The following is a 51,428-nucleotide window of genomic DNA, read 5'->3' as shown; positions in this document are numbered from 1 at the left end:
CCGCCAAAATCGCGGGAGGCATCACGGCGGGTAAGGTCATCCAGCGTAACCAGCCGGGTGCCCGAGTTTGGGGCCGAGCCCGGCTCATTGAACCCGATGTGGCCGGTACGGCCTATACCCAGCAGCTGCAGGTCCAGTCCGCCAAGCTCTTCGATCAGCCTTTCGTATTCCAGGCAAAAAGCGGCCACCTTATCGGCGGGGAGGGTACCATCGGGGATGTGCACGTTAGCCCGTTCAATATCCACATGGTCAAACAAATTCTCGTTCATGAAGGTAACGTAGCTTTGCACGGCATCGGGCTTCATGGGGTAGTATTCATCCAGGTTAAAGGTGATAACATTCCTAAACGAAAGCCCTTCCTGCCGATGCAGCCTCACCAGCTCGGCATACACTTTTATAGGGGTAACCCCCGTTGCCAGGCCAAGCACGGCCTGCTGCCCTGCAGCCTCTTTTTTACGGATAAGACCGGCAATGCGTTTTGCAACAGCTACCGATGCCGCGTTCTGGTCAGCGTACACCGTTACCGGAAGTTTCTCGTAACGGGTCTCTTCTAATAAATTTAATCTTGCCATAATGGGGTTTATATATTGCTATTCGGTTTATCTGAATTAAAATCGGCACAAAAAAAATCCCCACCGAAGCGAGGATTTCAACCAATTAACTATAAAATAATCCCTCAAGCAGGGACATCAAGTATGCATATTTTAATGATCTGTTATTCATCATTAATGCAAACTTAATAAACATAAATGTAACAATCAAGATACTTTTTAAAAAAATTTAAAAAGATTAAATCTGTAGGGCTTGCCTAATATCGTTTATAATATAATCAGGCTCCTCTAAACCAATATACATGCGTATCAGTTGATGACGTGGATTTATTTCGTGATAATCAGCTATTTGAATGCCTGCTAACGAAGGGATTACCAGGCTTTCGTGTCCGCCCCATGAAACCGCCATTAGGATGTGCTTCAAATTATTGCAAAAAGCCTCAATTTTCTCGAGCGATGAATTTTTTAGTGTAAAAGTAAACAGCCCCCCGCATCCCTGCATTTGCCGGCGGGCAAGGTCCGCCTGTGCAAATTCATCATCAAACGGCCACAATACTTTATCAATTTGCGGCTGCTGCCTTAGCCAAGCAATAACTTTTTTTGTCGTCTCGAAACTGCGTTGCAGGCGCAGGGGCAAAGTACGCATACCGCGTATGAGCAGCCATGCCGAATGCGGCGATAACGACGGCCCGATATTCATAAACTCATGCGAAAAAATCTGCCGTATAAGCGTTTTGCTGCCGGTAAGTACACCTGCAACCACATCAGAGTGCCCGCCGAGATATTTAGTTGCCGATTGCGCCACGAGGTCGATCCCCAATTTAACAGGCTGTTGGTAAATGGGGGTGCAATAGCTGTTATCGGTCATGGTAATGATGCCGCGCTGCCTGGCCATCGCGGCAACCGCTTCCAGGTCCTGTAGTTCGTAGCTAAAGGTACTTGGGCTTTCCAGGTAGATAAGCCGGGTATTTGCGCGGATGGCATTCTCTATATTTTCTACCCTGGTGCCGTCAACAAAGGTGCAGGTTATGCCAAACTTCGACAGGAAGTCGTTAAATAATCTGATGGTCCAACTGTAAGGGTTGTCTACGGTAACTACATGGTCGCCCTGTTTAAGCAGGGCCAGTATAGGGACGGTGATGGCAGCAATACCGCTGCTGAAAACCAGCGCATCTTCGGCGCCATCCAACGCGGCCAGTTTTTGACGCAGGATATTCAGCGTAGGGTTGTTTCCGCGCGAATAAAGCAGGGCATCAAACTCGTTGCTCAGCGCGTTGCGAAAATCACCGACGGTTTTAAAGGTGAAGTTGCTGGTTTGCACAATTGGCGGCGATACAGCGTTGAAATAACCATCGCGCTCTTCGCCAAGTTCGTTTAATATATACGATATATCCATGGGTCAGTTATCAGGCAGTAAGGGTTTTTGTTTATGGGTACTTAAGTAATAAACGGCCAACCCCAGCGCATATGCCGCCAGGCACCAAAATGCCGCAAACGGATTTTCTTTAAAGGTGATGAAAATGTTGATGGTAACAAACCAGTAAGCCAAAATGAACACGGCCGGTATAAGCGGGAACCATTTGATAACGTAAATATCTTTTGTATTGAGGTGTTTTGTTTTTTTACGCAGGATAAAAATAGTTAACGCGCAAAGCGAAAGGCCGATGGTATCAAAAAACATCACGTATTTAAGCATTTCGCTGAAGGAGCCTACAAAGAAAAGAATAACCAGGGCTGCCGCCACAAAAAAAGACATTCCGAACTCCTGTACCTGGGTTTTTGAGTTTACCTTTTTAAAAATAGCAGGGAGCATGCCATCTTCGGCCATAGCATAATATACCCTGGGATTGGCAAGTATGTTCACATTTACATACGCCAATACCGATACAAACATTAGTATTGAGGTGATCTTGTAACCGGTGGTGCCAAATATTACCCCGGCCAGCTTTGCTGCCAGTGTATGGGTTTGCTGCAAACCGCCAATGCCCAGCACCGCATAATAAACATAATTGATGGCCAGGTATAAAGCTATTACTGTACCTATCCCAAAGAAGATGGCTTTTGGTATATTGCTTTTAGCGTTGATAATATCACCCCCAAAATTAATGGTTTGCTGGTAGCCCCCGTAGGTAAAAAAAACCGCCACCAGGCTTAACCCGAATGCGCTTATAACATTACCGGTATGCGGCGCTATAGCAACCATGGTATAAGGTTGGGCATCGGTTTTAAAAACGGCCAGGCAAAGCACCAATATAGCCGCTACTTTAAAAATGGTTAAAACGTTTTGGGCGCGGGCGCTTAGTTTAATGCCTAAAAAGTTAATAACATATAGCAGCAGTACCGTGAAAATGGTAGTAAGCTTTGTACCGGTGGGGTTTTGCAGGCTATGAGGCAATAAAATGGGGTTGATGTATTCGGCCCCAAGCAACGCTACCGCTGCTACCGACGAGGCATTGCTGATAACCAGCACCCAGTTGATCATAAAAGCAAAGGCCGGGTGATAACAATACGAAAAAACTTTATAAAAGCCGCCTGTTGTGGGGTATCGCGCGCCTATTTCGGCAAAGGTTAACGCCCCGCAAAGTGTAACTATACCGCCAAATACCCATGCACTAAAAAACACCGGCACGCTGCCGGCTTTAACGGCAACATCACTCGGGCTGCCAAAAATACCCATCCCTATCACCAGGCTGATAACGATCATGCTGAGGTCGAAGCGATTGAGGCGGGGTTGAATGCTCATTATTATCCAAACGTTTATTTTTTGAATTTATATTTTAATTTAATTTTGTTTAATCCCGAAATCATTTAAATTCGTTTGTTGGTGTTTTACCTAATTAACTGGTCCTATTTTGAAGCAATTTAAACAAATATTACTTACGGGGATATTGTTGTTTTGTTTTGCGCCTGCATTGGTTGTTAAGGCGCAGCAGCGGCCTGTTAAATCAAACAAGGCAGTTAACAGGCCCGCGCCTAAACCGGTTATGAGCCCCCAACTGAAAAACTTTCAGAAACTTGCGTCGCAGGCCAATGTCAGCTTTTCGTTTCCAAACGGTTTCAGGGAAACAACCGCGCCAAACAACGAGGATTTTTCTTTCGACTATGCCATGGAGTTGCCAGGCAAGGATTTCGAGATCTGGTTTCAGGTAAAATCACAGAAAGAGAATTACGCGAGCTACCTGCGGTCGATAAATGATAAAAGTACCAGGCAGGCCAACCCGGATTCGTTGTACCTGGGCATGGGTACCGCGCATGCGTTGGCTTTTACAGGCGAACATCATTTTTTTACCCGTACCATACCACCCGCTTACCTTGCCAGGTATAATGCCGACGCGGGCAAAACATACCTGCTTAACCTGCTTGACCTGCCGGTAACCAAACACTATAAATACGCCCTGCTGATAACATTGCAAAAAGACCATATCGGCACTATCCTGGCGGTTTGTTTTGCAAACGAAAAAGGCCCGGATTTTTTTAAAAGCATCGACAAAGCCCGAAACTGCATTAGGTTTAACCCATAAATGGTTGGTAAATGTTAATAAGTTAGCGCATTTAAACGTTAATTTAAGTGCCATAAATTTATTTTTGCATCCGGGGCATATCAGCACCAAAAACACTTGATCTAAAACATGGCAGAAACAGTAAATTATGATGATGACAGTATCCGGTCGTTAGACTGGAAGGAACACATCCGCTTAAGGCCGGGAATGTACATTGGTAAACTGGGCGATGGTTCGGCTTATGACGATGGTGTGTACGTATTGCTTAAAGAGATCATTGATAACTCCATTGATGAATTTGTGATGGGCGCCGGCCGTACCATCGAAGTAAATATGAGCGATCATAAGGTATCCGTACGCGATTATGGCCGCGGCATCCCCCTGGGGAAGGTTATTGATTGCGTATCAAAAATAAATACCGGAGGTAAGTACGATAGCAAGGCCTTCCAGAAATCGGTGGGGTTAAATGGTGTGGGTACCAAGGCGGTTAACGCTTTATCAAATTCGTTCACGGTGCAAAGCTACCGCGACGGCCGCACCAAGATAGCTGAATTTGAAAAAGGTGAGCTGATACGCGACGAACCCGAAAAAGAGACTTCGCAGCGCAACGGTACGGCCATAAGCTTTATCCCCGACGATACCATTTTCAGGCATTACCGCTTTATACCCGAGTTTGTTGAGAACATGATATGGAACTACGTGTTCCTGAACGCGGGCTTAACGCTGAATTTTAACGGGCAAAAGTACCTCTCAGAACGGGGCCTTTACGACTTGCTGGTACGCAATGCCGATGCCGAGAACCTGCGGTATCCTATCATTCATCTTAAAGGGGATGATATTGAAATTGCTATGACGCACGGGCAGTCGTACGGCGAGGAATATTATTCGTTCGTAAACGGCCAGCACACCACGCAGGGTGGTACCCACCAGGCTGCTTTTCGCGAAGCGGTAGTGAAAACCATTCGCGAGTTTTATAAAAAGGAGTTTGACGCCGCCGATGTAAGGGCATCTATTGTTGCGGCAATAGCGGTAAAAGTACAGGAGCCGGTGTTCGAATCGCAAACCAAAACCAAGCTGGGCTCGCAAAATATTGGGCCGGATGGTCCGTCGGTACGTGGTTTTGTAAACGATTTTCTGAAAAAAGAACTGGATAACTACCTGCATAAAAACCCTGCGACGGCCGATGCCCTGCTGAAGCGGATATTACAATCTGAACGTGAGCGTAAGGATATCGCCGGCATAAAAAAGCTTGCCAACGACCGCGCCAAAAAAGCATCGCTGCATAACCGTAAGCTGCGCGACTGCAAGCTGCATTTTGATGATAACCACGAACGCAGGCAGGAAACCACCCTGTTCATCACCGAGGGCGACTCGGCAAGCGGTAGTATAACCAAATCGCGCGATGTGCAAACGCAGGCGGTGTTCAGTTTAAAGGGTAAGCCGCTAAATTGTTTCGGCCTTACCAAAAAGGTAGTTTACGAGAACGAAGAATTTAACCTGCTGCAGCACGCGCTGAATATTGAGGACGGTATAGACGGGCTGCGTTACAACAATATTGTAATAGCTACCGATGCAGATGTGGATGGTATGCACATCCGTTTGCTGCTGATGACCTTCTTTTTACAGTTCTTTCCCGACCTGGTAAAGGCAGGGCATGTATCTATCTTGCAAACACCCCTGTTTAGGGTGCGCAATAAAAAGCAAACCATATACTGCTACAGCGATGAGGAACGCCGCAACGCCATTGCCAGCCTTGGCAACAAGCCCGAGATAACCCGCTTTAAAGGGTTAGGCGAGATATCACCTGATGAGTTTGGTTTATTCATTGGCAAAGATATCAGGCTGGACCCGGTGTTTTTGAAAGGAGATAACATTAAAGCCCTGCTTGAATATTTTATGGGTAAAAACACGCCGACACGCCAGCAGCATATTGTGAACAATCTGCGGGTAGAGAAAGACGACGAAACAGTTAACCCTTTGATAGCCGAAAATTTGGACGAAGTTGAATTGCCGGTTGCGGTGTAGATGATATGATTAGAAAACGGTCATCTTGTTAATTTAGTAAACCTTAAGATGTACTGAAGCACCTTAAAGGCAGGGTTGTGCGGTTCCCTACCGACGGTAGGGAATTATACAAATACCTGTTTAGCGTCAACACACTTTATACAACATCATCACCATGAAATTAAAACTGTATTTATTTTTTATTTTACTTACAGCCGGCATAACGGCCAATGCGCAAACCGGCTTTCCGTTTGATAACGAGATACGCGATTTTAAACACCAGGACAGCATCAGCATGCCTGCAAAAAATGGCATCCTGTTTATTGGCAGCTCGTCTATCCGCAAATGGACGGATCTTGAGCAGCGCTTTAGCGATAAGCCCATTATCAGGCGGGGCGTTGGCGGCTGCACCATTGAGCAGGTGGTAGATTATTACGCCCCATACATTATATACCCGTACCAGCCGCGTAAAATATTTATCTACGCCGGCGAGAACGATATCGCCGCAGGCAAAACCGGCAAGTTTACCGCCCGCGAGTTTTATAAGCTGTGGGCCATGATCAAACAAAACCTGCCGCACGCCGAGATTTATTTTATGGCTATAAAGCCCAGCCCGAGCCGTGCAAAGTATTTCCCCGAAGTTAAAATAGCTAACGCCCTGGTAAGATCTTTTTTGAAGAATAAAAAGAAAGGGCATTACGTAGATATAGCATCGGTAATACTCAACCCCGCAACGCACCAGCCCGATACAAGCTTATTTGAAAGCGATATGCTTCACCTGAACAGTAAAGGCTATGATAAATGGCAGGCAGTGCTGCAGCCTTTAGTAAAATAATATCAAACACCGAATGTATAACACCCAATAACGAAGTGACAATTTCGGTGTTTGACATTCAGAATTCATTATTCAATAAACTTCTTAAGGCTGCTCTCCCCCCGGGAGAAGGGTATGGGGTGAGGCTAAAATAGAAAGGCCCCCCATTATATCGGGGAGCCAATCACACTCAAACACTAATTTTAACTATTTAAATACACTATAAACGTTCGTGATCTTCCAGCCGCTGCCGGTATTAGCAACGGTTACATAATTGCTGCGGGTAAAGTTGTCAAATTTCATATCAACCCTTACAACAGCCATATCGGGGTTGTTCTCTACAATTTCGGTACTGGTTGTGCACACCTGTTCAATGTTTTTTTCATGTTTCAGGTAATCGGTCATTTCTTTTTTGGTAAAGCTTAAAATGCTTTTTCCGCGCAGCATGCTAAACTTGGCCGATTGATCAACAACCTGGTTCAGGCCATCTATCCTGCCACGCGTCATGGCATCTACATAGATATTGATGGCGTGGGTTTTTGTTAAGTTAATTTCGGGGACATCGGTAGCTTTAGCCTGTATAAAGCTGCTGGTAACAATTAAGGCAATGCCAAGGGTAACTGATTTTAAGGTTTTCATAATTTTGAAATTAAGGTTGTAATTAATTTGTGTTTTTTATGACCGCTCAGTTAATAGTTACAGTTATAAGATGTACCCAGCCACCAAATAGTTACACCTTAAACTGTTAAAGTTGGCTATTTAACAAACATTTAACATTTGGCCCTGATATTATATATTTGGTGATGGTTGATTTTACTACCATTATTCATCGGCATAACGAGCACGGCGACAAAACCGGGTGGACTTATATTATCATCCCGTTTGACATCGCGCAGCAAATACTGCCCGGGAATAAAAAGGCGGTAAGGGTAAAAGGCTGGCTGGATGACTTTGCTGTTGCGGGTATGTCTATGATGCCGGTTGGCGAGGGGAATTTTTTGCTGGCCCTGCGTGCCGATATCAGGAAAGCTATCCATAAAAGCCATGGCGCCATGTTAAGGGTTAGGCTGGAATATGATAAAGACTTTAAAATAGAAATGCCTGCCGACCTGCAGGAGTGTTTTGACTTTGAACAACCCGAAGCGTTTGAATATTTCAGCAGCCTGGCAAAATCTCACCAGGGTTATTTTATCAAATGGATAACCGATGCCAAAACAGTTGAGACACGCGCCAGCCGTATAGCCAAAACCATTAGCGCGGCAATACGCCGCATGGACTACGGCGCAATGCTGCGCGAGCAGAAAAGGTTAAGGGAATAAGCAGGAAAATATTAGTCGCCCGGTTTATAGCTGTTGTTCTTTACAATAACTAACGCTTTAACGAACCGTCCTTGTTGCAGGTTATGCAATAGTTGCCCCAGGTGTGCCCGGGCATACTGCTGCCGGGCGTCGGCATTTGCCAGCTTAACGCTGCCCGCCCACATCCGGTCATGAAACTCCCTGAAACTGGGATAAGGACCTGTAAGATCAACAGGCTGGTTGGCGTTGAAGCAAATAAGCCCGAAAAAGGTGAAATAAAAAAAATGCAGGAGCTGCCGCATCAGGTAAAAGCGGGCAAGCTGGTAATCAGCGGCATCGCTGCCAAAGTAAGCTTTCAGGTATGCCTTTTCTTCAAGGTCATTGTTCACCGCAAAGTTGGCGATAACGGCAAGGTCAGTATAACGGTCGTTCAAAAAGGCGGCTTCCCAATCAACCAGCCAGGGCTCAGTTCCGTCAAAAAGGATGTTTTCGGGTTTAAGGTCGTTATGGCAGGCTACCAGGTCGCCATAGTTAGTAGGGTATGCCCGTTTGATCTGGTCGTAATGTTCAAAAAGCCTTGCTGCCATTTTGCCGGGCAGGGTACAGGCAGCTCTGAACTTTTGCACAAACCCATCCATTCGCTCCAGGTAATTCATCCGGTTGGGGAACGCGGGCAACGTATGCAAGCGACTGAGCAGCGTTGGCATTTTCTCCCTCGCCAGGTTCAGTTCAAAAGGTTTCGCCTCCACAAAATCAGTGATGCATAACCCGTCGGCAGCGTTGGTGTACCAAACACGCGGTGCTATTCCGGCTTCGGCTGCGGCTGTCATGCAGTTGTACCAGTGCGCGGGGTCGTTCACATTATTCATTTGGGTAATGATGCGCAGCAGGTACGGCTTGTTTTTTATCACGATCTTAAAAATAAGGGCGGATGAAAGGCCGGCTGTAAGTTGGCAAACTTCATCAAACCAGGTTACATCAAATGCTGTTTGCAGGGCACGTTCAACCAAAGGCCTTTTTTCTTCAGGGACCATAAACTATGTTGTAAAATGTTGGTTAATAGCCAAATTTATCCGCGCAAATACATTCAAAAAAATGTTTTGCAGTATAATTTTTTTGGCGAAATAAAGTGAAGATGAACACGTTAACCTAATGCAAGTTTGCTAAAAGCGACAAGCTGAGCTGCCAAAGCCTGCACGGGCTATCATTGTAAAACACGGTTGAAAAACCGCTGTTTGTGCATAAAATCTATACATCTGCATATCTGCACATCTGCACATTTCCCTATCTTTACCCATCCTTAATTTTTTTAGTTACAGCATGAGCGACGATCTGAACAATCCTGATACTCCTAAAAATAATAACGAAGAAAATATACTGCATAAAGTTACCTCGCTCGACGGGCTGTACGAAAACTGGTTCCTGGATTACGCCTCTTATGTAATACTTGACCGTGCCGTTCCGCACATAAACGATGGTTTAAAACCTGTGCAGCGCCGCATACTGCATTCGCTTAAGGAGATGGACGACGGGCGCTTTAACAAGGCGGCCAACGTAATAGGTAACACCATGAAATATCACCCGCACGGGGATGCTTCTATTGGTGATGCTATGGTGCAGATAGGGCAGAAGAACCTGCTTATAGATTGCCAGGGTAACTGGGGCGACCCTATAACCGGCGACTCTGCAGCGGCCCCGCGTTACATCGAGGCGCGCCTTTCAAAATTTGCGCTGGATGTTGTTTTTAACCCCGATACTACCATTTGGCAGGCCAGTTATGATGGCCGTAACCGCGAGCCGATAACCTTGCCGGTAAAATTCCCGCTGCTGCTGGCGCAGGGTGCCGAGGGTATTGCGGTAGGCCTGGCCACCAAGATATTGCCCCATAATTTTATTGAGCTGATAGACGCCTCGATAGCGGTACTTAAAGGCGACCGGCCAAACCTGCTGCCCGATTTCCCGACGGGGGGTATGGCGGATGCTTCGGCTTATAACGAGGGACAGCGTGGCGGCCGGATACGGGTGCGCGCCAAGATAGTTGAGCGCGATAAAAAAACGCTTACCATTACCGAAATACCTTTTACTACCACCACCGGCAGCCTGATAGACAGCGTTATATCTGCCAATGACAAGGGTAAGATCAAAATAAAAAAGATAGAGGATAACACCGCCCAGGATGTGGAGATAGTGATTCACCTGGCGCCCGGTATCTCGCCCGATGTTACTATTGATGCGCTTTACGCCTTTACCGATTGCGAGGTTTCCATATCGCCAAATACCTGTGTGATACAGGACGATAAGCCGCGCTTTATGAGCGTGAACGACATGCTGAGCGAAAGCACCTTCTTCACCAAAGACCTGCTGAAACAGGAATTGGAGATAAAGTTGAAGGAACTGATGGAAAAGATCTTTTTCAGTTCGCTGCTCAAGATCTTTATCCAGGAAGGGATGTACAAGCACCCCGACTACGAGAACTCGGCGGATTTTGAAGGCGTGCTGGTGGTATTGAACAGGTTGTTTGAGCCTTTCTTCCCGCAGTTTTATCGCACTATACTCCCTGAAGACTACAAGAAGCTGATAGATAAGCCGATGAGCAGCATTACCCGTTTTGATGTAAAGAAAACGGATGAACAGATAAAAGCGCTGGAAGCGGAAATAAAAACAGTAAAAAATCACCTGAAACACCTTACCGATTATACCATCGCCTGGTTCGAAAAACTAAAGGACAAGTACGGTAAAGACCGCGGCCGTAAAACCGAACTGCGCACCTTTGATAAGGTAGAAGCAGCACAGGTGGCCCTGGCAAACGTTAAGCTATACGTAAACCGCGAAGACGGCTTTATTGGCAGTGGGTTAAAGAAAGACGAGTTTGTGTGCGACTGCTCGGATATCGACGAGATCATCGTGTTTCGCGGCGACGGCAGGTTTATAGTAACCAAGGTGCAGGATAAAGTGTTTGTGGGCAAGGATATTGTGCATGTGGCCGTATTTAAAAAGAACGACGACCGCACCGTTTACAATATGATCTATAAAGACGGGCAAAGCGGCGTAAGCTATATTAAACGCTTCTCGGTAACGGGGGTAACCCGCGATAAGGAATATGATTTAACCAAAGGCAGTAAGGGTTCAAAAGTGCTGTATTTTACCGCCAACCCCAACGGCGAAGCCGAGGTGGTTAACGTACAGTTAAAGCCCCATCAAAAGCTTAAAAAGCTGCAATTTGACGAGGATTTTGCGCAGCTGGCTATTAAGGGGCGTAACTCTATAGGTAACATGGTTACCAAATACCCGGTTAAAAAGGTGATATTGAAGAGTAAAGGCATATCTACCCTGGCCGGCCGAAAGATATGGTACGATGATATACTGAAGCGCCTTAACGCGGATGGCCGCGGCAAATACCTCGGCGAGTTTGACGGCGACGACCGCATACTAACGGTAATGAGCAACGGTATTTACGAACTGACCAGCTTTGACCTGAACAACCATTTTGATGATAAGATGATTGTTATCGAGAAATACGACCCGTCAAAAGTGTTCGCGGTGGTGCATTACGATGGCAAATCAAAAAATTACATGGTGAAGCGCTTTGTGTTCGAAAATACCGTTATCGGTAAGCAAACCAGTATCATCAGCGACGAAAGCGGGTCAAAGCTCATCATCATATCCGGGGCGGCACAGCCTGTGGTAAAGGTTGACCAACTTAAAGGCAAAACGCTGATACCAGAAGAAGTGGAACTGAACCTTACCGACTTGATAGATGTAAAAGGCATGAAGGCGATGGGTAACCGCCTGTCGGTACACCAGGTAAAAAGCGTTGAACTGCTTACCGAGCACGACGATGCCGAGGATGTACCCGACCCGGCACCCGACTCGATAGAGGATACCGAAATTATCATTACCGGCGAGGACAAACATATACCCGATACACCTCCGGGTGCTGCAGAGGCAAACCCGCAGGCCGCGCCTATACAATCTGAGCCGGCAAAACCCGCTATAGAAAAACCGGCGGAACCGGAACCAACTAAACCGGTGGATGAAAAAGTTGGGGCGGCAGAGGCATCTGGAAAAACATTCGTGAATCCGGAAGAAAAGCCTTGGAAAACAGCGGAAAAAACTCAGGAAATACCGGAAAAAACTCAGGAAATTTCAAAAAAGAAGGTTGATTTTGAGATCACCAATCCGGACGATATCGAGATTGATGATAAGGGACAATTAGGTTTGTTTTAATACATAGCCGCGTTATGCTGAAGAGGATATTAGCTTGTTTCGTTTTAGTTTTTGGTATATTTAATATTGGCAGAGCCCAAACTGATAGCCATACCATCGCCCTGGGCGACAGCACCTTTTTGCTGGATGGTAAGCCGCTGCAAATGATCTCGGGCGAGATGCACTACACCCGTATACCACGCGAATACTGGCGCGAACGGATGAAGATGGCTAAAGCAATGGGCCTTAATACTATAGCCACCTATGTTTTCTGGAACGCGCACGAGCCGGTGCAGGGCAAATATGATTTTACCGGCAACAACGATATAGCCGAATTTGTGCGTATAGCCAAAGAAGAAGGCCTTTGGGTAGTAATGCGCCCAAGCCCTTACGTATGCGCCGAGTGGGAATTTGGCGGTTACCCCTGGTGGCTGTTAAAGAACAAAAACCTTAAGGTACGCAGTAAGGATCCGGCATTTTTCAACGCATACCGTAACTACATGATGGAAGTGGGTAAGCAGCTTGCCCCCTTACAGGTGAACCACGGAGGCAACATCCTGATGGTGCAGATAGAGAACGAATACGGGTCGTATAGCAACGACAAGGACTATCTGGCCCAAAACGAAAAGATCTTCCGTGAGGCTGGTTTTGATGGTTTGCTATTCACCTGCGATGGGCCGGGGCAGATACCTGCTGGTTACCTGCCGGGCTTTTTGCCTGCTGTAAACGGCGAGGACGAACCCGCTAAAGTAAAGGCGCTAATTAACAAATACCACAATGGCAAAGGCCCCTATTACATTGCCGAATGGTACCCGGGCTGGTTTGATAGCTGGGGTAAACCCCATAGCGGCAGCAACGCCGGTGAAGATGCCAAAAAGCTTGATGAGGTTTTATCGGCAGGGATCTCCATCAATATGTATATGTTTCATGGCGGTACCACGCGCGATTTTATGAATGGCGCCAACATGAGCCGCACCGAGGCTTATGCCCCTCAAACATCAAGCTATGATTATGATGCCCCGCTTGACGAGGCCGGCAACCCCACGCCAAAATATTTTAAATTAAGAGCAATTATCGCTAAACACTTACCTGCGGGAGAAACCCTGCCGGATGTACCCGAAAAAAAGCGCCGCACCTTTGCTTTGGAAGTGATCAAGTTAACTGGTGTTGCAAACCTGTTTAGCAATTTAGGTGCATCTGTAGAAAGCGACAGGCCACTTAGCTTTGAGGATATCGACCAGGGCTACGGCTTTGTGTTGTACCGCACCACCCTGGCAAACGCTGCAAGCGGGTTGCTGAAAATTAAAGAACTGCGCGACTATGCTACCGTTTATCTTAATGGTAAGCGCATAAGCGTGCTTGACAGGCGCTTAAAACAAGATTCGTTGCAGTTAGATAACCCAATACCAAACAGTGTGCTTGATATACTGGTAGAAAACAACGGCCGCATTAATTATGGTCCTTACCTAACCGATAACCGGCAAGGCATTACCGATAAAGTTACCCTGAACGGGCAGGAATTATTGGGTTGGAAAATGTACAAGTTTCCATTTGGAACAACCGATGGCTTTAAATACCTGCCGGCACAAAATCAGAACGAACTGCAGCCCGCCCTTTATCGCGGTACTTTCGCGCTGCGGGGGGTGGTTGATACTTACCTTGACATGAGTGGCTTTGGCAAAGGTTTTGTGTTCGTTAACGGCCATAACCTGGGCAAATACTGGGAGATCGGCCCGCAGCAAACGCTGTATGTGCCCGCAGCATGGCTAAAAAAAGGCATTAACGAGGTAATTGTATTTGATGAACTGAAAAGCGGTCACACCGAATTATCAACCTTCGACCATCCTGTTTTAAACCAGGTAAACTCACCTGCCTCCCAAAAGTAGCTTAGCGAGGGTTTAAACGATTACCTCCCAATGGTGTCGCCCCAAAAAGAAATTATATACAAACACAAAAGGCACCATTTTGGCGCCTTCTGTGTTTGTAAGTGTTTTATTGCTGATTACAGGATCAGGATCAATACCAGGATAATGATGATGATAGCACCAACTGAAAGGTAAACACCACCGCTACCCATTGCCTGGGCTTCGTGCTTAAGGTTTTTAAGCTCGGTTTTTAACTCTTTCTTTTCGGTTTTGTTCAGCTGAGATTTGTCCATTGCCTTGATCTCGTCAACACGCAACTTTATTTCCTCGATACGGGCGGCCTTCTGGTCTGCGGTCATGTGCGAAGCAGCTTCTTTGTAGGCATCCTTATTATCAGTAAAAGTGGCGGCATTACTGTTAAAGGCAGTTACGGTTAGTAACATGGTTACGGCAATTAGATAAATTTTCTTTTTCATAGTTGTAAATGTTGGAGTTATGTATTTTTAGGATAAGCGTAAAAGCAATTCAAATGTTTTAAAAACAATAAAATAAATTGTTTTTATATGCTGATATAGTACGACGCTTCAAAAACATGCCCAACAACTACTTTCTGAATGTTCTCTTTTTGCCGGATATCTTTTGGCTCCCCTGCCGAGTCGGCACAGCCGAGCCAGGGCTCGATGCATACAAAATCAGCGCCGGGTTTTGCCCATATCCCCAGGTAATTAAAATGCGGAAATTCAACCGATAAGGTTTGATCGTGCTTGTCGCTCCCGATGGTTACCATGCGCGATTGCAAATTTTTAAACACCAGGGCGTCCTGCGCAAACAGGTCGCGGGTTAAGTAAAGTTTTTTGTTTTGGGTAGATACAGGTTGCGTTTCGCCGCTAAACAAACCATCCTTGTTCAAAAGGTGCGATGCCAATTTTTCCTGTACCTCAAATTCCAGATAATAATCTTCAAATGTTTCGCCTGCGTTAAACGGTACGTTAAATGCGGGGTGCCCCCCAACCGAAAAATAAACAGGCTTATCATCCCGGTTAATAAGCTTATAGGTTACCCTAAGGGCATTGTCGATGAGCGTGTACAACACCTGGAAATCGAATTTAAAAGGATATACTGCAAGTGTTTTCTCGCAGTAGGGTAGCGAAAAGCCCGCATGAACGTCATCGCTGTCCAGCAAGATAAAATCCGACTGGCGCGCAAAACCGTGCCTGTTCATTGAATAGGCTCGCCCGTCAACGTGCAGTTCATTATCAAGCAAACCGCCAACAATAGGGAACAGGTTTGGCGCATGGTATGCCCAAACGTTTGGGTCGGCCTGCCATAGTTGCTCAACACCGGTTTCTTTATTAAATAACGAGGTAAGCTGAGCGCCTTTGCTATCGATGGCAACTTTCAGAAATTCATTTTCGAGCGAGATCATGCGTTGTGAGGTTTCAACGAATATCAACAAACAAATTGGTATCTGGTTTCGGTTGTATAAAAATAGGAAGGATAACCGGCTTTAATTCACCACATCGGGAGATACAGTAAATTAAGTAGCTTATATTATTCCTTTTCCACCTTAAGCTTCGCCCCGATAATAGAATCCTTTTGACCGGATGACTTGCTGTAATTATAATTGAACAAAGCCCCTTCAAAATCACCATAAGATACATTGGGTATCACAATATATTTATTGCCGAATTCTTTTTTGAGTTGGTCGGTAGCCGCCTGCCTGTTTTGTTCGGCGGGTTTGTTATCATACAGCATATCAAAATCGGCCAGGTTATCCCCGCATAACAAAACAATATTGTAATTATTTAATACCTGTTTGCGGCGGTCTTCCTTGCTTGATGTTTTTTGCCTTAATAGTACATGATCGTTGTCTGTATCAGGCATGTTATACAATAGCAGGTTTTTAATAGTGCCAGGGCGCTCATCCTCGTCGCGGTTGGTTATGTAAAAAACCGACACACCCTTTGATGCCGCGTACTTAAAAAACTCCGGGGCGCCAGGTACCGTATCGGCCTGTCCTTTGGCTGTCCATGTCTTCCAGGTGGCCAGTGTGTATTCTTTATTGGCGATAGCACGCGCCGCATCATAGGGGCTGTTATCTAATATAGTTTCGTCAATGTCGGTGACTACAGCCAGCGGTTTACCGCCGGGGTTTTTCAGGGCTTCATCCAGCCTTAGCTTGGCTGCATTATAAGCCTGGAAACACAATGCCCTATACTCGGCCGCCCGCTGCTGCCATACCGATGCCCATACTTTGCCGTTGTTGGCGATGGACGCGCTTTCGGTTCTCTTTTGGGTAGTGCAGGCTGTAAATAGCGAGGTTGCTGCAAGCAGGGCGATAATTGATCTTTTCATGTAAAATAAGCCTGGCCGGTTACAGTAGTTCCGGCTTTATTTTATCCGTAAATTCTTTGGCAAACTTATTTAATTTGGGCTGTATCACAAAGGCGCAATAAGGCTTCATGGGGTTATCGTTGTAATAATTTTGATGATAATCTTCGGCCTTGTAAAACTCGCTAACGGGGGTAACCTCGGTTACAATGGGTTTATCAAAAACCTTTTCGTCGGTTAACTTTTTGATCATGGCTCCGGCCTGCTGCTTTTGCTCGTCGGTGTGGTAAAAAATGGCCGAACGGTATTGTGTACCTACATCATTGCCCTGGCGGTTAAGCGTAGTGGGGTTGTGCGTTTTAAAGAAAACCAGCAGCAGTTCATCAAACGATAATATATCCGCGTCGTACTCAACTTCCAACACCTCTGCATGGCCGGTATCGCCGTTGCAGATATCCATATAAGTGGGGTTTTTGGTGTGCCCGCCGGTGTAGCCCGACGTTACCGATGTTACGCCCTTAAGCGCCTGGAAGATAGCCTCGGTGCACCAAAAGCAACCGTTGCCCAATGTTATTTTCTGTATGTTCATTTGATTAATAAACGAATGTAGGGTTACTTTGGTTTACGATGGAAAGCCCCGTTGAATGATTATTGCAGTGCAATTACTTTGCAATTAGACGATTACATAATTTATTCCGTTAGCACCGTAAACTTAAAATCAAGGGGTTCAAAATTGCGGATCAGTTCATCGATGAAAAGCTGGCCCCATTTCACATAGCTTAATCCAAAATTTTCGGTACGTTCCTGCAGGCTGTTGTTTGGGAATATATCGGCCTTGATGTGTTCTATCTGTTCCAGGCGCGTGTGGTAATTGCGCTTCTCGGCCTTTACCAGCTTTTTTTGCAGATTCTCTATGGCGTGTTTAAGGCGAGCCTGTACAGCCGCTGCCGATGGCTCAAGCGTACGGTCAATTTTATGCGAGCGCAATTTTATCTTTTCAAAAACACGCTCCAGTTCGCGCCATTCGTCGGCAAGCGTAAGGTCGTGGTTGCTGTGTTTTTTTACCCAGCCATTTTTGATCTCATCTGCACTTTTAAAGATCTCGGCAGGAGCAAGCTCCATGCTTTTTATTTTAGCAGCCGTTTCTTTACGGATAACCAGGCCCGAATTGCGCAACACCAATATAGGGAAATCAACCTTGTAAAAATCGAAGTTTGATTTCAATTCCAGCCAGTAAACCAGTTCGGCGCCTCCTCCAACATACGCGATGTTTGGCAAAATGCACTCCTGGTACAGTGGCCGCATTACCACATTAGGGCTAAACCTTTCGGGCGCGGTTTTTATTTCCTGTTTCAATTCAGCCTCGGTAAAGCTAATGTCTGTATTCATTACGCTGTAGCGGTCGTTCTCAAAAACAATGCGTTCGCGCAGGTTGTCCTTCAGGTAAAAAAAGTTTATCTCGCGTGGGTTTACCTGTATATGCACACCAAGCTTTTGTAATTGGTGGTTGGCAGCGGTTATATTTTTAAAGCTGTTTTGTTGGATGATATCTTGCTCCATAATAGGGGCGAAGGACTCCTTCAGGCGATGATCGTCGGCATCAATAATAACCAGACCATAACGCCCAAACAGTGCATTTACCAGGTAGCGGGTAGCATCAGCAAGCCTGTCGAATTTGGTGTAAGCGGTTTCAACCATTTCACCCAGTTCGGCCGAGTGCCCGTCAATACCCAAAACGCCCTTGTATTGGTTAATGGCCTGCCGCATAGTGTCGGGGTTTATGCGCCCTGTTGCGCCTGAGGCCTCGTACCACCAGTGCACCTTTTTACCACCTATATTGGTATAATTTATCTCGGCGAAGTCATGGTCCTCGGATGCCATCCAATATACCGGCACAAAATTTTTATCGGGGTGGGCTTGTTTTAGTTGCCTGCACAGCTTTATAGCGGTTACTATCTTGTATATAAAATATAGCGGACCTGTAAATATATTCAGCTGGTGCCCGGTGGTAACGGTATAGGTATCATTATTTTTTAACTGCCCGATACAATCGCGGATCATACCGGCCGATTGCAATTGGGGGGCGTTGTTTTGCGAATTGCCAAAATATTGCTCCAATAAAACCTGCGCTAACAAGTCGCGGTTGGCAATAACTTTTTTATGATCGAAAAATTTAGCGAAGCCTTTAAGGGTAGGGCGATGACTGTAAAATGATCTTAACTCCGGCACATTCTCCAGGTAGTCGATAACCGTTTGGGAAAAATATCCCGTGTCTTTATAGTCAATACAGGCTGCGTCCATTGTTTATTTCGAATATCGAACGTCGAATTTCGAATGTTGAATTTCGAAAACACATTCAAGTAAAGAGTCGAAATTAAATTTAAAAAGCTTAATAGCAATATACAGCCTTTAAAATCGGCTTTATTTTACAATTTGTCCATAAAGGTCAAAATCTTCCGCGGCGTTAATTTTTACATTAGCAAAGCTGCCTACGGCCGCATAATCTACATTGGCGTCAATCAATACCTCGTTATCCACCTCCGGCGAATCAAATTCCGTACGGCCAACAAAATAGCCGCCATCTTTCTTGTCTATCAGTACTTTATAGACATTGCCTATCTTTTCCTGGTTCTTATCAAACGATATACCCTGCTGAATTTCCATAATGGCATCAGCGCGGCCTTGCTTTACTTCTTCGGGCACGTTATCAACCAAAGTGTGCGCATGCGTTTTTTCTTCGTGCGAGTAAGTGAAGCAACCCAGGCGGTCGAATTTGGTATCCTCTACCCATTGCGCCATTTCTTCAAAGTCCTGGTGTGTTTCGCCGGGGTAGCCGGTTATCAGCGTGGTACGCATGGCAATATTTGGCACACGGTCGCGTATCTCATTAACTACGTCGATGGTTTTTTGCTTGGTAAGCCCGCGTCGCATTGATTTAAGCATGTTATCGGTAATATGCTGTAAAGGCATATCCAGGTACTTGCATATGTTATCCCGCTCGTTCATTACGTCCAATATCTCCATCGGGAAGCCGGATGGGTAGGCGTACTGCAGCCTGATCCACTCCACGCCGTTAACATCGCTCAGGCGGCGCAAAAGTTCGTCAAGGTTACGTTTGCCATACAGGTCCAGCCCGTAGTAGGTAAGGTCCTGCGCTATCAGTATCAGTTCTTTTGTACCGTTCTTTACCAGGTTTTCGGCATTTTTAACCAGTTGGTCTATAGGGGTGCTAACGTGTTTGCCACGCATCAGCGGGATGGCGCAGAACGAGCACGGGCGGTTACAGCCTTCAGCAATTTTAAAATAGGCGAAGTGTGACGGAGTGGTAAGCAAACGCTCACCGATCAATTCGTGGCGGTAATCGGCGCCAATGTTTTGCAAGATATTTTGCAGGTCGTTTGTGCCGAAATAAGCGTCAACGTTGGTAATTTCAGATTCAAGCTCAGGTTTGTAGCGCTCGCTCAGGCAGCCTGTAACTATCACTTTCCCAACCTTACCTTGTTCTTTAAGCTCGCTGTATTGTAATATAGTATCAATAGATTCCTGCTTGGCGTTATCAATAAAGCCGCAGGTGTTTATTACAATAATATCATCAGTGCGTACCTGCTGCGATTCATGCACCACATTAAAGGCGTTACCCTTAAGCTGGCCCATCAGCACCTCGCTGTCGTAAACATTTTTTGAACAGCCCAACGTAACCACGTTTACACGAGGCTTCGCGGCAATCTTCTGTACTCTGCTAATTTCCTTTGTCTTCATACTATCAACCCGTCATTGCGAGGAACGAAGCAATCTCTGAACTATGCATTGCTGGAATATCATATACGGAGATTGCTTCGTTCTCGCAATGACGCTTTATTTATTTGCGGCTGCGCCGCCATATCTTACTTGAATAGGCTGTTCACGAATTCCGTCCTGTCAAACAATTGCAGGTGGTCCATGCCTTCGCCAACGCCGATGTATTTTACAGGTATCTTAAACTGATCGGATATCCCTATGACCACACCACCTTTTGCAGTACCGTCCAGTTTCGTTAAAGCCAGGGCATTAACGGCAGTGGCTTCGGTAAACTGTTTGCATTGTTCAATAGCGTTTTGCCCGGTCGAGGCATCCAGCACCAGTAAAATTTCGTGCGGGGCGCTTGGTACTACCTTCTGCATCACGTTCTTTATTTTAGTAAGCTCGTTCATTAAGCCTACTTTATTATGTAAACGGCCTGCAGTGTCAATAATTGCCACATCGTCGCCGTTGGCCACTGCCGAACGCAGGGTATCGTAAGCTACAGATGCGGGGTCGCTGCCCATGGCCTGCGCCACAACCTTAACGCCTACGCGTTCGCCCCAAAGCTTTATCTGGTCAACCGCAGCCGCGCGGAAAGTATCGGCCGCGCCTAAAACTACCTGGCTGCCCGCTTGCTTTAGCTTGTGGGCCAGTTTGCCAATAGTGGTGGTTTTACCTACACCGTTAACACCAACCACCATTATAACATAGGGTTTTTGCGAGCCGTACTCAAACGTACGGAAATCGTTGCTGTTGTTTTCGGCAAGCAGCTGCTGTATCTCGTCTTTTAAAAGGTTATTAAGTTCGGATGTGTTAACATACTTGTCTTTTGCTACACGGGCCTGTATACGTTCTATGATCTTAAGCGTAGTGCTTACACCCACATCCGATGTTACCAGTACTTCTTCCAGGTCGTCCAGCACATCATCGTCAACGGTGCTTTTACCGGCAATTACCTTGGTTATTTTTGAAAAGAAGCTATCCTTGGTTTTTTCCAGGCCGGTATCAAGCGCCTGCTGTTCCTGCTGCGTAGTTTCCTTTTTCTTGAAAAAATCAAATAATCCCATAATGCCTCACCTAAACCCTCTCCAAAGGAGAGGACTTTATTTTATAAAGTTAATAAATAACGCTTCACTAACCCCACTTATGTACCTCTCCTTTGGAGAGGGTTAGGGTGAGGCACCTAACAAAAAAAGCCCTCTCGTTATCACAAGACGGCTTTTATATTTTTATCAAAGGTTATTACTGTTTACCAGCAATGGCGTCCTTAATGAAATCGTTCGCAACGATCTGCTCTTTGAACGAGTAAGCGCCGGTACGTGGCGACTTAGTCATGGTTATTACCTTCGAAAATTCTTTTCCTTTGCCTGTTTTCAGGGTTGCAACTACTTTCTTTGCCATGTTTTTATGTTTTTATAAGTTGTGCTTACAATACCGGTTAATTAGTAACCGTATCACAGCTATCAAGCTTAAATTATTTAATCTCTTTGTGTAAAGTTACTTTTCTTAAAACCGGGTTAAATTTCTTCATCTCCAGTCTTTCGGTAGTGTTCTTTTTGTTTTTGGTGGTAATGTAACGAGACATACCCGGCATGCCGCTGGTTTTATGCTCTGTGCATTCTAAAATTACCTGAACCCTGTTGCCTTTCTTAGCCATTTTCTGTTATGTTTTGAGTTGCCTGCCAATTGTTAAGATATCACATCTTTAACCATAGCCCCAACAATCTATTAATATTAAATAGAGCCTTTTTTTACAAACTTGTTGATACAAGCTGTTATACCGTTTTTGCTGATAGTTTTAAGCGCCGAAGTAGATACTTTTAACGTGATCCATTTATCTTCTTCAGGGATATAAAACCTTTTAAGCTTTAAGTTAGGATAAAACTTGCGCTTGGTTTTAACGTTTGAGTTAGAAACGTTAAAGCCGTTCATGTAGCCTTTTCCTGTTAAATCACAAATTCTTGACATGACAAATATTTTTTAATTCTCGTTCTTCTCCTAAAAAGAGTTTGCAAATATCAGGTTTTTAAGTGAGATAGGCAACAGTGTTTTTAAAATATTTTTTAATAATCTTTTTTACCGGCAGCAATGATATATTTCGCACCATTATCCATAGTAAGCCGGTTAAACATACTTTTTAAAAAAATTTAAAAAGCTGTATTTTTAATAGGTAGATAAAGTAGAAATTACTAATTTACACCACCATTTATATACTACCATGCAAGTTAAATCATTTGAAGAATACCAGCAGGTGTACCGCAAAAGCGTTGAACAACCTGAACAATTTTGGGAGGAAATAGCCAATAATTTCCAATGGAAAAAAAAGTGGGACAAAGTACTGGAATGGAACTTTACAGAGCCAAAAGTAGAATGGTTTAAAGGCGCCAAACTTAACATTACTGAAAACTGCCTGGACCGCCACCTGGAAAACAACGGCGACACCCCCGCTATTATCTGGGAACCCAATGACCCTACTGAAGACCACCGTATATTAAACTATAAACAACTGCATGGCAAGGTTTGCCAGTTTGCCAACGTGTTAAAAAACAACGGCGCCAAAAAAGGCGATCGTATATGTATATATATGCCTATGGTGCCCGAACTGGCCATTGCCGTTTTGGCCTGCGCCCGTATAGGCGCTATCCACTCGGTTGTGTTTGGCGGGTTTTCGGCACAATCAATTGCCGACAGGATAAAAGATGCCGAATGCCATATTGTAATTACTGCCGATGGCGGGTACAGGGGCAATAAAGAGATCCCGCTGAAATCAATTATCGACGACTCGCTGGTACAATGCTCATCGGTACAAAAGGTTATTGTGTTAACCAGAAGCCGTACGCCCGTGTCAATGATCAAAGGGCGCGACGTGTGGTGGGAAGATGAAGTGAAAAAAGTAGAGACCCAGGGTAACCCCGATTGCCCGGCCGAAGAAATGGATGCCGAAGATATGCTGTTTATCTTGTATACATCGGGCTCAACCGGTAAGCCGAAAGGCGTAGTGCATACCTGCGGGGGATATATGGTTTATACAGGCTATACGTTTAGCAACGCTTTTCAGTACCAACCCGGCGAAGTTTATTTCTGTACGGCAGATATCGGCTGGATAACCGGGCACTCTTACATTGCCTACGGGCCGCTTACCCAGGGGGCAACATCGGTAATGTTCGAGGGGATTCCATCGTGGCCAAACCAGGGCCGCCTGTGGGAAATTGTGGCGAAATATAAGGTGAACATATTATATACCGCGCCAACAGCAATACGCTCGCTGATGAGTTTTGGGGACGAGGCATTAGAAGGTAAGGATTTTAGCTCGCTTACCAAGCTTGGCTCGGTTGGCGAACCTATTAACGAGGAAGCTTGGCACTGGTTTAACGATAAGATAGGGCAGGGTAAATGCCCTATTGTTGATACCTGGTGGCAAACCGAAACAGGCGGCTTTATGATATCGCCCATTGCCGGCATAACGCCAACCAAACCTGGTTACGCCACCTTACCGCTGCCCGGGGTACAACCCGTATTGGTAGACGAGAATGGTAAAGAAATTGAGGGTAACGGTGTAAGCGGCAACCTTTGTATGAAATTTCCATGGCCGGGTATGCTGCGCACTACCTACGGCGACCACGAGCGCTGCCGCCAAACTTACTTTGCCACTTATCCTGACTTGTATTTTACCGGCGACGGCTGCCTGCGCGATGAAGACGGTTATTATCGTATAACCGGTCGTGTAGATGATGTGCTGAACGTATCGGGCCACCGTATTGGCACCGCCGAAGTAGAGAACGCCATTAACATGCACAGCAGCGTTGTAGAAAGCGCCGTTGTTGGTTACCCGCACGATATTAAAGGGCAGGGCGTTTATGCCTTTGTGGTATGCCCCAACCTGCACGACGACCCCGAACTTACCAGGAAGGATATCATTATGACCGTTGCGCGCATTATTGGCGCCATTGCCAAGCCGGATAAGATCCAGTTTGTAAGCGGCCTGCCGAAAACACGTTCGGGCAAAATTATGCGCAGGATTTTGAGAAAAATTGCCGAGGGTGATACCTCTAATTTAGGCGATACCAGCACATTGCTTGACCCGGCGGTGGTTGACGAGATAAAGGCTGGAGCGTTGTAAATTGAGGAATGAAAGACAAAAGATGAAAGATTTTTCTTTTATCCCTTGTTTTTTTTGAAACCAAACCAATGGCCATCCGTTAATCCTATACATCTAAATATATAGGAGAACATACAATGGATAAGTTAGAATTAAAAGGCGGTTGGAACGAGTTGAAAGGGAAGATAAAACAAGCTTATGGCGACCTGACCGATGACGATCTGGCACACGAAGAAGGGAAAGACGATGAAACACTCGGCCGCATCCAGCAAAAAACCGGCAAAACCCGTGAAGAATTGGTTGACTGGATAAACAGTCTTTAGAGATCGGATATTGGTGATCAGCGATTAGTTGATCATTTTATGATTAAGACGAAAGGACAAAGGCAAAGCTTTTGTCCTTTTTCTTTTCGCCCGGCGTCAACTATTATAAATGTTTTTTCTCGCCGGTATACTGTTTTTCGCCTGCTTTAACCTTTAGGTCAAGGTAGTTCTCGCGCGGGGGCATGGGGCACTGGTAACCATCGCTGTAGGCGCAATATGGGTTATAAGCTTTGTTAAAGTCCAGTTCAATGTAACCGTTTTTTATGTCGGTGGTTTTAAGGTCGATGTAACGCCCGCCGCCATAGCTCTCTTCAGAATTTGTTTTATCCAGGAAAGGCAAAAAAAGATAATCGGCAAACTCTGGCCGTTTTGATAAAGTGACATTTTGGTAGATGTTCAATTGCTGCGCCTTGCCTTTAAGCATAAACTTCACAACTGCATATTTAACGTACGCCTGCTGTGCGCCATTAAAGGTAGGCATATTGAAAACCTCTTGGTTTGTAAGTAGCTCTACCTCTGCATTAACACGATAAGTGCTGTCGGCATCAAAAAAGTGCAGGTTCTGCAGGTCGGCTTCCTTTAAGGGCGAATGTTTATCTGATATAAAATCTGCTTTATACTGTTGGCGATGAGCAGCTATAAGGGTACTATAATCCTGGCCTGCGCAATTAAAAGTTATCAGCGTTAAAAAAAGTAAAAGGTACTTCATATTCTTTTCATCTGTCGGCAAGTTACACCATTGTATCGGTAATAAAATGAAGCTTAGATATTTTTTATTTTTAATTATAATTAATCTAAATAAGGATAATATATTTGCTGTCAAAATTACGATATGCAATTAAAGAGCTTTACCTTAATCATATTCTTAATAGCCGGTTTATTTGTTAACAGCGCGTCGGCTCAGGTTTTAACGCAGGAAGACTCCCTTTCCGCAGGATTAATATATAAACAGCAGGCAACGGTTATATCCGGTTACGGCGAGGCCAAATACGGCATAGATACCAAAAGAAAGAGCGCCGAAGCGAACCTGAAACGAGTGGTGCTGTTCCTTGGCCATAAATTCAATAATAAGATATCACTGTTTACCGAATTGGAGGTTGAAGATGCACTGGTAGCCAACGGTGGCACCGGCGCAGGCGAAATTGCGATGGAACAAGCTTTCCTGAAATTTAACCTGAACCCAAATACTTATTTGGTGGCCGGCTTGTTTGTGCCCCGCATAGGTTTTATTAACGAAAACCACCTGCCTACAACTTTTAACGGGGTTGACAGGCCCTTCCTGGAAGAACAAATTATTCCGTCTACCTGGCGCGAGATAGGCGTTGGTCTGTACGGTCAGTTTACGCAGGTACCGGGCTTGAATTATAGCTTATCAGTAACCAACGGGTTAAACTCTGAAGGGTTTAACAGCACCACGGGCATAGGCGGCGGCAGGCAATTGGGCCAGGCCGCCAATGGCTTAAACCTGGGGGTTAACGCGGCATTGTTATACTATGCGGGCGATTTCAGGGTGCAGGCATCGGGTTATATTGGCGGCTCTACTGCTAAAGAACAGCGTGTGGCCGATAGCCTTGAGCTCAACTCCGGTCCGTTTGGCAACCCGGTATCATTAGGCGAGGTTAACGTACAGTACGCCAGATCGGGAATTACCGTGCGTGCAATAGGCACCATAGTAAACGTCAAAAATGCCGATGCCATTAACCGCGCTTTTGCCAGCAATACCCCGCAAACCATGTACGGGGGCTATGCCGAAGTAGGGTACGACCTGCTATACCCTGCCAGCAAAGGCGAGAAGGCATTTATCCTTTTTGGCAGGTATGAGTATTTGAATATGAACGCTAAAATACCATCAAACGGTATCGAAAATAAGGCTAATGAAAAGCATTATATAGTTGGCGGCTTTACTTATAAGCCCATTAGGGGCATTGCTATTAAAGGCGACTACGTACGCCGCATAACCGGCGAATTTAACCAGGCGCTTATTGTAACGCCTTTCCCGCAGCAGGTACCCTATTTTAAAAACAACGGGTTTATAAACTTAGGCGTAGCCTATAATTTTTAAGTGTATGAGCACCAGGAGAAGCTTTATTAAATCGGGATGTGCGGCATGTATTTTAATAGGTGCGGGTATGTCTTTTTTAGAATCATGCTCAACCCCCTTGCCCATGATCAAACTGGCAGGTACAACGGGCGGGCAAATAGCGGTAGGCACCGATGCTTTTGCCAATAAAGGCAATATGCTGGTAGTGCGTAGTAAACAGCTGGAGTACGATATCCTGCTGATCAAAAACGACGATGCTTATAAAGCGCTTTATTTAAGGTGCACGCACGAGGGCGTTGGTCTTACGCCCGCAGCCAATAAAATATTTTGCAGCGCCCATGGCAGCGTGTTCGACCTGGAAGGCAAGGTGGTTAAAGAGCCCGCCCTGCGCCCTTTAAAAACTTATCCAACCGAAGTTATCAATAATCAAATCATCATACATTTAAGTTAATATCTATGAATACTTTTATCAAACGATCGCTCGCCCTGGTGTTGCCGTTAACGTTGCTTGGGTTATCATGCTCAAAAAATAATCCGGATAATAATGCTGATAACAGCACTTTAAAAACAGAAGTGCTGGCAAATATATCTGCCAACGTTTGCGCTGCTTCATACGAAGATATGTATGCTAAAACACAGGAGCTGCAGGCCGCGGTAACCGCGCTGAATACCACAACCAATGATGATAACTTAGCAACTGCCCGTGTTAAATGGAAAGCTATACGCACCACCTGGGAGCAAAGCGAGGCCTGGTTATTTGGCCCTGTTGAATCTGAGAATATTGACCCGCGCATTGATACCTGGCCGGTTGATTTTAACGCGCTTGAAACTATATTAAATAGCAACGATGTATTGAATGAGGCTTACGTTGACGGCCTTGACGACGCATTAAAGGGCTTTCACCCGATAGAGTATTTGTTGTGGGGACAGAACGGAACAAAGACCGCTGCCCAGCTTAAGCCGCGCGAAAAAGATTTTTTGGCTGCGCTTACGCAAAACCTGGTAAAACTTTCGAAAGAAGTAAGGGATAACTGGACAAATGGTTATACCGCCCAGCTGGCTAACGCAGGGAAAGGTTCGGGCGAGTTTACCACACAGCAAGCCGCTTTTGTGCAAATAGCCGATGCAATGGCAGGTATATGTGGCGAAGTTGCCGATTCAAAACTGAAGGAGCCATTTGACGCGCAGGACCCAATGCTGGAGGAAAGCCCCTTCGCTAAAAACTCGATCACCGATTTTACAAATAATATAAAGGGTATACTGGCTATTTACCAGGGGCGGTTTACTGCCGATGGTAAGGGCATAGAAGACGTGGTTCGCGCCAATAATCTATCATTAGATGCCGAGATAAAAAGCAAACATGCGGCAGCAATTGCCGCGCTTGGCGCTATTGATAAGCCATTTGGCGAAGCGATAGTGTCAGAGCAGTCGAAAGTACAGAACGCGATGACCAAGATAACAGAACTTGCCGAAGTGCTTGATAGCAAATTGAAGCCATTTTTGATTCAGTACACTAAATAACAACATACCCGCGCGAACATACCCGACATGAGAAAAACTACTATTGCTATATTATTTATTTTGGCCACTATGGTTGCTTTGCAGGTAGCCTGCCGGAAAGCTGATAGTATATCGCCAGATGATAACCCCGATAGCGAGTGGTTAAGCGGCGGCAGCCAAACTGCTTTCGACGAGGGCGGCGGGGCTTTTTCGCATGCCTTTGCAACGCTGCCGGCAAATCTGCTGCGGGTGCACGAAATAGGCGACGGGCAATTCAACGCCACTTTTGTATCGGCGCCGGCGCCTTTAAACCCGGGGTTAGGGCCTGTATTTAATAACGTAGCCTGCAGCTCGTGCCACGTATCCGACGGGCGTGGTAAGGTGCCGGGCTTGGGCGAATCGGCGGCCAATATGCTGTTCAGGCTAAGCATCCCCGGCGAGGGCGAGCACGGCAACCCCGTGCCTGTACCCGGCTATGGGGATCAGCTGCAAACCCGTGCATTGCTGGGTAAAACGCGCGAAGGCGATATAGCCATTACCTATACCGAAACTACCTACAAGTTTGCGGATGGCGCAACTTATAAGCTACGCGCACCAACTTATACTTTTACAGCATTGTATACCGCCATGCCTGGTAATGTTATGCTATCACCGCGGGTTGCAGCGCCTGTATTTGGCCTGGGGCTTTTAGAGGCTATTGCAGACGGCACCATTTTGGCGAATGCCGATCCGGATGATGCCGACGGCGATGGTATAAGCGGTAAGGCCAACATGGTTTGGGATGTGCTTAAAAATAAAAAGGTATTAGGGCGTTTTGGATGGAAGGCAAACCAGCCAAGTTTGTTGCAGCAGGTAGCCGCGGCCTATAACGGCGATATCGGTATCACCAATTCGCTGTTTCCGAAAGAGAGCAGTGAAGGCCAGACCCAGTTTGACAGCGACCCTAATAGTAAATCATACGAGTTAACCGATAGCCTGCTGCACAGCGTGCAGTTTTACGTGCGTACGCTTTCGGTCCCGGCACGCCGTAATGCTGCTGATAGCAAAGTTATAGCAGGCAAGGGCTTGTTCAGATCGGCCGGGTGTATAAAATGCCACAAGGCCGATATACGCACCGGCGTTGATGTAAGCCTGCCGCAGGTAAGCAACCAATTGATACATCCTTATACCGACCTGCTTTTGCATGATATGGGTGCGGGCCTTGCTGATAACCGCCCGGATTTTATGGCAAGCGGCACCGAGTGGCGCACGGCCCCGCTATGGGGTATAGGCCTCACCCAAAAGGTGAACGGCCATACCAACTTTTTACACGATGGCCGCGCACGTAACATAATGGAAGCTATTATGTGGCATGGCGGCGAAGCGGCATCGGCAAAAAATAAGGTAAATAATATGTCGAAAACAGAGCGCGACGCGCTGGTGGCGTTCGTCGAATCGTTATAATTGTATAAAACCCATTATAAAAAGCTCTTAACATTTTGTTAAGGGCTTTTTTTAGCGTATTATTGTCTATCGTACATTTATAACCAATTATTGACGTGAGACGCAAAAATTACCTGTTAACCGCATGCCTTATTGCGGGTGCCTTATTCGCAAATGCACAAGTTGTCACTATCCCCGTAGAAACGCAGCATAATGCACTGGTGCTGCAAACAGATGCTCAAAAAAACCTGAAGATGGTTTATTTTGGCACCAGGCTGAGTAATGCCCGGGAGTATAGCACCATCCAAAAAATGTACAAACCCAACGACGATTCGGGGATATTGGACGATGCTTATACGCCATCCGGATCGGCAAACCTGGTGGAGCCTGCTATAACGGTTACTCATGCCGATGGTAATAAATCGCTCGATCTGCATTATGTAAGCCACAGCGTAAATAAACTGGACGACAACGTTTCGTTGTTAACCGTTACCCTTAAAGACCCCGCTTATCCATTTGAAGTAAAACTGTACTATAAGACCTATTTTAACGAGGATGTTACCGAACAATGGTCGGTAATTGAGCATCATGAGAAAGGCGTAGTTACCCTCAATAAGTTCGCGTCTGCCAACCTTAATTTTAAGGCCGATGGCTTTTGGCTTAAACAATACCACGGCAACTGGGCTACAGAAATGCGCCCCGAGGAAAGTAAACTTACGCATGGTATTAAAACCATCGACAGTAAGCTGGGTACCCGCGCCAACCTATACGAGCCATCTACCTTTATTATCAGTATGGATAAACCCGCTGCCGAGGATGAAGGTAAGGTGCTGTTGGGGTCGTTAGAATGGTCTGGCAATTTTAGGGTTGATTTTGAGCTGAGCCCCGAGCCATCAAATTACCTGAGGCTGATAGCCGGCATAAACAATGCCGCAGCCGAGTACCATTTAAAACCGGGTGAGGAATTTACAACCCCCGCGCTGGTTTACACGTTCAGCGACCATGGCACAGGCGACGCCAGCCGTAAAATGCACCGGTGGGCACGCAAATACAAAATTGTTGATGGCCAGGGCAGCAGGCTTACCCTGCTGAACAACTGGGAATCGACCTACTTTGATTTTAACGAACCTAAGCTGGCCCAGTTAATTAAGGATACCAAAAAGCTTGGCGTAGATATGTTTTTACTTGACGATGGCTGGTTTGGCAACAACCACCCCCGTAATGGCGATACCGCCGGCCTGGGCGACTGGCAGCCGAACAGATTGAAATTACCAAACGGCATTGCACCACTTATTAAAGAGGCGCAGGCCAACGGTGTAAAGTTTGGGATATGGATAGAGCCAGAAATGGTTAACCCCGCCAGCGACCTTTACAAAGCACACCCGGATTGGGTGATCAAAGAGAGCGGCCGGCCCGAAAAATATTTCCGCAACCAACTGGTACTTGATCTGACCAACCCTAAGGTGCAGGATTTCGTTTTTGGAATAGTTGATAACCTGTTTACCAAAAACCCCGATCTGGCGTATCTGAAATGGGATTGTAACGCGGTTATTTATAACGCGCACTCGCAATATTTAAAGGGCAATCAATCGCACCTGTACACCGACTATGTGCGCGGGTTGTATAAAGTGCTGGATAGGGTACGCGCCAAATATCCTAAAGTGCCGCTTATGCTATGCTCGGGCGGGGGTGGCCGTGTGGATTACGGCGCGCTGAAATACTTTACCGAGTACTGGCCGAGCGACAACACCGACCCGCTTGAAAGGGTGTTTATCCAATGGGAGTATTCGTATTTTTTCCCGGCTATTGCCAGCTCAAACCATGTTACTGATTGGGGTAAACAGCCAATCAAATACAAAGTTGATGTTGCCATGATGGGTAAAATGGGCTTCGATATTGTAGTAAGCAAGCTTAATGAGCGCGAACTGGCTTTTTGCCACGAAGCAATAAATAACTATAATAACCTTAAAGATATCATTTGGCACGGAGATCAATACCGCCTGCAAAGCCCATGGGCTAACGACGTGGCATCGCTGATGTATGTGAACGATTCCAGATCAAAAGCAGTGGTATTTAATTACCTGGTGAATAACAGGTATAATGCCGGCAGCAAGACGCCTATCCGTTTTAAGGGGCTTGATCCGCAGAAAAAATACTCGGTTAAGGAGATCAACTTATACCCCGGCACCGGCTCTGTGTTGGAAGGCAACATGGTTTACCAGGGCGACTTTTTAATGAATGTTGGTATCAACCCCGAAGTAAGCAGTTACCATACCAGTGTAGTGATACAACTGGACGAAGTGAATTGATATCGACATAGCTTAAAAGTCGGGCATATTTAAGCGAATAGGGGTTACAGTGTTCACGTTCGGCGCACGTGAACACCGTGAACATTCATGAACGCTTGATTATCAGTAACATGCGATTTTTCGGTTTTTGCCTTTTTTAGGAATAACGGCCTTGCAGCATGCCAAAGGCCAATACTATTAAGGTAATTGCGTAAGGGGCAACTGTATTGTACCATTGTTGCGGCGGCCAAATTGTTAGGTTTTACAATTAATATAGTATTTTAGCTATCTGAGAATTGCCTGCAAAAGCATATAAATGTCAAGGAACAACTTACCAACCATTAAAGAGATAGCCAAGCGGCTTAATGTATCGGCGTCCACCGTATCGCGGGCCCTGCACGATCATCCCAGCATTGGTTTGGTAACCACAATGCGGGTACATAAAGTAGCTAAAGAGCTGGGTTATGAGGCCAATAAAATGGCCATATATTTTAAGGAGCGTAAAACGTATACCATTGGGGTGATCATCCCCGACCTGTCTGAGCCGTTTTTTTCGGCGGCGCTAACCGGGGTAGAGGATGCCGCCGAAGCCAGCAATTACAACGTCATCATCGGGCAATCGCTTGATAATTTTGAGCGGGAGAAGAAGATAGTAGAGAATATGAAAGACCACCGGGTAGATGGCGTGTTGGTATCGCTTACCAAGGAAACATCTACCTACGACCACTTCGACAGCCTGAAAAAATATAACATCCCCGTAGTTTTCTTTGACAGGGTGCCCAGCCGCAAGGATATTAATTATGTAGCCTGTAACCTTGTTTCGGGCATGCTGCAGGCCATAACCAAGCTGGTAAACATTGGCCATACCCGTATCGGCCTTATCAACGGCCCTGCAAAACTATCGGCCACGCTGCAGCGCTTAGAAATATACATCCGTTGCTTAAAAGAAAACAACCTGCCGGTAGATCAGGATATTATTGTATCAACAACCCTGGCTAAGGCCGATAACCTGAAGGCCATAAACAAGCTGATAGAACTGGAAGAGCGGCCCACTGCTGTTATTGTATTTAACGATTATGTGTTACTTGATTGCATTGCTGCCGTTAAATCCGAAGGGTTGGTGGTGAATAAGGATATCAGCTTCATCAGCTTTGCCAACCTACCTATCTGGGAGTATATGGATAGCGTACCGCTGGCCTCGATAGAGCAGTTCGCCTACAAGCAATCGTCAATGGCGGCAGGCTTTCTTTTCGAGCTGATCAACAATGCCGCAAAACCCAATGCCCCCGAACTGCCGCTGCTTCAGCACATCATCGATTCGGAGATGGTGGATTACATGCCCGCCAAATAATTATCTTTTCTTTTCGATCATCGCGCACTTTAGTGGCGTTTTGCGGCAAAAAATGCCAATAATAATCTGCTAATCAGTAAATAAGTAAATTTTACGCAAACGGTTGCGTAAAAATAGAACAAACGTTTGCGTAAACTATGCAACCGTTTGCGTAATGCTGTTTTGGTTTTGACTGCAAGGGCGGCCCTTTCGTTAACAACAATTTTACATCACTTTTACGATAACCAAATAAATAAGCAAAAACTATAAACTAATTCACACAATATGATCAGGAAAATTTTACTTATCTGTTTTTGCGCCATCATGTTTTGCCTGCAGGGTTTCTCGCAAACCTTACCGGTAACAGGGCGTGTGGTATCGGCGCTTGATAAGCAGCCCATGGCCGGCGTAACTGTTTCTGTTAAAGGTACAACCGCAGGCGCCATGACAAACATTAACGGCGAGTTTACGGTAAACGTGCCCGCCGGTAAGGCAACATTAGTTGTACGCTTTTTGGGCTACCTTCCTAAAGAGGTGCCGGTTACAGGCGGCCAAACAGGCATCCAGGTACAACTAACCGAGGATGTGCAGCAGCTTACGGATGTTGTGGTAGTAGGTTATACCAGCAAAAAGCAAAACGAGCTTACCAGCGCGGTTAGCGTAGTATCGGCCAATAAGCTTAAGGATGTTACTGCAAACGATATCGGCACCATGCTGCAGGGCAAGGTGGCCGGTTTAAATGTGGTGAACAGCTCGGGCGCGCCGGGTGCAGCTGCCGAGATCAGGCTTCGCGGTGTATCATCTGTTAATGCCAATCAAAGCCCGCTTATTGTAGTTGATGGCATTATTGGCGGTAACTACGACCCTAACGATGTAGAAAGCATTACTGTATTGAAGGATGCGGGCGCTACCGCCCTTTACGGTTCGCAGGCCAATGCCGGCGTGATTATCATTACTACCAAAACCGCAAAGCAGGGCGAAACGAGGTTCGAGGCCAAGATATCAACCGGTTTCCGTACGGCCGATTTTGGTAAGATGAAAGTAATGAACAGCAACGAGCTTTACGATTATCAAAAGGAGTTTTATCGCGATTATATAGTGGGTGCCCCCGATAACTCCTATAAGATAGACCTTGTAAAGTTTTATAACGAGCGCCCGCTATCGTTACGCAGCCAGGATTATAACTGGTCTAAAGAATCGTTTAAAAAAGCCCCTATTTATAACTTTTATTTATCTGCCAGCGGCAAAACCGAAAAGAACGATTACTACGTTGGCGCATCGTACTATAAAGAAAAAGGTACGTTTATCAACACTAATTTCGAGCGTGTAAACTTACGCGGCAATTCAACCTACCATTTTTCAAAAAAGCTTGATGTTACCAATAACATTAACCTGAGAGCATCGAAGGGCAAAAGCTACGATTACATGGATGTGTATTATTCGTTCCTGAACATGCCGTGGGATAACCCCTATGATGCAAACGGCCAGCCAATTTATGTAGATGGCAACTCTACCTTTAAATGGTGGTCGCGCGATAAGATCAATCCCCTTAATACGGTAAAAAACTCCGATCACTCTTACAAAGGGTTCAATGTAAACTATGATCTGGGCATTAATTACCGCATTACCAACTGGCTAACATTTACCAGCACCAACCGCGTAGCGGCATCGTTTGACAAAGGTACAAACTACGTATCGCCGACAGCGGCAGGTACCTACCACGGCACCGGGTATATTGACGAACTGAATACCCTTAACTACGGCCTCATCAGCAACCAGTTATTTAAGTTCGATTTTAAAATGGGCGACCACAGCCTTAGCGGTTTTGTAGGTGGGGCGTTTGAAACCAGTAAGAGCGAATATTCGGGCGCATCGGGCAAAGGCCTGCCCGAAGGGTTAAAGGTGCTTAATGTGGTATCAAACAACCAGCTGGTAAACGGCGCGAATAATAAATACATCCTGCAATCATTGCTTTCGCAGGTAAACTATAACTACAAAAACAAATACTTCCTTTCTGGATCGTTCCGGTACGATGGTTCATCTAACTTCGCGCCAAGCAAACAATACGGCGGCTTCCCGTCTGTATCTGCCGCATGGCTTGCCAGCAACGAAGATTTCCTGGCAGACAACAATATCATCAACAACTTAAAGCTGCGTGGCAGTTATGGTATTACCGGTACGCAGGATATCGGCGCGTCGCGGTACCTGGGCCTGTTCTCGTTAACTACCCAGTATAACTCGCTGGTTGGCGCGGTGCCATACCAATTGGCCAATCCTAATTTAACATGGGAGAGCAAACGCCAGATAAACGCCGGTATCGACATCGGTTTATTTAAGCGGTTGAATTTGACGGTAGATGTTTACCGTAACGATACTAAAGACCTGTTGCTGCAGGTATCGCAGCCGCTGTCGGTAGGTTTCGAGACCAGGTGGGAAAACGCCGGTACGGTAGTAAACAAGGGTATTGAGGTAGGCATCAGCTCGACCAATGTACTAACCAAAGATTTTGAATGGAACACCGACTTCACCATTAATTTTAACAACAACAAGTTATCAGGCTTCCCATCGGATATTATCAAGACCGGGTCGTGGAGCATCTCGCAGATCTACCGCAACGGCGGCGACCTATTTGAATTTTACATGCCAAAATGGTTGGGCGTAGATGCGCAAACCGGCGCGCCTGTTTGGGAAAAGATCATCTACAATACCGATGGTAAAGCAGTGGCCAGCGAAAAAACATCAGATTACGCACAGGCTACCAGCCAGGAAGTTGGTTCGGCATTGCCTAAATTTCAGGGTGGCTTTAATAACAGTTTCAGGTACAAAAGCTTTAACTTAAGGGTGAGCACTTACTTTAACTACGGTAACAAAGTATTTAGCAATAACTTAAGGTTTATGATGAACGACGGCCACGAACCCTATTACAACCAGATAAAGCTGCCTGATGGCGCTAAAATATGGAGCGGCCCCGGCGATACCCAGGCTACAGAGCCAAGCCCTCAAAACTCGGCCAACTCTACCGAAACCTCAACCCGTTATTTAAAAGACGGCAGCTATTTCACTATCAGGAATATCGCTTTCAGCTATACCCTGCCAATCGCGTGGGCGCAAAAAATAGCCATGAAGGGTGTAACCGTTGGTGTAACTGCCGATAATGTTGCAACATTCTCCAACTTTTTGGGGCAGGATCCGCAAACTACCATTACACCGGGCAGCTTTGCCACACCGGGCGTGTCAGACTTTAAGTACCCTAACAACCGCCAATATTTGTTAACCGTTAACTTTAACTTTTAAGCAGGTTGCAGCCTAATAAAATTAAGTATATGAAAAAGAAAATATTCTCTATTATAACCCTTGTGTTAGTTGCGGCAAGCAGCTGTAAAAACTTAGATGTTACCCCAAGCGATGCCATCAGTACCGGTACCCTGGTAACCACCAGCGATGGTTTAACCAACGCCTTGAACGGTGCTTACGCGCTGTTTAAAGACCATATCGAATTTAACGGTACTATTGATCAGAATAACATGTACCTGCGCCAGTTTTATCACCTTAGCGATTTTGCCAGCGATGATATTGTTTGCGGGCAGGTAACAACTGACCCATTGTATTACAGCTTTAGCCTTGATCATTCGCCGGCACAGGGCAACACACGTTACTTCTGGTACATTTCATACAAGATCATCACCGGTGTTAACACGGTTATAGATGCGGTTGAAAAATCGGGCAAGACGGATGCCGCTACCAATCAATTATTGGGCGAGTGTTACTTCCTGCGTTCCTTCTGCCACTTTAACCTGGTAAGGCTATTTGCCAAGCCATATACGGTAGATCCTAATGCCCCGGGCATCATCCTGCGCAATAACCTTACCGATCCATCAAAAAAAGCACGCTCAACCGTTCAGGAGGTTTACGATTCTGTTATTGCCGACGCCGAAAAAGCAGCCGGTTTAATGACGCAGCCGCGCGGTGTACAGTACGCTTCGCAGGAAGCAGCTTGGTCGTTACTTGCGCGTGTAAACCTGTATAAAGAAGATAATGCAAAAGCTATTGAATATGCCAATAAAGTAATTAACTCGGGCAAATTTACCTTAGCCAACAAAAACGAGTACAAAACCCTGTTTGCCAATGCTGCTACCAGCAGCGAAACCATTTGGTGCGTAGCGTTTACCCCGGTTGACGATTATGGTAAGTTTGGCTCTATCGCATCAATGATCTACTCAGACGGTAACTCGGGCTGGGGCGAGGAGTACGCTTCATCTTCATTACGGTCGGCAATGTCGGCTCACCCCGAAGATGTGCGCTGGTCGTACATCGTTCCCCTGTCAGATGGTGCAGGCGGCGTTCAAAAGAAAAACGGCATCGAGATCTATTACATCAGTAAATTCTCGTTCCAGGGGGGCTTGCCGAATTTAAGCTCGCCAATTATGTTCAGGATAGCCGAAATGTACCTGATACGTGCCGAAGCCGAAGCCAAAACCGGAAAAACCGCCGATGCGCTTGACGATGTGGATATGATTCGAAAGAACCGTGGACTGGAGGGCTCGCTTTATAACAAGGTAGTACCGGGCGGCAAAACCGCTTTGGATGTAGTGTTGGACGAAAAACGTATAGAGATGGCATTTGAAGGCCACCGTACTTATGATGTATTCCGTAACAAACGTACGCTTAACAAGGCTTACTGGGGGTACCACCTTACCGGTTTAAAAGAAACCGATATCGATCTGTCTAAAACGCCGGCGGGGTATCCTAACCTAACAGTGCCGTACACCAGTCCGCGCATTATTTATTATTTGCCTATAGACGAGGTGTTAAGCAACCCGTTAGCCACACAAAACCCATAATTTAATTATCACACAGTAACATACATATTGATATGAAAAATTTAAAAGCTTACCTGTTCGTGCTATCGGTAGTTATAGCAAGTGCGGTACTCAGTTCATGTAAAAAGGATAGCTATGTAGCCCAAACCGATCTGCTTTATGATGTAGAGGTTGATGGCTCTACCGCCACCTTTAAAGTTAAAACCGAGGGCGTAACAGGTTACAAATGGGATTTTGGCGATGGTGAAACATCTACCGAAGCCAGTCCAACCCATACCTATCCGGGTAAGGGCAAGTATGTGCCAACGCTAACGGCATCGGTAAACGGTAAAAACGTTGAGGCATCAACTGTATTACGTATAGCCAAAACATCGCCGGTGAAGATCAACGATAACTCGTTTGACGACTGGGCTGCTGTTACCAAAGACGTTATTCCACTGGGTGCAACCAAGGGCATTTTCAGAAATGTAAAAATGGATTACGATGGTAACTATGTGTACCTGTACGGCGAGATGACCGGCAAAAAATCAGACGCGGTTATTTTTGATATGTATATCGATTCTGATAACGATGCCGGCACGGGCTTGCTTACCGGTACCTTCCCCGATGGCGGTTATGATATACTGATGGAAGGCCAGCTGCTAACCGCCGGTGTGGACATATTTTACCACAACAGCGCCGATCAGAACGCCTTTTCGTTCGCCCAGCAGTCAATAGCCGAGGCCTACACAGTAGGTACAGTTAAGGATGAAGCAGGTGTAGTGAAGTTTGAAATGCGTATTGCGCGTGGCAAGCTAAAGGGCTTAACCGGCTCAGGCTTGCGTATAGCTTTACAGGCAATAAAAAACGACTGGTCGGTAGTGCTGGGCAACGCGCCCGACGAAGGGACCTCGAGTTTCTTCTTAGACATGAGCGAATAGCGTTTAGTTGATTTATATCTGTTTATTAGGCTGTAAAATATACATCGGGCACTATGGCAAAAAGTACAACTGCACATCAGTTAGCCAACGGGCGTTTAGTATCGTTAGATGTTATGCGCGGCATGATCATGATACTGCTTTGCGGCGAAAGCTGCGCGCTTTATGAAGCGATAAGGCATATTGATCCTGCCAAACCTATGGGCGGGCTGATCAACCAGTTCTTTCATCATCCGTGGCACGGGCTGCGTTTCTGGGATTTAGTTCAGCCCGCGTTTATGTTCATGGCGGGTGCCGCGATGTATATTTCTTACAGCCGCAAACTGGATAAAGGCATTAGCTGGAACGATAACCTGCGCCATATATTGATACGCAGCCTTAAGCTTTTTATTTGCGGTGTAGCGCTGCATTGCTTTTATGCCGGCAAACCGGTTTGGGAACTTTGGAATGTGCTAACACAGCTATCGTTCACTACCATAGTAGCATATCTCATCATCGATAAATCGTACACCTGGCAAATTGTGTTTAGCATTGGGCTGCTTGTGCTTACCGAGGTTTTATACCGCACCGTACTCATGCCCGGTTTCGACCAGCCGTTTGTAGAAGGCAAAAACTTCGGGGCGTATGTTGATACCCTGCTTATGGGTAAAATAAACACCGACGGCTGGGTAACCATCAATTGCATACCAACGGCGGCGCATACCATTTGGGGTGTGTTGGCAGGTAAGCTGTTAATATCGAACAAAAGCATCAGTTATAAAATAAAGGCCTTAATTGCAGCCGGTATTGTAGCCCTTGTAATTGGTTTCGGGCTCGATCTTTCAGGTGTAACACCTATCATCAAACGGATAAGCACCAGCGCGTTCGCGTTTGCATCGGTAGGGTGGGTGTTATTGATACTGGCTGCAGTTTACTGGCTGGTTGATGTAAAGCGCAACAACAAATACGCCTGGATATTTACCGTGGTAGGCATGAACGCCATATTCATCTACCTGTTTTTTGAAACGGTTGGCGCGCAATGGGTTAATGGCAAAGTGGCCATTTTCACCGGCGATATGCTGCACCTGTTCCTGAACGTTCCGTTAGGCGTAGCGGCGGTGGTATCGGCCATTGCCACGCTCATTGCCGAGTGGGGCCTGTGTTACTGGCTGAATAAACGGAACATCTTTTTTAAACTATAAAAGTCTAACCTATACTAAAAACCGCATTATATCATGATAAAAAAATTTACAGGTTACGCCCTGGGCGTTTCCTTAGCAGCCATACTGCTGGCCTTTTCGTGTAACGATAAAAGCGCCAACCTGGTTAAGGTTGAAAAAGTGAACGTTACCTACACCGAAAGCGCCGAAGATTTCCCCAACCCCGAGCGTGGCTTTTACCGCTACTCCGAAGTGCATTCAAGCAATTACGAGGTATTGACCGAGGCCGAACTAAAATCATACCGCTCGCCGCAAAGTATACAGGGGGCGAACTACCAGGTAGCAAGCACACTGGTATTCAGGTATTATGTTTTGGATGATGTGGTTAACAAGGCCATATCCGCCAGTTTTTTAACCAACTTAAAAAAGGATTTTGAAGCAGCCCGCGCGGCAGGTGTTAAGCTTATCCCGCGGTTTGTATACACCGCTACCGCCAAGCCGGGTAACTGCCCCGAAGGATTTATATGTCCGCTGTATGGCGATGCGCCAAAAACCATTATTCTGAACCACATTGCACAGCTAAAGCCTGTATTGCATGATAATGCCGATGTTATTGCCTGTGTGCAACTGGGCTTTATAGGCGTTTGGGGCGAGCAGTATTACAGCGACTTTTTTGGTGATGCCTCAAACAACGGTAAACAGAACAACAGGTTGACCGATAACAACTGGAAAGACAGGATAGAGGTGATCAAAGCCATGCTGGATGCAGTGCCTGCCGACAGGATGATACAGCTGCGCTACCCGCAGTTAAAGCAGCGTTACCTGTATGGTGTTAACTCGCCGCTTACTTCGGCGCCCCTGACCGAAAGCGGTGCATTTAACGAAACCGATATGGCCCGTTTAGGCTATCATAACGATTGCTTTATGGCCAGTACCAATGATTTTGGTACTTACGAGGATTATGGCAACAGTTCATCGCCACGCACATCAGACGGCGCGGTACTGAACACCCTGAAAGATTATTTTAAAGCTGATAGCAAATTTGTGGTAGTTGGCGGCGAAACCTGCTCTGATGATTTTAGCCCCACTAACGATTGCGAACCCGCCGGAAAGATACAGGCCGAGTTTGCTGCCTTGCACTACAGCTTTATAAACGCCCATTACAATACCGAGGTTAATAACGACTGGCAGGATGGCGGTTGCATGGATAACATTAAACGCAACCTGGGCTATCGTTTTGTACTGCAAAGCGCTGTACTGCCCGATAACGTAGTAAAAGGCACAGATCTTAATATCGTGCTGAACATTAAAAACGCCGGTTATGCATCGCCGTATAACAAGCGCCCTGCAAAGTTGCTGCTTCGCAATACCAAAACCGGTGAAGTAAAATCATTTGATATGGCTACCGATGTGCGCAGATGGTACAGCGGCGATAACAAAGTGACTGAAACCATTAAAATACCTGCTGACTTCCCGGCGGGAGATTATGAAATGCTGCTTAACCTGCCCGATGCTTATGCAAGCCTTGCAGGCAAGCCGGAGTTCAGCATCCGTTTGGCCAATAATGACGTGTGGGAAGCTACAACGGGTTATAACAAATTAAATCATACCATTAAAGTTAACTAATCAGGAGCGCAGGATGACCAAAGCCTTCAAAATATGTTTGTTTTTTGCTGTGACGCTATGCGCCACCGGTGCACGGCTTTGCGCACAGACAACTGTGATGATTAAGGAAGGCGAGATGTGGTATGGCGGTGCGGTGAACGAAGCGCACCTGATGCCCTTTCAGGACGGTTACAGCTATGATATGTACGGCGATACCCGCGGTAACCAGGCCGTGCCGCTGCTCACATCTACCAGGGGCAGGTACATTTGGTGCGGGGAGCCTTTTAAGTTTACAATTGAAAAAAACCGGCTGATTATAACCGATGCCAAAGGGCCTTTAACTATCGATTCGGCTGGTAAAAATTTGCAGGAAGCATTTAAAAATGCAGCAAGGCGTTTCTTTCCGGCAAAAAATAAGCTGCCCGATACCTTGCTGTTCAGCAAACCGCAATATAATACCTGGATAGAGCTGGTTTATAATCAAAACCAAAAAGATATTCTAAAGTACGCAAGGGCTATCATCGATAATGGTTTCCCGCCGGGCGTTATCATGATAGACGACAACTGGGCCGATTATTACGGAAAGTTTGACTTTAGGCTCGACAGGTTTAGCAACGCTACAGCGATGGTTGATACCCTGCACAACTTAGGATTTAAGGTGATGCTTTGGGTAAGTCCGTTCATTTCTCCCGATACCGAAGTGGGCAGGGAGGTGGCGGCCAAAAAGCTGGTGCTGTTTGATAGCGAAGGCGATGCGGCCAAAACCTGGTCGCAGGCATCTAAACCTGCTATCATCAGCTGGTGGAACGGCTACAGCTCGGTGCTCGATCTTACCAATCCCGATGCTATGACCTGGTTTCGCGGGCGTTTGGATCATATGATAAATACCTATCACTTGGATGGCTTTAAGTTTGACGCCGGCGATGCAGAGTTTTACCCCGCAAACAGCATATCGTACAAAAAAGTGACTCCTAATGAGCATAGCAGGCTTTGGGGCGAGGTGGGCTTACATTATCCCCTCAACGAGTACCGCGCCATGTGGAAAATGGGTGGCGAGCCGCTGGTGCAGCGCCTGCGCGATAAAAAGCACAGTTGGGAAGATCTTCAAAAACTGATACCGCATTTGACCACAGCAGGCTTACTGGGATACCAGTTCACTTGCCCCGATATGATAGGCGGCGGCGAGTATGGCTCCTTCATCGGGAGGGATAAGCTGGATGAAACTTTAGTGGTACGCTCGGCGCAATGCTCGGCACTAATGCCTATGATGCAGTTTTCAGTCGCGCCCTGGCGTGTGCTCTCAAAATCAAACTTAGCAGCGGTAAAAAAAGCCGTTGATATACGGGCTAAGTACACACCATACATTATGCAACTGGTAAAAGCTGCCGCTAAAACCGGCGAACCCGTTGCCCGCAGCATGGAGTACGCATTTCCTAACCAGGGGTATGCTCATGTACAAGGTCAGTTTATGCTGGGCAGCAAATGCCTGGTAGCACCCATGGTAGCGGCAGGCAACCTCAAAACCGTTTATCTGCCCAAAGGAAAATGGAGAAGCGATGCCGGTAAAACGGTAAAAGGCCCGGCCAAAATAGAAGTGGAAGTGGCGGCGGACAGGCTGCTCGTATTTGAATTAATAAAAGATTAAATTTATAAATATTATACAGTGCAAAGTTCTAAAAACATAGCTGAGGTTGTATCGCACTTTCAATGTGCTGCCGATGTGGGTTCGCAAAAAGCTTATGGCTCGGGGCATATCAACGACACCTTCTTTTTAAGCAATGTATCGGCCGGCGGGCCCGATTACCTGTTGCAGCGCATTAACCATAGCATTTTTACCAATGTAGAAAAGCTTACCGATAATATGCGCAAGGTAACCGAGCACCTAAGGTGCAAGATGGAGGCCTTTGGGTATGGGGATCCAAAAAAGGAGGTAATGACCCTTATCCCTGCGGATAACGGCCGCTTTTTTTACAAGGATAGCGCAGGCGATTACTGGCGTATGTTTTACTTTTTAAGCGATACCAAAAGCTACGATGTGGTGCAAACCGAAAAGCAGGCCTACGAGGGCGGTAAGGCTTTTGGCAGGTTCCAGGCTATGCTGGCGGATATACCGCCGGGCGAGATGTTTGAGGTGATACCCGACTTTCACAACATCCGGAAACGCTTGCAGCATCTGGACGAAGCTGTTGCAAACGATGCCTGCGGGCGTGTGGCAGCGGTCGCGGCCGAACTGGACATAGTTAAAAAGTACGCGGCTTCTATGCAATATTTTCAACAGCCCGAACAGGTTGCATCGCTGCCCAGGCGCGTGATACACAACGATACCAAGTTTAACAATGTATTGCTGAACAGTAACGACGAGGCACAGTGCGTTATCGATCTGGAAACGGTGATGGATGGATACGTAGCCTATGATTTTGGCGATGCTATCCGTACTATCGTCAACACCACTACCGAAGATGAGGCCGACCTGAGCAAGATACAGCTTAACCTGCCGCTGTTTAACGCGTATGTGCGGGGCTATTTAAAGGAAGCATCTGCATTTTTAACCGATGCTGAAGTTAACTCGCTGATGAAGGGTGCTCTGTTGCTGCCTTATATGCAGGCCGTAAGGTTTTTAACCGATTATATTAACGGCGATACTTACTTTAAAGTAAAGTTTGAGGGGCACAACCTGCAGCGGGCAAGGGCACAGTTCCAGCTGGTAAAAATGCTTGAAGCCAACGCTGCCGATATGCAGCAAACCATACTCAGCGAAATGGAAAAATATAAAACAGCGCATACCAATGGATAAGGGCATAGCCGCAAATATTCCGTACCTTACGGGTGCCGGTAACCTTGCATCTGTTGAAGGGGTTTCGCAGGCGCTGGATGGATTGGAGCGCAGGCAGATCATCCACGCGCCCTGGGCAGGCACCGAGGAACAGCCAACAGCATCATTCGCGCTGGCTTATAATGACACGGATATCTATCTGAAATATTACGTAACAGAGCACACTTTAAAGGCCGAATACAGTAAATTTAACGACCCGGTATTTGAAGATAGTTGTGTGGAGTTCTTTATCGCGTTTGATGACGATGTAAATTATTACAACCTGGAGTTTAACTGCATGGGCACTTGCAGGGCGCAGTACGGGCAGTATAAAACCGGCCGTACATTTTTGCCGGTAAACCTGCTGCAAACCATCAGGCACCAAACGCTGATAAAACAGGGCATTGATAATATCAACTGGGAGCTTACTTTATGCATCCCCAAAAACATATTCAAGTTTCATCCCGGGCTGTCATTAACAAAAAGCCGGGCAAAGGTTAACTTTTATAAATGCGGCGACGGCCTGCCTCAACCACACTTTTTATGCTGGAGCAGGGTAGAGGCCAGAAAGCCCGAGTTTCATCTGAGCCGTTTTTTTAAAGAAGTAACATTTAGTCCGCAGGTATATTAACATTAAACTTAACCTATGTCAGACACAACGGTACTCAGCAACAGGCAATCAAAGCTAAGCCCCATATATATCATTGGGATGCTGTTTTTTATTTTCGGGTTCATCACCTGGCTAAATTCGGTATTGATACCATACCTTAAATTAGCCTGCGAGCTAACCACCGTTGAAGCTTACCTGGTAACCTTTGCCTTCTATATATCTTATTTCGTGCTGGCAATACCATCAGCCTGGATCTTGAAATTAACAGGGTTTAAAAAGGGCATGTCGGTAGGCCTGGGTATTATGGCCGTGGGCGCCCTGGTATTTATACCGGCGGCGTTAACCCGTTATTACGGGTTGTTTTTATTAGGCTTGTTTATCCAGGGATCGGGGCTGGCGTTGCTGCAAACGGCGTCCAACCCCTACATCACCATATTGGGCCCGCCCGAAAGTGCTGCCAAACGCATTAGTATTATGGGCGTTTGCAATAAAATAGCCGGGGCCCTGGCGCCCATTATACTGGGTGCTATCGCCCTAAAAAACGCCGACGGCTTAAAAGAGCGCCTTGAGGCAATGGCGCCCGCCGCTAAACTTACAGAGCTAAACGAACTGGCGTCGCGGGTTATTATGCCTTATATAATCATCGTAATTGTACTGCTCATTTTAGCGGTGGTAATATATTACTCCAGCCTGCCCGAGATAGATACCGATCAGGAAGACGAAACAACTGCCGTTAACAATACCGGTAAAACCAGCATTATGCAGTTCCCGCATTTGCTATTAGGCGTGTTAACGCTGTTTTTTTATGTAGGGGCCGAGGTTATTGCCGGCGATACCATCATCAACTACGGCAGCACGCAGGGCATTCCCTTAAATATTGCTAAATTTTTTACAACCTGTACATTGATATGTATGCTTATAGGCTATTTTGTGGGTATTGCCTGCATCCCCAAATACCTTAACCAGGAAAAAGCCATGAAAATATCGGCCGTATTAGGGCTGGTACTTTCGGCTGTGGCTATACTAACCACAGGGTATGTGTCGGTATCAGCAGTAGCTTTATTAGGACTGGCAAACTCGTTGGTTTGGCCGGCAATATGGCCAATGGCATTAGCCGGCTTGGGCAGGTTTACCAAAATCGGTTCATCACTACTAATCATGGGCATTGCGGGTGGCGCTGTTGTGCCGCTGGCCTACGGGGCTTTGGCCCAGGCTTTAAACCCAAGCCACGGCTACCTGGTATTGATACCGGCTTACCTCGTTATTTTGTATTATGCTATTGGCGGGCACAAGGTAGGCAGGCCAAAAACTTCAACACGTCAACAATTATAATCATCAATAAATAAAAACTAAAAGTTATGGATCGCAGACAATTTGTTTGGAATACCGCTGTAGGATTAGCCGGGCTAACAATTTTGCCTTCAGGGTTATTATTCGCAAAAAATGCAGATAAGGTAAGGTTGGGTTATATAGGCGTTGGCCTGCGCGGCCGCAACCATATTGGCGAAGGTTTGCTTCGCGATGATGTAGAAATAGTTGCCATTTGCGACACACAGGAAAGTTCGCTGAAAGCCTGCCGCGAGCAATTTGTGAAGGCCAAAAAGAAACTGCCTGCAGAGTATACCGGCGGAGTAAACGCCTATAAAAAATTGTTGGACCGTAAAGACATCGACGGGGTAATTATTGCTACACCATGGGAGTTTCATAAAGATCAGGCTATTGATGCCATGCGTGCCGGTAAATATGTTGGCTGCGAGGTTATTGCCGGCATTACCGAGCAGGACCACTGGGATATTTTAAAAGTTTATGATGAAACCAAGGTGCCATACATGACATTGGAGAACGTTTGCTACCGCCGTGATGTAATGGCTGCCCTAAACATGTGCAGGCAAAACCTGTTTGGCGAACTGGTTCATCTTGAAGGCGGTTACCAGCACGATCTGCGCGGGGTTTTGTTTAACGATGGCAAAAGTGCGTATGGCAAAGGCGTAGAGTTTGGCCCCAACGCGGTAAGCGAAGCACAATGGCGCACCCAATGGAATATTGACCGCGACGGCGATATTTACCCAACCCACGGTGCGGGCCCGGTTATGAATTATATTGATATTAACCGCGGTAACAGCTTTACCAACCTGGTATCGTTCTCATCTAAATCGCGCGGGCTTAATGCTTACATAGAAAAGGTATCGCCGGGCAATAAAAACGGGAAGATCCACTTTAAAAATGGCGACGTAACTACTACTACTATCAACTGCGCCAATGGCGAAACCGTTACGCTTAGCCATGATACACACCTGCCGCGCCCATACTCGTTAGGGTTTAGGGTACAGGGCACCAAGGGTATATGGATGGATGTTGCCGACGGGGTTTATATCGAAGGCCAATCGGCCAAGTACGACGAGTGGGACAAGGCAAGCGTTTGGTTCGAAAAATACGACCACCCGGTTTGGAAGAAGTTTGAGAAATATGCCGAAGGCGCGGGCCACGGCGGTATGGACTGGTTTGTGTTTAACGCCTTTGTAGAATCGGTTAAACAAAAGAAACAAACGCCTATTGATATCTACGACTCGCTGACCATGAGCGTGATCACCCCGCTATCAGAAAAATCAATTGCCGAAGGCAATACACCGCAAAAGTTCCCCGACTTTACAAGGGGCAAGTGGAAAGAGCGTAAAAACACCTTTGCTTTAGACGACAGCGGATTTTAAATAAGTTAACAGTTTAAGAATGTTACCGGCCGGTGGGCCTGCCGAAAGGCAGGCTCCCACATGGCAGGGCATAGCTTTGCCCAAACCTAACCAACCCCCACAGAAAATGCTATTAAATTTATTAGAAGAAACCCGGTACGAGAAGGTGCCGGTAAAGATATACCCTAACGATACAGAGGCGAGCCTTGACGTTGCAAAGCGTATAGCGCTCATCATCAAACAAAAACAAGCCGAAGGCAAGATCGCAGTGTTAGGTTTGGCCACCGGCGTATCACCTATAAAAGTTTATCGCGAACTGATAAGGCTGCATAAAGAAGAGGGCCTGAGCTTTAAAAATGTGGTAACCTTTAACCTGGATGAATATTACCCCATACAGCCCGATTCGGCCCAGAGCTATGTGCGGTTCATGAAAGAGAACCTGTTTGATCATGTGGATGTAGATATGACTAACGTAAACATTCCGGATGGTACGCTGGCAGAGCAGGATATAGCAGCGTTTTGCCTGGCGTACGAGCAGAAAATAAATAGCTACGGCGGTATCGATGTACAGCTTTTGGGTATCGGGCGTACCGGCCACATCGGTTTTAACGAGCCGGGCTCGGCGCCAAACTCGGGTACACGTTTAGTAACCCTTAACGACCTTACCCGCCGCGATGCTTCAAAAGATTTCGGCGGTAAAGAAAACGTGCCCACCAAGGCCATCACCATGGGTATCGGCACCATTTTTAAGGCGCGCGAAATTATCCTGCTGGCATGGAACGGAAAAAAGGCCCCCATTATAAAAAAAGCAGTAGAAGGTGCGGTATCGCCCGATGTGCCGGCAACATACCTCCAAAATTCAGATAACGTCGAGTTTATTATTGATAGCGATGCATCGGTAAGCCTCACCCGTTTTGATACTCCCTGGCTGGTTAAGGATTGCGTTTGGGACGATACGCTCATCAAAAAGGCGGTGATATGGCTGGCAAAAACGCTTAATAAACCCATCCTTAAGCTCACCGAGAACGATTACAATAACAACGGCATGGCGCAGCTGGCTACGCAGCTTGGCCCGGTTTATAATATCAATATCAGCATATTTAATAATATACAACACACCATTACCGGCTGGCCGGGCGGCAAGTTCAACGCCGACGATAGCCAGCGGCCCGAGCGTGCCAACCCCGCCGTAAAGCGTTCGATAGTGTTTTCGCCGCACCCGGATGATGATGTGATATCCATGGGCGGCACCTTTATCCGCCTGGCCGACCAGGGGCACGAGGTGCATGTAGCCTACCAAACATCGGGCAATACCGCCGTTTGGGACGACGAGATGCTGCGGTATGTAGAGTTTGCCATGGATTTTGCCCGTTCGCAATCTCAGGATGCTGCTTATCTTGAAAGCCTGTATAAGAACATGACCACCTTTTTGGAAACAAAGCGGCCAAATCAAAGTGATACCGAGGCCATCCGTATTGTAAAGGGGCTGATACGAAAGGGCGAAGCTATTGCCGGGGCAAGGCTGGCCGGCTTACATGATGACCGCATTCACTTTATGGACCTGCCCTTCTACGACCGCAGTAAATTTGAAAAAAGCGTATCTTTTGAGGATGATATCAAACAAACTATGCAGCTTTTGCAGGAGGTAAAACCTCACCAGATATTTACCGCCGGCGACTTTGCCGACCCGCATGGCACCCACAAGGTATGCTTTGAAATATTGCTGGAAGCTTTTAACCGCCTGCGGCAGATAGAAGACTGGACAAACGATTGCTGGATATGGCTTTACCGCGGCGCGTGGCACGAGTTTGAGGTACACGAGATCGAGATGGCGGTGCCGCTGTCTCCGCAGGAAGTTTTACGTAAGCGGCTGGCCATATTTAAACACCAGTCGCAAAAAGATATCCCGGTGTTCCCCGGCGACGATGCCCGCGAGTTTTGGGTACGCGCCGAAGACCGTACGCAGGAAACCGCCCGGCTGTACAACCAGCTTGGTTTAGCCGAATACGAAGCGATAGAGGCTTTTGTAAGATGGAAGGTTGAATAAGTGACGTACGCCTGCTAAAGCTTTTATACCGGACATAATTATTATATTTGTATATGGATGCATTGATTGTTTACCCGGAAAATAAAGCGCAATTGACCGCTTTAAAAGCAGTGATGAAAGCAATGAAAATTTCATTCGAACAAAAAAACATGGTTTATCCGCAGCATGTGGTGGATGGTGTAAACGAATCTTTGAAACAATCTGATCAAGGTCAGTTAACGGCTTTTACAGGCATCAAGGACTTATTGAATTAAATGAGCTTACAGATTTATTTTACTCCACGCTCGAAGGAAACATTTAAATCGACTTACAACTTTATTAAAAATGAATTTGGGGCGAGCGTGGCTGAGAAGTTTTCAATCAAGACCGAAAAAACAATTAAATTGATAGCTGATCACCCATTAATGTTTAAAGTTTCAACAATTGCTACTGATGTTAGGGTTGGCTTGATTACAAAGCAATGTTCTGTTTTTTATAGAGTTACCGACACCACCATTCACCTCTTATTTTTTTGGGATAATCGCCAGGAACCTTTATAGTTATTAAGCCCAATTTCTTTTATATTGCAATAACCTATAACCCGTAACTTCAAAGCGGGGGGCAATTACATCATGAGCATAAAAAGACGATCGTTCATCAAAAAAACATTGATAGCCGGCGCGGGTGCAGGTTTGGTGCCTCAATTTTTACATGCTAAGGATGGCGCTGCTAACGCCGTCGCGCCTGTTGATTTTCAGCTTGCCGCCGGAGCCAAAAAAGTGATAGTAGCCGGTGCAGGCATCACCGGACTGTGCTGCGCCTACGAACTGATGAAGGCCGGTCACGATGTAACCGTACTGGAAGCATCCGGCAGGTATGGCGGGCATGTGTTTACAGGCCGCGATGGTCTGTCGGATGGACTGTATGCCGATTATGGTGCCGACCATATCACCAAACCAGGCTACGAAAAGTTTTTTGAATATGTAAATGAGTTTAACCTCACTGTTATACCTTATCCCAATGCCGAAGGATCAGAAGCGGCAAAGGATGGGCATGTGCTGAAAATGATAGGCGGCAAATTCTACACCGAAGAAATGCTGCGCGACCCTGCCGTGCTGGCAAAGTTTGGCTTTAATGCTAAGGAGATTAAATTTCTATCTCAAAATCCCGGGTACGCCTTAAGTTCGTTGTATATCAAACCCTATCTTTCAAAATTTAAAGACCCGTACCAGCCCTTTGGCGTTGGGTATGATGATTATGACAACTTCCCGATAGCGGATATTTTTAAAAAGGAGGGCGCATCGCCGGCTGCATTGGATTGGCTGGGCGGTTCGCATACTTCGGCGCTTTACTATTTGTGGCGTGCCTACATTATGGAGCAGCGCGGCATCCCGCTATCAGAAGGCGATACCTACCATTTAAAAGATGGTAACGAGCAACTGCCAATGGCTTTTGCCAAG

General features: G+C 46.3%; 44 protein-coding genes (1 of these 44 cut by a window edge). 28 read left to right on the top strand and 16 right to left on the bottom strand.

Annotated features, from left to right (window positions below):
- The 3 genes from HDC91_RS09155 to HDC91_RS09145 all read right to left on the bottom strand — a co-directional run.
- A partial coding sequence (locus tag HDC91_RS09155) for a 6-phosphogluconolactonase (protein WP_183550813.1) occupies window positions 1-572 on the bottom strand: 572 nt, incomplete at its 3' end.
- Between the two features lie 217 nt (window positions 573-789).
- Window positions 790-1,947: a PLP-dependent aspartate aminotransferase family protein gene (locus HDC91_RS09150; RefSeq protein ID WP_183550810.1), complete on the bottom strand. Its 1,158-nt coding sequence runs from the start codon at window positions 1,945-1,947 to the stop codon at window positions 790-792.
- A 3-nt stretch (window positions 1,948-1,950) separates the two neighbouring features.
- The gene (locus tag HDC91_RS09145) at window positions 1,951-3,294 is read right to left on the bottom strand and encodes an APC family permease (RefSeq protein WP_183550807.1); all 1,344 of its coding nucleotides are present in this window, start codon (window positions 3,292-3,294) and stop codon (window positions 1,951-1,953) included.
- Between the two features lie 109 nt (window positions 3,295-3,403).
- Here HDC91_RS09145 and HDC91_RS09140 point away from each other — a divergent pair, with 109 nt between their 5' ends.
- The 3 genes from HDC91_RS09140 (at window position 3,404) to HDC91_RS09130 (ending at window position 6,890) form a co-directional block, all read left to right on the top strand.
- A complete protein-coding gene (locus HDC91_RS09140) occupies window positions 3,404-4,072 on the top strand; it encodes a hypothetical protein (RefSeq protein WP_183550805.1) in 669 nt (222 codons plus the stop codon).
- A gap of 108 nt (window positions 4,073-4,180) precedes the next feature.
- Window positions 4,181-6,076: a DNA topoisomerase IV subunit B gene (locus tag HDC91_RS09135; RefSeq protein WP_183550802.1), complete on the top strand. Its 1,896-nt coding sequence runs from the start codon at window positions 4,181-4,183 to the stop codon at window positions 6,074-6,076.
- A 154-nt stretch (window positions 6,077-6,230) separates the two neighbouring features.
- A complete protein-coding gene (locus HDC91_RS09130; RefSeq protein WP_183550799.1) occupies window positions 6,231-6,890 on the top strand; it encodes a GDSL-type esterase/lipase family protein in 660 nt (219 codons plus the stop codon).
- A 186-nt stretch (window positions 6,891-7,076) separates the two neighbouring features.
- Here HDC91_RS09130 and HDC91_RS09125 read toward each other — a convergent pair whose 3' ends face one another.
- Complete coding sequence (locus HDC91_RS09125) at window positions 7,077-7,508, bottom strand: nuclear transport factor 2 family protein (protein WP_183550796.1); 432 nt, start codon at window positions 7,506-7,508, stop codon at window positions 7,077-7,079.
- Between the two features lie 164 nt (window positions 7,509-7,672).
- Between HDC91_RS09125 and HDC91_RS09120 the strand changes: the two genes are divergently transcribed.
- Window positions 7,673-8,188 (top strand): YdeI/OmpD-associated family protein, encoded by a 516-nt coding sequence (locus tag HDC91_RS09120; RefSeq protein ID WP_183550793.1) that lies wholly within the window; start codon window positions 7,673-7,675, stop codon window positions 8,186-8,188.
- Between the two features lie 11 nt (window positions 8,189-8,199).
- Here HDC91_RS09120 and HDC91_RS09115 read toward each other — a convergent pair whose 3' ends face one another.
- Window positions 8,200-9,201, bottom strand: a complete 1,002-nt coding sequence (locus tag HDC91_RS09115; RefSeq protein ID WP_183550790.1) for a phosphotransferase — start codon at window positions 9,199-9,201, stop codon at window positions 8,200-8,202.
- Between the two features lie 286 nt (window positions 9,202-9,487).
- Between HDC91_RS09115 and HDC91_RS09110 the strand changes: the two genes are divergently transcribed.
- Together HDC91_RS09110 and HDC91_RS09105 are read left to right on the top strand one after the other, a co-directional pair.
- Window positions 9,488-12,394 (top strand): DNA gyrase/topoisomerase IV subunit A, encoded by a 2,907-nt coding sequence (locus HDC91_RS09110; RefSeq protein WP_183550788.1) that lies wholly within the window; start codon window positions 9,488-9,490, stop codon window positions 12,392-12,394.
- 14 nt (window positions 12,395-12,408) lie between these two features.
- Window positions 12,409-14,259, top strand: coding sequence for a beta-galactosidase (locus HDC91_RS09105; protein WP_183550785.1), 1,851 nt, complete (start codon window positions 12,409-12,411; stop codon window positions 14,257-14,259).
- Between the two features lie 116 nt (window positions 14,260-14,375).
- Here HDC91_RS09105 and HDC91_RS09100 read toward each other — a convergent pair whose 3' ends face one another.
- The 10 genes from HDC91_RS09100 to rpmB form a co-directional block, all read right to left on the bottom strand.
- Window positions 14,376-14,714 (bottom strand): hypothetical protein, encoded by a 339-nt coding sequence (locus HDC91_RS09100; protein ID WP_162430937.1) that lies wholly within the window; start codon window positions 14,712-14,714, stop codon window positions 14,376-14,378.
- Between the two features lie 83 nt (window positions 14,715-14,797).
- A complete protein-coding gene (locus tag HDC91_RS09095; RefSeq protein ID WP_183550783.1) occupies window positions 14,798-15,664 on the bottom strand; it encodes an aldose 1-epimerase family protein in 867 nt (288 codons plus the stop codon).
- 125 nt (window positions 15,665-15,789) lie between these two features.
- Window positions 15,790-16,593, bottom strand: a complete 804-nt coding sequence (locus HDC91_RS09090; protein ID WP_183550780.1) for a 5'-nucleotidase, lipoprotein e(P4) family — start codon at window positions 16,591-16,593, stop codon at window positions 15,790-15,792.
- Window positions 16,594-16,612: 19 nt separating this feature from the next.
- Entirely contained in the window at window positions 16,613-17,158 is a 546-nt protein-coding gene (msrA, locus tag HDC91_RS09085; RefSeq protein ID WP_183550777.1) for a peptide-methionine (S)-S-oxide reductase MsrA, read from the bottom strand.
- Between the two features lie 101 nt (window positions 17,159-17,259).
- On the bottom strand, window positions 17,260-18,870 hold the full coding sequence (bshC, locus tag HDC91_RS09080; RefSeq protein ID WP_183550774.1) for a bacillithiol biosynthesis cysteine-adding enzyme BshC: 1,611 nt from the start codon (window positions 18,868-18,870) through the stop codon (window positions 17,260-17,262).
- A gap of 120 nt (window positions 18,871-18,990) precedes the next feature.
- Complete coding sequence (gene rimO, locus HDC91_RS09075; protein ID WP_183550771.1) at window positions 18,991-20,328, bottom strand: 30S ribosomal protein S12 methylthiotransferase RimO; 1,338 nt, start codon at window positions 20,326-20,328, stop codon at window positions 18,991-18,993.
- Window positions 20,329-20,453: 125 nt separating this feature from the next.
- Entirely contained in the window at window positions 20,454-21,416 is a 963-nt protein-coding gene (gene ftsY / locus HDC91_RS09070; protein ID WP_183550768.1) for a signal recognition particle-docking protein FtsY, read from the bottom strand.
- A 175-nt stretch (window positions 21,417-21,591) separates the two neighbouring features.
- Window positions 21,592-21,750: a DUF4295 domain-containing protein gene (locus HDC91_RS09065; RefSeq protein ID WP_162430951.1), complete on the bottom strand. Its 159-nt coding sequence runs from the start codon at window positions 21,748-21,750 to the stop codon at window positions 21,592-21,594.
- A gap of 73 nt (window positions 21,751-21,823) precedes the next feature.
- A complete protein-coding gene (gene rpmG, locus HDC91_RS09060; protein ID WP_121246452.1) occupies window positions 21,824-22,006 on the bottom strand; it encodes a 50S ribosomal protein L33 in 183 nt (60 codons plus the stop codon).
- A 77-nt stretch (window positions 22,007-22,083) separates the two neighbouring features.
- Window positions 22,084-22,317, bottom strand: a complete 234-nt coding sequence (gene rpmB, locus HDC91_RS09055) for a 50S ribosomal protein L28 (RefSeq protein ID WP_121246453.1) — start codon at window positions 22,315-22,317, stop codon at window positions 22,084-22,086.
- A gap of 217 nt (window positions 22,318-22,534) precedes the next feature.
- Between rpmB and acs the strand changes: the two genes are divergently transcribed.
- Window positions 22,535-24,469, top strand: a complete 1,935-nt coding sequence (gene acs / locus HDC91_RS09050) for an acetate--CoA ligase (protein WP_370576812.1) — start codon at window positions 22,535-22,537, stop codon at window positions 24,467-24,469.
- A gap of 116 nt (window positions 24,470-24,585) precedes the next feature.
- Complete coding sequence (locus tag HDC91_RS09045) at window positions 24,586-24,771, top strand: CsbD family protein (protein ID WP_138805093.1); 186 nt, start codon at window positions 24,586-24,588, stop codon at window positions 24,769-24,771.
- Window positions 24,772-24,874: 103 nt separating this feature from the next.
- Here the strand turns inward: HDC91_RS09045 and HDC91_RS09040 are convergent, their stop codons facing one another.
- Entirely contained in the window at window positions 24,875-25,480 is a 606-nt protein-coding gene (locus HDC91_RS09040; RefSeq protein WP_183550763.1) for a DUF1684 domain-containing protein, read from the bottom strand.
- A gap of 123 nt (window positions 25,481-25,603) precedes the next feature.
- On the opposite strand from HDC91_RS09040, the gene HDC91_RS09035 reads away from it, so the two are divergent.
- The 20 genes from HDC91_RS09035 to HDC91_RS08940 form a co-directional block, all read left to right on the top strand.
- Window positions 25,604-26,833 carry a hypothetical protein gene (locus HDC91_RS09035; protein WP_183550760.1) on the top strand — a complete coding sequence of 410 codons (1,230 nt, stop codon included), beginning with the start codon at window positions 25,604-25,606 and terminating at the stop codon, window positions 26,831-26,833.
- 4 nt (window positions 26,834-26,837) lie between these two features.
- Window positions 26,838-27,263: a ubiquinol-cytochrome c reductase iron-sulfur subunit gene (locus HDC91_RS09030; RefSeq protein ID WP_183550757.1), complete on the top strand. Its 426-nt coding sequence runs from the start codon at window positions 26,838-26,840 to the stop codon at window positions 27,261-27,263.
- Between the two features lie 5 nt (window positions 27,264-27,268).
- Window positions 27,269-28,333, top strand: a complete 1,065-nt coding sequence (locus HDC91_RS09025; RefSeq protein ID WP_183550754.1) for an imelysin family protein — start codon at window positions 27,269-27,271, stop codon at window positions 28,331-28,333.
- Window positions 28,334-28,360: 27 nt separating this feature from the next.
- Entirely contained in the window at window positions 28,361-29,755 is a 1,395-nt protein-coding gene (locus tag HDC91_RS09020) for a di-heme oxidoredictase family protein (protein ID WP_221262133.1), read from the top strand.
- Between the two features lie 95 nt (window positions 29,756-29,850).
- Entirely contained in the window at window positions 29,851-32,043 is a 2,193-nt protein-coding gene (locus HDC91_RS09015; protein WP_370576801.1) for an alpha-galactosidase, read from the top strand.
- A gap of 295 nt (window positions 32,044-32,338) precedes the next feature.
- Window positions 32,339-33,373: a LacI family DNA-binding transcriptional regulator gene (locus HDC91_RS09010; protein ID WP_183550751.1), complete on the top strand. Its 1,035-nt coding sequence runs from the start codon at window positions 32,339-32,341 to the stop codon at window positions 33,371-33,373.
- Between the two features lie 264 nt (window positions 33,374-33,637).
- A complete protein-coding gene (locus tag HDC91_RS09005; RefSeq protein ID WP_255476675.1) occupies window positions 33,638-36,646 on the top strand; it encodes a TonB-dependent receptor in 3,009 nt (1,002 codons plus the stop codon).
- A gap of 29 nt (window positions 36,647-36,675) precedes the next feature.
- Window positions 36,676-38,193 (top strand): RagB/SusD family nutrient uptake outer membrane protein, encoded by a 1,518-nt coding sequence (locus HDC91_RS09000; RefSeq protein ID WP_183550748.1) that lies wholly within the window; start codon window positions 36,676-36,678, stop codon window positions 38,191-38,193.
- A 32-nt stretch (window positions 38,194-38,225) separates the two neighbouring features.
- Window positions 38,226-39,092, top strand: a complete 867-nt coding sequence (locus HDC91_RS08995; RefSeq protein WP_183550745.1) for a PKD domain-containing protein — start codon at window positions 38,226-38,228, stop codon at window positions 39,090-39,092.
- Between the two features lie 53 nt (window positions 39,093-39,145).
- A complete protein-coding gene (locus HDC91_RS08990) occupies window positions 39,146-40,270 on the top strand; it encodes an acyltransferase family protein (protein ID WP_183550742.1) in 1,125 nt (374 codons plus the stop codon).
- A gap of 33 nt (window positions 40,271-40,303) precedes the next feature.
- On the top strand, window positions 40,304-41,854 hold the full coding sequence (locus HDC91_RS08985; protein WP_183550739.1) for a DUF4832 domain-containing protein: 1,551 nt from the start codon (window positions 40,304-40,306) through the stop codon (window positions 41,852-41,854).
- Window positions 41,855-41,951: 97 nt separating this feature from the next.
- The gene (locus HDC91_RS08980) at window positions 41,952-43,478 is read left to right on the top strand and encodes a glycoside hydrolase family 31 protein (RefSeq protein WP_255476697.1); all 1,527 of its coding nucleotides are present in this window, start codon (window positions 41,952-41,954) and stop codon (window positions 43,476-43,478) included.
- Window positions 43,479-43,496: 18 nt separating this feature from the next.
- Window positions 43,497-44,627 carry an aminoglycoside phosphotransferase family protein gene (locus HDC91_RS08975; RefSeq protein WP_183550733.1) on the top strand — a complete coding sequence of 377 codons (1,131 nt, stop codon included), beginning with the start codon at window positions 43,497-43,499 and terminating at the stop codon, window positions 44,625-44,627.
- Entirely contained in the window at window positions 44,620-45,276 is a 657-nt protein-coding gene (locus HDC91_RS08970; protein WP_162430979.1) for a carbohydrate-binding family 9-like protein, read from the top strand. The genes HDC91_RS08975 and HDC91_RS08970 overlap by 8 nt, the downstream gene beginning before the upstream one ends.
- 15 nt (window positions 45,277-45,291) lie before the next feature.
- On the top strand, window positions 45,292-46,587 hold the full coding sequence (locus HDC91_RS08965) for a sugar MFS transporter (protein ID WP_183550730.1): 1,296 nt from the start codon (window positions 45,292-45,294) through the stop codon (window positions 46,585-46,587).
- Between the two features lie 26 nt (window positions 46,588-46,613).
- Complete coding sequence (locus HDC91_RS08960; protein WP_183550727.1) at window positions 46,614-47,963, top strand: Gfo/Idh/MocA family protein; 1,350 nt, start codon at window positions 46,614-46,616, stop codon at window positions 47,961-47,963.
- A gap of 106 nt (window positions 47,964-48,069) precedes the next feature.
- The gene (gene nagB / locus HDC91_RS08955; RefSeq protein ID WP_183550724.1) at window positions 48,070-49,989 is read left to right on the top strand and encodes a glucosamine-6-phosphate deaminase; all 1,920 of its coding nucleotides are present in this window, start codon (window positions 48,070-48,072) and stop codon (window positions 49,987-49,989) included.
- 53 nt (window positions 49,990-50,042) lie between these two features.
- Complete coding sequence (locus tag HDC91_RS08950; protein WP_183550721.1) at window positions 50,043-50,243, top strand: DUF2683 family protein; 201 nt, start codon at window positions 50,043-50,045, stop codon at window positions 50,241-50,243.
- Window positions 50,244-50,528 carry a type II toxin-antitoxin system RelE/ParE family toxin gene (locus tag HDC91_RS08945; protein ID WP_183550718.1) on the top strand — a complete coding sequence of 95 codons (285 nt, stop codon included), beginning with the start codon at window positions 50,244-50,246 and terminating at the stop codon, window positions 50,526-50,528. It begins immediately after the preceding gene.
- A 72-nt stretch (window positions 50,529-50,600) separates the two neighbouring features.
- Window positions 50,601-51,428, top strand: partial view of an FAD-dependent oxidoreductase gene (locus tag HDC91_RS08940; protein ID WP_221262132.1) — the 5' portion only. It continues 669 nt past the right edge of the window; the window shows 828 of its 1,497 coding nt (coding positions 1-828); it begins with the start codon at window positions 50,601-50,603; the stop codon falls past the right edge of the window.

Source organism: Mucilaginibacter sp. AK015 (assembly GCF_014200785.1).
Taxonomy (GTDB): domain Bacteria; phylum Bacteroidota; class Bacteroidia; order Sphingobacteriales; family Sphingobacteriaceae; genus Mucilaginibacter.
The sequence above is the reverse complement of the archived record's forward strand: the minus strand, read 5'-3'. Positions and strand labels throughout refer to the sequence as shown.

Coding starts and splice junctions, on each gene's coding strand:
- HDC91_RS09150 (WP_183550810.1), bottom strand. CDS start 1,947: ATGGATATATCGTATATATTAAACGAACTTGGCGAAGAGCGCGATGGT.
- HDC91_RS09145 (WP_183550807.1), bottom strand. CDS start 3,294: ATGAGCATTCAACCCCGCCTCAATCGCTTCGACCTCAGCATGATCGTT.
- HDC91_RS09135 (WP_183550802.1), top strand. CDS start 4,181: ATGGCAGAAACAGTAAATTATGATGATGACAGTATCCGGTCGTTAGAC.
- HDC91_RS09130 (WP_183550799.1), top strand. CDS start 6,231: ATGAAATTAAAACTGTATTTATTTTTTATTTTACTTACAGCCGGCATA.
- HDC91_RS09125 (WP_183550796.1), bottom strand. CDS start 7,508: ATGAAAACCTTAAAATCAGTTACCCTTGGCATTGCCTTAATTGTTACC.
- HDC91_RS09120 (WP_183550793.1), top strand. CDS start 7,673: ATGGTTGATTTTACTACCATTATTCATCGGCATAACGAGCACGGCGAC.
- HDC91_RS09115 (WP_183550790.1), bottom strand. CDS start 9,201: ATGGTCCCTGAAGAAAAAAGGCCTTTGGTTGAACGTGCCCTGCAAACA.
- HDC91_RS09110 (WP_183550788.1), top strand. CDS start 9,488: ATGAGCGACGATCTGAACAATCCTGATACTCCTAAAAATAATAACGAA.
- HDC91_RS09105 (WP_183550785.1), top strand. CDS start 12,409: ATGCTGAAGAGGATATTAGCTTGTTTCGTTTTAGTTTTTGGTATATTT.
- HDC91_RS09100 (WP_162430937.1), bottom strand. CDS start 14,714: ATGAAAAAGAAAATTTATCTAATTGCCGTAACCATGTTACTAACCGTA.
- HDC91_RS09095 (WP_183550783.1), bottom strand. CDS start 15,664: ATGATCTCGCTCGAAAATGAATTTCTGAAAGTTGCCATCGATAGCAAA.
- HDC91_RS09090 (WP_183550780.1), bottom strand. CDS start 16,593: ATGAAAAGATCAATTATCGCCCTGCTTGCAGCAACCTCGCTATTTACA.
- msrA (WP_183550777.1), bottom strand. CDS start 17,158: ATGAACATACAGAAAATAACATTGGGCAACGGTTGCTTTTGGTGCACC.
- bshC (WP_183550774.1), bottom strand. CDS start 18,870: ATGGACGCAGCCTGTATTGACTATAAAGACACGGGATATTTTTCCCAA.
- rimO (WP_183550771.1), bottom strand. CDS start 20,328: ATGAAGACAAAGGAAATTAGCAGAGTACAGAAGATTGCCGCGAAGCCT.
- ftsY (WP_183550768.1), bottom strand. CDS start 21,416: ATGGGATTATTTGATTTTTTCAAGAAAAAGGAAACTACGCAGCAGGAA.
- HDC91_RS09065 (WP_162430951.1), bottom strand. CDS start 21,750: ATGGCAAAGAAAGTAGTTGCAACCCTGAAAACAGGCAAAGGAAAAGAA.
- rpmG (WP_121246452.1), bottom strand. CDS start 22,006: ATGGCTAAGAAAGGCAACAGGGTTCAGGTAATTTTAGAATGCACAGAG.
- rpmB (WP_121246453.1), bottom strand. CDS start 22,317: ATGTCAAGAATTTGTGATTTAACAGGAAAAGGCTACATGAACGGCTTT.
- HDC91_RS09045 (WP_138805093.1), top strand. CDS start 24,586: ATGGATAAGTTAGAATTAAAAGGCGGTTGGAACGAGTTGAAAGGGAAG.
- HDC91_RS09040 (WP_183550763.1), bottom strand. CDS start 25,480: ATGAAGTACCTTTTACTTTTTTTAACGCTGATAACTTTTAATTGCGCA.
- HDC91_RS09035 (WP_183550760.1), top strand. CDS start 25,604: ATGCAATTAAAGAGCTTTACCTTAATCATATTCTTAATAGCCGGTTTA.
- HDC91_RS09030 (WP_183550757.1), top strand. CDS start 26,838: ATGAGCACCAGGAGAAGCTTTATTAAATCGGGATGTGCGGCATGTATT.
- HDC91_RS09025 (WP_183550754.1), top strand. CDS start 27,269: ATGAATACTTTTATCAAACGATCGCTCGCCCTGGTGTTGCCGTTAACG.
- HDC91_RS09020 (WP_221262133.1), top strand. CDS start 28,361: ATGAGAAAAACTACTATTGCTATATTATTTATTTTGGCCACTATGGTT.
- HDC91_RS09010 (WP_183550751.1), top strand. CDS start 32,339: ATGTCAAGGAACAACTTACCAACCATTAAAGAGATAGCCAAGCGGCTT.
- HDC91_RS09005 (WP_255476675.1), top strand. CDS start 33,638: ATGATCAGGAAAATTTTACTTATCTGTTTTTGCGCCATCATGTTTTGC.
- HDC91_RS09000 (WP_183550748.1), top strand. CDS start 36,676: ATGAAAAAGAAAATATTCTCTATTATAACCCTTGTGTTAGTTGCGGCA.
- HDC91_RS08995 (WP_183550745.1), top strand. CDS start 38,226: ATGAAAAATTTAAAAGCTTACCTGTTCGTGCTATCGGTAGTTATAGCA.
- HDC91_RS08990 (WP_183550742.1), top strand. CDS start 39,146: ATGGCAAAAAGTACAACTGCACATCAGTTAGCCAACGGGCGTTTAGTA.
- HDC91_RS08985 (WP_183550739.1), top strand. CDS start 40,304: ATGATAAAAAAATTTACAGGTTACGCCCTGGGCGTTTCCTTAGCAGCC.
- HDC91_RS08980 (WP_255476697.1), top strand. CDS start 41,952: ATGATTAAGGAAGGCGAGATGTGGTATGGCGGTGCGGTGAACGAAGCG.
- HDC91_RS08970 (WP_162430979.1), top strand. CDS start 44,620: ATGGATAAGGGCATAGCCGCAAATATTCCGTACCTTACGGGTGCCGGT.
- HDC91_RS08965 (WP_183550730.1), top strand. CDS start 45,292: ATGTCAGACACAACGGTACTCAGCAACAGGCAATCAAAGCTAAGCCCC.
- HDC91_RS08960 (WP_183550727.1), top strand. CDS start 46,614: ATGGATCGCAGACAATTTGTTTGGAATACCGCTGTAGGATTAGCCGGG.
- nagB (WP_183550724.1), top strand. CDS start 48,070: ATGCTATTAAATTTATTAGAAGAAACCCGGTACGAGAAGGTGCCGGTA.
- HDC91_RS08950 (WP_183550721.1), top strand. CDS start 50,043: ATGGATGCATTGATTGTTTACCCGGAAAATAAAGCGCAATTGACCGCT.
- HDC91_RS08945 (WP_183550718.1), top strand. CDS start 50,244: ATGAGCTTACAGATTTATTTTACTCCACGCTCGAAGGAAACATTTAAA.